Source organism: Thauera mechernichensis (genome assembly GCF_029588855.1).
In the GTDB taxonomy this organism is placed as follows: Bacteria; Pseudomonadota; Gammaproteobacteria; order Burkholderiales; family Rhodocyclaceae; genus Thauera; species Thauera mechernichensis.
The window spans coordinates 1-49,735 of the sequence record NZ_JARQZE010000022.1 but is presented as its reverse complement, the minus strand read 5'-3'; the positions used below and the strand labels follow the sequence as shown (position 1 = coordinate 49,735).

The window sequence follows — 49,735 nt, the reverse complement described above, 5'->3', positions numbered from 1 at the left end:
GCCTTCCGAGCTGGCGTCGATGCCCACCATCCACACCGGCTCGAGCACCGGACTGCGCTTGAGTTTGTACAGCAGGTCGGTACCGATGTTGCCCGGACCGATCAGGGCGCATTTGATCTTGTTCATGGGTTCAGTCCCGTAGGGTGTGCCGGCCGCTTGCAGTCCGGCTCGGCATGACGTTGGCTGAGAGGTGCAGCGCGCGCGGCGGACGGAGGAGGGAGGGATGCCCGCCGCGCGGCTGCGAGGAACACGCTGCTAGCGAAAGCTCACCGAACAGCCGCCGAGGCCTTCGATCTGCATCTCGAAGCGGTCGCCGGCACGCGCCGGCACCAGCGGCGCCAGCGAGCCCGAGAGGATCAGCTCTCCGGCGCGGAAAGGGATGCCGAACCGGCCCAGGGTGTTCGCGAGCCAGGCCACGGCTTCGGCCGGATGGCCCTGCACGGCCGACCCCAGGCCTTCGCCGCAGGGTTCGCCATTGCGCGACATGCGCATGCGCACCGCCGCCAGGTCGAGCTCACGCGGGTCGGTCCGCGTCTCGCCGACCACGAAGACACCGCAGGATGCGTTGTCGGCGACCGTGTCCTGGATGCGGATCCGCCAGTCGTCGATGCGCGAATCGACGATCTCGAAGCAGGGCGCGACCCAGGCGGTGGCGGCCAGCACTGCGTCGCGGGTCACGCCAGGGCCTTTCAGGTCGGCCTTCAGCATGAAGGCGATCTCGCCCTCGGCGCGCGGCTGGATCAAGCCTGTCGCGGCAATGTCGATGGCCGCGCCGTCCGCGTGCTGCATGGCGTCGGTGAGGAAGCCGAAATCGGGCTGATGCACGTTCAGCATGTCCTGCACCGGCTTGCTGGTCACGCCGATCTTCTTGCCGATCACGCGTTCGCCGTCGGCCGCACGCCGCGACAGCATGTGCAGCGAGACATGGTAGGCGTCCTCGATGCCGATCCCGGGGTGGCGTTCGGTGAGCGGGACGAGCGTGCGCGCCTGGCGCAATGCTGCGTAGAGTTCGTCGCCGAGCTGGCGGATCAGGTTCGGGTCCATGAACGGTTTCCTGGTCTGGGAGCCTGAGCGGTCAGCCCGGCCACACGCTCGATTCGGCGCCGCCGTCCACTTCGATGACCTTGCCGGTCACCCAGGCCGAGGCCGGGGTTGCGAGGTAGAGTGCTGCGGCCGCGATGTCCTCGACTTCGCCGAGACGCTTGAGCGGCGTGTTGTTGATCATGCCTTCGCGCATGTTGGCGGGCAGCGCACGGTCGAGCGCGGCGGTCATGATCGGGCCGGGGGCAATCGCGTTGATGCGCACGACCGGGGCAAAATCCTGTGCCAGCAGGCGGGTGAGCTGGGTGAGCGCGGCCTTGGCCGTGCCGTAGGCGCTGAAGTGGGGCTGGGCGTAGCGCGCCGCACCCGAGGTGATATTGACGATGTTGCCGCCGCCGGCCGCGCGCATGTGGGGTACGCACAGGCGGGTCAGTTCGTAGGCCGAGCTGACGTTGAAGCGGAACACGCCCTCGAACTTGTCGGTGGACATCTTCAGCGGGTCGTTCGGGCCCGAGCCGCCGGCGTTGTTGACCAGGTGGGTGATGCGGCCGAACGCCTTGAGCGCGGCATCGACCACGCCGCCGAGCTGGGCCAGGTCGGTGACGTCGCAGCTGACGGCAATGGCGCGACGGCCGAGGGCGCGCACCTCGGCGGCGACCGCTTCGACGTCGGCCAGCGTGCGCGCGGCGCAGACGATATCCGCGCCGGCCTCGGCGTAGGCCAGAGCAATGCCGCGGCCGATGCCGCGGCCGGCGCCGGTGATGATCGCAACCTGGCCTTCCAGGCTGAAGCGTTGGATGATGCTCATGCAGTAGGTTCCTTTATGCAGGGGTCAGCGTGGCGACCACAGGTCGGGCATGCCGGGGTCGCTGGAAGCGATCAGGCGCTTGAGCAGCAGCTTCAAGGCCATGGTGTCGCCGGTGCCGAGCTTGGCGGCAACGTCCTCTTCCACCGCCTTGGCGAGCGCGATCTGGCGCAGCGAGGCTTCACGGCCGTCGGCCGTCAGCACGTAGCGGGTCCGCTCCTCGTCCTGCTCGATGGCCACCAGCCGCTGCGACTCCAGCGCGCTCATCGACGTCTCGTCCGCGAGCATGCCGGTGTAGGAGATGAAGCCGTTGATCTCCTGCAGGCTCAGCCCGTCGCGGATCGACAGCACCGACAGGATGAAGAAGGAGCGCTCGTCGAGCGCCTGCGTGCTCAGCAACTGGCGCAGCGCGTGCAGCATCTGGTAGTGGGCGCGGCCGAGCAGGTAGCCGAGCAGGTCCTCGGTGTAGCTGCATTCGGGCGGCGGCGTCGAACCCAGGCGCACTTCCTCGCGCGGCTTGCGCGCGGCAAGCGCGTACTGGCCGCTCTGGAACACCAGCGGCGGCAGTTCGCTGCGGTCGTAGGCGAGGACTTCGCCGACGAAGATGATGTGGTCGCCGCCGTCGTAGCTGAACGCGGTGCGGCACTGGAAGCGGGCGGTGCAGCCGTTGAGCAGCGGCGCCTTGCTGATGCCCTCGTCGAGCTCAAGCCCGGAGAACTTGTCTTCGCCCTGGCGCGCGAAGCGGCCCGACAAGGCCTCCTGCGCGGCCGACAGCACATGCACGTTCCAGTGCTTGGCGTTGGCGAAGGCCTCGCGGCTGCGTGCGTTCTTGGCCAGGCTCCACAGCACCAGCGGCGGGTTCAACGACACCGAGTTGAAGCTGTTGGCGGTGATCCCGATGGGCTCGCCGTCCGCGGCGCGGGTGGTGATGATGGTGACGCCGGTGGTGAAGGTGCCGAGCGCCGCGCGGAAGTCCTGGGGGTCGAACCCCTTGTGCGTCGTCATGTCGTGTCTCGCGGGACGGGTGGAGATGGTGCCGAGTATGAAAGTGGGGCAGGGGCGCAGGCATCGTCCCAACGGACTAACGGTTTTCCCGGCACGGCGGGCAGCGCTGCCGATGCGCTCGTCCGATTGGACTACGCAAGGCCTGCGGGCGCAGGGTATGGTCTGCCCATGATTGCGTGTGCGGGGTCAGCAACCGGAGTGCGTGTCCGGCGCCGACCCGCCCGCCCTTCCTCTCTCGACCTTCGACCCCGGAGTGCTTGCCGTGAACAGACAGATCATCACCCGCCCGGAAGACCTAGCCCTGCTGCTGCAGGCGCACAAGCAGGCCTTCGCCGCCGCCGGCGCCGTCCCCGCGGCCGAGCGCAAGCGCCGCATCCAGACCGCCATCGACCTGCTGGTGAAGTATCACAAGCCCCTCGTCGAGGCGATGGATGCCGACTTCGGCGGCCGCCCCAAGGGTTATTCGCTGATGAACGACGTGCTCGGTTCGCTGACCTCGCTCAAGTACGCCCGCGACCACTTCGAGCCGTGGATGGCGAGCGAGCCGCGCACCCCCTTCCCGCCCTATGACCAGCTCGGCGCCCAGGCCTGGGTCATGTACCAGCCCAAGGGTACGGTGGGCATCATCGGCACCTGGAACGCGCCGCTGTTTACCCTGTTCAGCCCGCTCGCCAGTGCGCTCGCCGCTGGCAACCGCGCCATTCTCAAGCCTTCGGAGGTGGTGTCGCGTACCGCGCAGGTGGTGGCCGAGGCGGTGGCGGACATGTTCGATCCGCTCGTGGTCGGCGTCGTTACCGGCGGCCCGGACATGGGCGAGGCCTTCACCGCCCAGCCCTTCGACCATATCGTGTTCACCGGCAGCACCCAGGTCGGCAAGGCGGTGATGCGCAACGCAGCGCAGAACCTGGTGCCGGTGACGCTGGAGCTGGGTGGCAAGTCGCCCACCATCGTCGCCCGCAGCGCCGACCTGGCGACCGCGGCCTTCCGCATCGCCGCCGCGAAGGCGAGCAACGGCGGCCAGCTGTGCGTGAACCCGGACGTCGTCTACGTGGCTCGCGAGCAACTCGAGGATTTCGTTGCTGCGCTCAAGCGCAGCTTCGGCGAGCTGTTCCCCAGCGTGGCCGGCAACCCGGACATGGTAGCGGTGGTGAACGAGCGCCATCTGGCGCGTGTCGAGTCCTACCTCAGCGACGCCGCCCAGGCGGGCGCCCGGGTGGAATGCGCCCCGGCCCCGCTGGCGGCGGACGCGGCGGGGCGTCAGCGTCCGCTCGCCATCGTCATCGATCCGCCGCAAGGCGCGAAGATCATGCAGGAGGAGATCTTTGGCCCGGCGGTGGTGGTGAAGCCCTATGACGCGATCGACGCCGTGATCGCCGACATCAACGGCCGCCCGCGTCCGCTGGCGCTGTACTACTTCGGCGAGGATGCGGCCGAGCAGCAGCGCGTGCTCGAGCACACCCTGTCGGGCGGCGTCACGATCAACGAGGCGATGTTCCACGCCGCGATGGAAGACGCCCCCTTCGGTGGCGTGGGCGACTCGGGCATGGGGCATTACCACGGCCGCGAAGGCTTCCTCGAGTTCAGCCACACCCGCACGGTGTTCAAGGCGCCGGCCTACGATCCGCGCCGCGAATGGGGCCTGCTGCCGCCGTACTCCGAGCACTTCCTGGCGATGATGGAGGCGCAGGTCACGCCCTGAGCCTGGCACGCCGGAGGAGGTCGTCGCCGCGACGGCCTCTGGCAGGGCGTGCAGTCCTGCGGTAACGAAAAACGCCGCGCCACCACATTCGGGTGTGCGCGGCGTTTCCGCTCTGGCGTCGTGGTTGTGCGTCGCCCCCGCGGCGCCGTCTCTAGCGCCGGGCAGCGGCCAGTCCGGCCTGGCGGCCGAAGAAGGTCGAGTCGCCGAGCGACATCCCCGAGCTGTAGCCCTCGCCCCAGCGCGGCAGGCCGCAGGCCGTGCGGCCGGCAGCGTACAGGCCGGCGATCGGCTGGCCATCCGCGTCCAGCACCTCGCCGCTGGGCCGCGTGTGCAGGCCGCCCATGGTGAAGGCGTGGGCCTTCATGTCCTCGCTGCAGTAGCTGAGCGCGGCGAAGGGCGCTTCGGTGAGCGGACGCAGCCAGTTTGCCGCCTTGTGCAGCAAGGGGTCCTCGCCTGCGGCCGCATGGCGGTTGAACTCGGCCACCGTGTGCACCAGGCTGCCGGCGGGCAGGCCAAGCTCCTGCTCCACCTCCTCCCAGGTCTCGCCGACTGCGGCAATCTTGAGGTCGGGCTGGATCACCGGACGGCCAAAGATCTCGTTATCGACCAGCAGCCAGGCCTTGCCCTCGGGCTGGCGCAACACGTAGTGGCCGACACGGCCGTGGTAGGCGTCCTCGTTGATGAAGCGCTCGCCGCGCGCATTGACGAAGATGCCCTTCACCAGCGACTCGGGCGGGAAGAAGGGGATGGTGGCAAAGAACTGGTCCATGTGGATCGTGGCGCCGCCCACGCTCATGCCCATGCGGATGCCCGAGCCGTCGTCGTTGCCGCCGGAGACGATCTCCGAGCAGGCCAGCGCGCCGGGCGCAAAACGCGCCACCATCTCGCGATTGACGATGAAGCCCCCGGCGCACAGGATCACGCCCCTGCGGGCGCGCACGTACTTTTCCGCGCCCTCGATGCGCACGATCACGCCGACCACGCTGTTCGTCCGGTCCACGATCAGGCTGAGCGCGCGGCTGTTGCAATGCACGACCGCGCCCATGGCTTCGGCGCGCGCGCACAGCTTCTCCATCAGCACCTTGCCGCCGCCCCAGCCCTCGAACTGCGCAGTGTGGCCGCGCGGCGCCGGCCTGGCCTTGGCGCTGAACGGCCAGGCCGCCTCGCTGCCCGACCACAGCAGGGTGTCGTCGGTGGTGGGCTCGATCCACTTGCCCGGCAGGTAAGTGCCCTTGAACGGCACGCCCTGGGCCTCCAGCCAGTCGAAGTGGGCGGCGGCCTCTTCGGCGTACAGGCGCACGCGGTCCGCGTCGGCGCCCGGGCCGCCGGCCATCATCAGGTAGGTGCGCAGATCCTCGGTGCTGTCCTCGAAGCCGTGCTCGCGCTGCACGCGGGTGCCGCCGCTGCCGCCGACATAGACCTCGCCCCCCGACCACGAGGCGCTGCCGCCGGGGGCGGCTGCCACCTCGAAGACATGGACGTCGGCGCCGGCCGCGCGCGCCTCGATCGCCGCGCAGCTGCCGGCGGCACCGAAGCCGATCACGGCGATGTCGGTCTCGATGTCCCAGTGCGGCACCTCCTCGACCCGGCAGGCGCGGGCGGGGCTGTGGCGGGGCGGTGCGTCGGGAGTGGGGGAAGGGCTTGTGCTCATGTGCTTTTCCTTATCGTATCTGGCTGCATGGAGGTCTCCGCGCACGATCATCGGAGCCCGCAGCCTGTGCCGCATCCCTCGATTGGATGATGTCTGCGCGCATGCCGACCGGCGCGTGCGCGTCTAGTCCGCATTGACGATGAAGCGTGCCCGGCCTGCCGCCACCATCGCCCACATTCCAACAAGATCAGGGGTGGAGCGTGAGCGTGCAAGATCAGTCACAGATGGGCTGGGACGTCATCGTCGTCGGCTCCGGTGCGGGCGCGATGACCTCGGCGGTAGTCGCCGCCGACCAGGGGCTGTCGGTACTGGTGATCGAGAAGAGCGACAAGTTCGGCGGCACCTCGGCGATCTCCGGTGGCGGCATCTGGATTCCCAACAACCATTACTTCAAGGCCAAGGGCGGCCAGGACAGCTACGACAAGGCGCTGCAGTACATCCTGGCAGCCGGTGGCGGCAAGGCCGACGAGACCAAGGTGCGCGCCTACCTCGACCACGCGCCCAAGATGATCAAGTACCTCGAGGACAAGTCCCGCGTGCGCTACGCGGTGGCCGAGAAGTACCCCGACTACTACCAGCACCTGCCCGGCGCCTTGCCCGGCGGCCGCTCGCTCGACCCCGAGCTGTTCGATACCAGTACGCTCGGCGACGAGCTCGCCAACCTGCGCCGGCCTTCGCCTTCGACCCTGCTCATGGGCCGCATCGCGTGGACCGCGCGCGACGCCCACGTCGCCATGGCGCGCGAGCGCGGCTGGCGCTTCAAGGTGCTCGGCCTGATGCTGCGCTACAAGTTCGACTTCAGGTGGCGCAGGAAGAGCAAGTTCGACCGCCGCGCCGGCCTCGGCAGTTCGCTGGTGTGTGCATTGCGTGCCTCGCTGCTCGACCGCAAGGTGCCGCTGTGGCTGAAGACGGACTTCCGCGAGCTCGTGCTCGATGGCGACCGTGTCATCGGTGTCCGCGTCTCGCGCGAAGGCCGTGAGCTGACGCTGATGGCCCGCCGCGGCGTGATCCTCGGCGCCGGCGGCTTCGAGCAGAACCAGGCGCTGCGCGAGAAGTACCTGCCGCAGCCCACCAAGGCCGCCTGGAGCGCCACGCCGCCGGGCAACAACACCGGCGCCGCGCTCGAGGCCGGCATGGCCGCGGGGGCCGCCACCGACCTGCTCGAATGGGCGTGGTGGGCGCCGACCATCGCCGTGGTCGGCGAGGACAAGCCGCGCGGCGTGTTCGCCGAGCGCGCCTTCCCCGGCGCGATCGTGGTCAACAGCCTCGGCAAGCGCTTCTGCAACGAAGCCCAGGGCTACCTCGAGTTCGGCGACGCCATGTACAAGGACCGTGACGCCACTGGCGGCAAGAACGTGCCGGCGTGGTGCATCTTCGACGCCCACTTCCGTTTCAACTACGCGATGGGGCCGCTGATGCCGGCGCAGATCATGCCCGACAGCCGCCTGCGCAAGGAGTGGCTGGGCAGCGTGTACTGGAAGGCCGACACCCTCGACGAGCTGGCGCGCCAGATCGGCGTCGATCCCGCCGGACTCAACGACACGGTGGCGAAGATGAACGCCTATGCCAGCAGCGGCAAGGACGCCGATTTCGGCCGCGGCGACAGCGTGTTCGACCGCTACTACGGCGATGTCAACGTCAAGCCCAATCCCTGCCTGGCGCCGATCCAGAAGGGCCCGTTCTACGCCATGCGCATGGACGCCGGCGACATCGGCACCAAGGGCGGGCTGCTGACCGACGCCCATGCCCGCGTGGTGCGCGCGGACGGTTCTGCGATCGAAGGCCTCTACGCCATCGGCAACACCTCGGCCTCGGTGATGGGTACCGCCTACCCGGGCGCCGGCGCCACCATCGGGCCGGCGATGACCTTCGGCTACATCGCCGCGCACCACATCGCGGCCAACGCGTGACGAATCGACAGGAGACAGAGCACATGGCAGGACGAATCGAAGGCAAGGTGGCGCTCGTCACCGGCGGCGCGAGCGGCGTTGGCCGTGCAACGGTGGAACTGTTCGTCAGGGAAGGCGCCCAGGTCGTGTTCACCGACCTCAACGCCGACGCGGGTGCGTCACTTGCCGCCGGGCTCGGCGGCAAGGCGCTCTTCATCCTTCAGGATGCCGCTTCGGCGGCCGACTGGGACGCGGTGATGGCGACGGTGCGCGAGCGCTTCGGTCGCCTCGACATCCTGGTGAACAACGCCGGCATCCTGATCAAGGGATCGATCGAGGACGCCTCGCTGGACGACTGGCAGCGCCTCATGCGGGTCAACGCCGACAGCGTCTTCCTCGGCTGCAAGGCCGCCGTGGCGCTGATGAAGACCGGCAGCGGCGGCTCGATCATCAACATGTCCTCGATCGCCGGCATCGCCGCCAAGGAAGACTACGCCGCCTACGGCGCCTCCAAGGCCGCCATCTCGGGCCTCACGCGCGCGGTTGCCGCGCATTGCCGCAAGGCCAAGTACCGCATCCGCTGCAATTCCATCCACCCCGACGGCATCATGACGCCGATGACTGCGGGCTCGTACCCGAAGGGCATCGACCCGGCACGCTTCACCATCGACGCCGACCCGATGAACCGCGCCTGCCTGCCCGAGGATGTCGCCGCTGCCATCCTGTTCCTTGCCGAGGATGGTTCGCGCGCGGTCAATGGTATCGAGCTGCGCGTCGACAGCGGCCAGTTCGTCATGAGCATCTGAGCCGCCGCAACACTCCCGGAACGACCATGACTGCAGCATTCACCGCCCCCGCCGCCCGCACCCTGCCCGCACTCGTCCTCGAGGCCGCGCAACGCCACGGCGAGCGCATCTTCATCGAAGACGGCGACCGCCGCATCCGCTATGCGGACCTGCCTGCGCACGTGTTCGCCGTCAGCCGCGCCCTGATCGCCCATGGCATTGCACCTGGCGACCGTGTCGCGATCTGGGCCGAGAACCGCGCCGAATGGATCCTCGCCGCGCTCGGCATCCATTGCGCCGGCGCGGCGATGGTGCCGATCAACACCCGCATGAAGGGCGCCGAGGCAGCCGACATCATCGAGCGCAGTGGCGCCCGCGTCCTCTTCGCTGTGGACCGCTTCCTGGACGTCGATTACCCCGCCATGCTCGCCGACTGCCGCCCGGCCACGCTGGAAAAGGTGGTCGCGCTCGGCCACGCCGGCGCACATGCCGACACCGACTGGGACAGCTTCATCGCCAGCGCTGCGGGCGTGGGCGAAGCGCAGGCGCGCGCGCGCGCCGCGGGCGTGCAGCCTGGCGACATGTCCGACCTGATGTTCACCTCGGGCACCACCGGCCGCCCCAAGGGCGTGGTCAGCGCCCACCGCCAGATCATCCAGGCCTTCATCGAGTACGTGAAGATCGCCGACATCCGGGCCGGCGATCGCTACCTGATCGTCAATCCCTTCTTCCACACCTTCGGCTACAAGGCCGGCTGGGTCACCTGCCTGATCGCCGGTGCCACCGTGCTGCCGCACCCGGTGTTCGACGCCGAGGCGGTGTTCCGCCGCATCGAGGCCGACCGCATCAGCGTGCTGCCGGGGCCGCCCACGCTCTACCTGTCGATGCTTGCGCATCCGAAGCTGGCGCACACCGATCTCTCCAGCCTGCGCGTGGCGGTGACCGGTGCGTCGACCATCCCGCCGGTGCTGATCGAGCGCATGCGTCGCGAGCTCGGCTTCAAGGTCGTGCTCACCGCCTACGGCCTGACCGAATGCGGCGGCCTGGCCACGATCTGCGCTGCCGACGACGACGCCGAGACGGTCGCCCTCACCAGCGGCCATGCCATCCCCGGCACCGAGGTGAGCATCGTCGACGCCGACAACCGCCCGTTGCCGGCCGGCGAGGCGGGCGAGATCTGCCTGCGCGGCTTCCACGTCATGCAGGGCTACTTCCAGGACGCCAAGGCCACCGCCGAGACCATCGACGCCGAGGGCTGGCTGCACACGGGCGACGTCGGCACCCTGGACGCGCGCGGCTACCTGCGCATCACCGACCGCCTCAAGGACATGTTCATCGTCGGCGGCTTCAACTGCTACCCGGCCGAGATCGAGGCCGCGCTCACCGCCCACCCGGCGATCGCCCAGGTGGCGGTGATCGGCGTGCCCGATGAGCGCATGGGCGAGGTCGGCTGCGCCTGCGTCGTGCTGCGTCCCGGCCAGGCGCTGGACGAAGCCGGGCTCATCGCCTGGTCGCGCGAGCGCATGGCCAACTACAAGGTGCCGCGCATGGTGCGCTTCTTCGTATCGCTGCCGGTCAATGCTTCGAACAAGGTCGCCAAGAACGAACTGAGGGCGCAGTTGCGTGTTTCTGCGTGATTGCGCTGCGTCAGCGCAGCCCAGCCATCGACACCATGAGGCATCCATGAGCCAGAAGAATGAACTGTTCGCCCCCTTCCAGCTGGGGCCGATCAGCCTGCGCAACCGCTTCATCCGCGCCGGCGCCAACGAGGGCATGGTGCTCCATGGCGCGCCCACGAAGGCGTTGGTCAAACACCACCGCGACATGGCCGCTGGCGGTGTGGGTCTCACCACCGTGGCCTACGGCGCGGTCGCCAAGGTCGGCCGTACCCTGCCCAACCAGGTGTGGATGCGCCGCGAGATCCTGCCCGACCTCAAGGCCCTGGCCGATGCCGTGCATGCGGAGGGAGGCGCGATCTCCTACCAGCTCACCCATGGTGGCTCCTTCGTCACCTCGCTCAAGGTCGACGGGCCGACCATGAGCGCCTCGGGCGGCATCAACAAGGCCGGCATGATGCGCGGCAACCTCTTTCAGCGCGCGATGACCCGCGCCGACATGGATCTCGTCGCCCAGCAGTTCGTCGACGCCGCCGAGCTGTGTCGCGAGGCCGGCTTCGACGCGGTCGAGATCCACATGGGTCACGGCTACCTGCTCAACCAGTTCATCTCGCCGCTCTCCAACAAGCGCAAGGACGACTATGGCGGCACTGCGGCCAAGCGCGCGCGCTTTCCGGCCGAGGTGCTGCGCCGGGTCAAGGACAAGGTCGGCCGGCAGATGGCGGTGCTCGCCAAGATCAACGTGGCCGACGGCGTGGCCGGCGGCGCGACGGTGGACGATGCCATCGTCACCGCCCGCCTGCTGCAGGAGGCCGGTGCCGACCTGCTGGTGTTGTCCGGCGGGCGCAACATCGAGTCGGGCTGGTTCATGTTCGGCAGCAACTTCGACATGGACGAGATGAAGAAGGTGCTCAAGGGCAGCTGGCTCACCGGGCTGATGATGAAGCTGGCGCAGTTCGGCACGCCCAAGGTGAGCTTCCGCGAGATGTACTTCCTCGAATACTCGCGCCGCATCCGTGCTGCAGTCGATGTGCCCCTGGGCTACCTGGGCGGCGCGCGCTCGCTCGCCAACGCCGAGCAGGCCATGGCCGAGGGCTTCGACGCGGTGGTGATGGCGCGGCCGCTGATCCACGACGCACAGCTGGTCAACAAGTTCGCGCGCGGCGAGGCCACGGCCTCGGGCTGCATCAACTGCAACCGCTGCGTGCCCTACATCTACCACCCGGCCGGCACCATGTGCGTGCTCAACGCGCCGAACGACCCGGCGCTCAACCGCGTGCGTGCAGCGGGCTGACGGGGGGATCCCAGCGTGACGAAACTCAGCATTGCACAGCGCCTGTGGATCTGGGCGGCGGTTTCCGGCTTCCTGTTCCTGGCCGCGGTGGCGTTCGGCTGGTACGGACTCCACCAGGCCAAGGAATCCCTGCGCGAGGTTCACGAGATCAATATCGCCACGCTGGGGCGGCTCGAGGCGATCCAGTTGCGGCTGTTGTCGAACCGCCGCCTGGTCCCGCTGGCCTTCCAGCTCGACCCCGAGGGCGGCCTGGCTTCGGCGCACGAGCGCCCGCTGTCGCATTACCTGGAGCAGATCGATCGCAACACCGGCGAGATCGAGGCCCTGTTGCAGACGCAGCGCGAGCGTCTGCGCGACCCCGCGGAAGAAGCCTTGTTCGAGGCGTTCGAGGCGCACTACCGCGAGTGGCTGGCCCAGGTCGACGAAGTGCTTGCCTCGCTGCGCACCGGCTACTTTCGCCCGACCTACATGAGCGCCTTCGTCCAGGGCGGCGAGCCCGCGGGCGATGCCACGGGCGAGGCCCTGGCGGCGCTGCATGCCCACCAGACCGACCTTACCGCGCGCATGTACGAGGCCGCGCAGCAGCGCTACCACGCCACCATCACTGCCTATATCGCGCTCTCGGTCATCGGCACCGTGTGCGGCGTCTTCATCGCGGTGAGCACGCTCCGGCGCCTGCGCACCGCCTTCGGCGTGGCGTCCGGCGTCGCCCGCTCGATCGCGGAGGGCGACCTCTCGGTGAGCGTGCCTGCGCTGGGGGCCGACGAGTTCGGGGTGTTGCTCGGCGAAATCGGCCACATGCGCGACCGCCTCCACGGCCTGGTCGACGACCTGCGCCGCGAGGTGAAGCAGCTCGGGGTGGAGGCGCGCCAGATGTCGGACATCGCCGGCACGGCCTCGGAGCATGCGCTGTCGCAGGAAGAGGCGCTCAATCGCATGTCCGAGGCCGCCAACGCCCTGGTCGAGTCGATCGACCAGGTCGAGACGCATGCCAGCGTGTCGCTGCAGACCACCGAGCGCTCCTCGGCCCGCGCCGAGGACAGCCGCCAGTTCATCCGCAGCATGGCCAAGGAGATGCACCGTGTCGCCGAGGTGGTCGACAGCACGGCGGTCCAGGTCAAGGAGCTCGAGCAACTGTCGCAGCGCATCAGCGGCGTGGTCAATGTCATCCGTGAGGTGGCGGAGCAGACCAACCTGCTGGCCCTCAACGCCGCGATCGAAGCCGCGCGTGCAGGCGAACAGGGGCGCGGTTTCGCCGTTGTCGCCGATGAGGTGCGCAAGCTCGCCGAACGCACGGCAGCGTCGACGCAGGAAATCATCGTCACCATCAGCGACATCCAGGACCGCACCCGCGGCGTGTCTGCCGGCATGAAGCAGGTTGTCGAGCGCGTTGCGGCAGGGGAGGGGCTGTCGCGCGAAGCCGAGGTCTCGGTCGAAAGCATCCGCGAGGGCACCCATGCGGTGTTCGAGGCCGTGGGCAGCATCGGTGAGCTGATCAAGGCCCAGGCCGAATCCACCCGCGAGATCGTGCGCCGCATCGACAGCGTGTCCAGCGGCACCGGCGATCTGTCAGCAAGTGCCGGTCGCAGCGCGCAGTCGGCTGCCGGGCTGGATGCGCTGGCGCGTACGCTGGACGAACTCTCCGGGCGCTTCCGCCTGGCCTGAGCGCAGGCGGGCGCAACGCGGGCGTCAGCCCGCCTGCGCGTCGGACAGCCCGCCCCCGAGCGCCCGGTACAGTTGTACGACCGCCTGGTGCAGGGCGCGGGTGGTCTGGGACAGGCCGAGTTCGCTGTCGAACAACTGGCGCTCGGCATCGATCACTTCGAAATAGCTCGAGATCCCCGCCAGATAACGGGCGTTGCTCACCCGCAGGCGTTCGCGGTTGGCGAGCACCACGGCGCGGGTCGCCTCGCGCTGCCGGCTCAGGTGCTCGAACGCGGCGAGTGCATCGCTCACCTCGCGAAACGCCTGGCGCACGACGGCGGCGTACTGCTCGACCAGGATGCGCTGCTGGGCTTCGGCGGCATCGACTCCGGCCTGCAGCCGTCCGCCATCGAACAGGGGCAAGCCGATCGCGGGCTGCAGCGACCAGGCATGGCGGCCGCTGTCGAACAGTTGCGCGAGATCGGTGGTCGCGAAGCCGAGCAGCGAGGTCAGTGTGATCCGCGGCAGCAAGGCCTTGCGCGCGGCCTCCACGTTGGCCCCGGCGGCAAGCAGGGACGCCTCGGCGGCGCGGATGTCCGGGCGCCGCTGCAGCAGTTCGGCAGGCAGGCCGGCGGTGACCCGTTGCGGCGGGCCCAGGTCGTCCAGCCGGGTGTGGCGCGGGATCGGGCCCGGATTGCGCCCCAGCAGCACGGCGAGCGCGTTCTCGGCCTGGGCACTGCGTCGTGCCTGGTCGGCCAGGGCCTGCTCCGATCCGGCCAGCAGGGATTCGGCCTGGCGGACATCGAGGATGGACGAGATGCCCTCCTCGAAGCGCGCACGGGTGAGCCGAAGCGCCTTGCGCCGGCCGTCGAGCGTGCGCTCGGTGATCGCTTGCTGGGCGTCCAGGTCGAGCAGCTCGAGGTAGAGCGAGGACACCTGCGCGATCAGGCTGGTACGTACGCCGTCAGCCAGCGCGGCGCTGGCCAGAACCTCCATGCGCGCAGCCTCGGCGCGTGCGGCGAGCCGCCCCCACAGGTCGATCTCCCAAGCTGGCAGCGACAGCCCCAGCGACGCACTTTCGCCGATGCGATTCTCGCGCGGGTCGAAGCCCGGCATGCGTTCGCGGCTCGCCGCCGCGCTGGCGTTGATGCCCGGGAACAGCGCGGCGCGCTCGATGCCGTGTTGCGCGCGCGCCAGTTCGATGCGTTCGATCGCGATGCGCAGATCCGTGTTGGCCGCGAGCGCGTCCGCGATCAGGGCATGCAGCTCCGGCACCGGGAGGAGCGCGTTCCAGGGCAAGGTGGCCAGGCTGGCACCGGCCGGGTCCGTGTCCGCATGCCCGGTCTGCGGCCAGGCGGCGGGCACCGGAAGCTCGGGCCGGACCACGGGCGAGGGCTGGCACGCCGCCAGCAGCAGCGCAAGAATGGGCAGCATGCGCACAGGGTGTGGCGATCGCTTCATCGACCCGCCTCCATCTCGTCGTTCCGGATGCGGAAGAAGCTCGCGTACAGCAGCGGCACCACCACCAGGGTCAGCCCGGTGGCGAAGATCAGGCCGAACATGATCGTCACCGCCATGCTGCGGAAGAAGGGATCGACCAGCAGCGGCGCCACCCCCAGCACCGTCGTCGCGGCGCCGAGGAAGACCGGCCGTGCGCGGCTTGCCGAGGCGTCCAGCACCGCGAGCAGGCGTGGCTTGCCGTCGCGGATCTCGACGTCGATCTGGTCCACCAGCACGATCGCGTTCTTGATCAGCATGCCGGTCAGGCTCAGGAAGCCCAGGATGGCCATGAACTCGAAGGGCGCCTGGAACAGCAGCAGCCCGACCGCCACCCCCACCACCGCCAGCGGCACGGTGAGCCAGATCACCGCGGTCTGGCGCAGGCCGTTGAACATCACGATCACCGCCACCACCATCGCTGCGAAGCCGAAGGGCGCGGCGGCGGCCAGCCCGGCGTTGGCCTCGGCAGAGGCCTTGTGCTCGCCGTGCCATTCGAGCACGTAGCCCGGCGGCAGCGCAATGGCCTCGATCTGCGGGCGCAGGCGCTCGAACAGCGGCGCAGACAGCTGTCCGGCGGGCGGGTCGCACTGTGCCTTGATGGTGGGGAAGCGGTTCTCGCGCCGGATCAGCGCGTCTTCCCACACCGTGTCGACGCGCTCGACGAACTGGCTCACCGGCACGTACTTGCCGGCGGCGGCGCTGAACACCTGGGCGTTGCCGAGGTCTTCGACGCCGTGGCGTTCGTCTGCCGGCGCCCGCGCCATGATCGGGATCAGGCGCTCGTGTTCGCGATACACGCCGATCTGCTGGCCGACGTAGTGGCGCTCGAGCGCGGCGGCGATGTCCGACGGCAGCACGCCGGCACGCTGCGCGGCCTCGACCGAGAAGCGCGGGCGCACCACCGGCACCGCCTGGCGCCAGTCGTCCTGGATCGCCACCGCCTCGGGGTCGGCAGCCATGATCGCCTTGGCCTCCTCGGCGAGCTGGCGCAGCACTGCCGGGTCGGGGCCGCGGAAGGCAGCCTCGATCTTCTTGCCGCCGCCGCGGCCGAGCATGAACTTCCACACTTTCACGCTGGCTTCCGGGAAGGCCGCCTCAAGCTCTGGCTGCAGGCGGTCGATGAGGCCGGAGATGTCCTCGAAGCGTTCGACGTCGACCAGCAACTGACCATACGCCGGGTTGGGGTCTTCCGGGCTGTAGGTGAGCATGAAGCGCAGGCCGCCCTGGCCGATGAAGCTGGAGATGTGGGTGACGCCGGGGGCGGCGCGCACCTTCTGCTCGGCGCGGGCGACGACTGCCGCCGTGGTGTGGATGTCGGTGCCCTGGGGCAGGGCGAGGTCGACCACGAACTGCGGCCGCGCCGAATCGGGCATGAAGCCCGGCAGCACATGGCCGAACGCGACCACGCCTGCGGCCAGCAGGCCGGCCAGCACCAGGCCGCTGGTGAGACGGTGCGACAGCACACCCTGCAACAGGCCGCGGTAGGCGCGCAGCAGGCGGCCTTCGTGCACCTCCGCGTCCGCCTTCACCTTGAGGAAGGCGGCGCACAGCAGCGGCGTCAGGGTGATCGCGAACAGCCACGACAGCAGCATCGAATACAGGATCACCCAGAACAGGGAGGCGGTGTACTCCCCCATGTCCGAGGGCGACAGCCCGATCGCGCTGAAGGCCAGGATGCCGACCACGGTGCCGCCGAGCAGCGGCCACACCGTGGCGCGCACCACCGCGCCCGCCGCCGCCGTGACCCGCTCGCCTTTCTGCAGCCGCACCAGGATGCCGTCGGTGACGACGATGGCGTTATCCACCAGCATGCCCAGCGCGATGATGAGCGCACCGAGCGAGACGCGCTGCATGGCGATGCCGTCCATCAGCATCGCAATCAGGGTGCCGGCGACCGTCAGCACCAGCACCGCGCCGATGATCAGACCGCTGCGCAGCCCCATGAACAACAGCAACACCACCACCACGATCGCCACCGCGGCGACCAGGTTGTCGACGAAGCCCGACACCGCGGCGCGCACGGAGTCCGACTGGAAGGAAACCACGTTCAGCTCCATCCCGACCGGGCGCTGCCCCTCCAGCTCCGCCAGCCGGCGCTTGACCGCGTCGCCCATCTCGACCACGTTGCCGCCCTGCACGTTGGAGATGCCCAATCCGATCGCCGGGCGACCGTCGTGGCGCATCAGCGCTGCCGGGGGATCGACGTACTCGCGGCGGATCTCGGCCACGTCGCGCAGGCGCAGCAGGCCACTGCTGGTGTCGCCTGCGACCACGAGCTCGCCGAGCGCGTCGACCGACAGCACGCCGTCCGCAGGCTGGATCTGCAGGCGCAGCGGGCCAGCGGTGACCGCGCCGGCCGGGGTGATCAGGTTCTGCGCACGCAGCGAGGCATAGATGCGGTCGAGCGGCACGCCAAGCTGCGCCGCACGCGCGCTCGACACCTCGACGTAGATCGCCTCCTTGCGCTCGCCGAGCAGGGCCACCCGTGCCACGCCAGGCACCAGCACCAGCTCGCGGCGCAGCAGATCGACGTAGTCCCACAGCTGGCGCGGGCTGTAGCCGTCGCCGGTGACCGCGTAGAAGAGCGCGAACACATCGCCGAAGTCGCTCTTGACCACCGGCTCTGCCGCACCCGGCGGCAGTGCGCGCGCGGCCTCGGCAATCTTGCTGCGCAGTTTGTCCCAAACCTGGTCGAGTTCGGCCTGGCTGCGGGAGAAGGCAAGCTTGGCCTCCACCTTGACCATGGACTCGCCTGCGCGCGACACCGAGGTGACTTCCTCCACCTCCTGCATCTGCTGCACGGCGCCCTCGATCAGGTCGGTGATTTCCTCGGCCACCTGCGCCGGCGAGGCCCCCGGATAGGCGGTGACGACCACCGCCTGGCGGATGATGAACTCCGGGTCCTCGAAGCGCCCGAGGCGTTCGTAGGACAACCAGCCGCCCACCAGCACGAGCACGGTGGCGACCCAGGCGACGACCGCTTTGCGGATCGTGTATTCAGCGATGTTCATGGCTCGGTCCCCGCGTTCAGCGCGACTCGAGCGGGCGCACGAGCATGCCTTCGCGCACCGCGCCGACACCGGCGCCGACGATGCGCTGGCCCGGCACCAGCCCGGACTCGACGACGATCTCCGCGCCCACGACAGCGCCGGTGCGGATCGGCGCGCGCGCAACGCGACCGTCCTCATCCACGACCCACACACCCGGCTGGCCCTGGGCGTCGGCAGCGACCGCGGCAAGCGGGATGGTGAGCGCCGCGCCGGCCGCGGGCGCGGCGTCTTGCCCGCGCGGGGTTGCGGCCAGCGGCTCCACGTTCACCGCCATGCCGGGCAGCAGGTTCAGGCCTGCCGGCATGGTCTGCAGCGCAAGCACGACGACGTAGGTCTGGGTCTGCGGGTCGGCCTCGGCAGCAAACGATCTGAGCGCCAGCGCCAAAGGCTGCCCGGGCTCGCCGTCGAGGAAGGCGACGGCCTCCTGGTGCGGCTGCAGGCGCCGCACCAGCCGTTCGGGCACGTTCACCACCACCTCGAGCGCACGCAGGTCCTGCAGGTCCGCGATCGGCTGCTTGGCCTGGACGTTGGTGAAGGGTTCGATACGGCGGCGCGTGATGACGCCGGCGAAGGGCGCCTTGATGACCGTGTTGGCCAGATCCTGTTCGGCTGCGGCGAGGTTGGTGCGTGCGAGCTCGAGGCGGGCGCTGCGATCATCGACCTCGGCACGGGCGACCGCCATTTCGGTGTCCCACAGGCGCTGGTAGCGCGCGAGATCGTTCCTTGCGCGCTCGAACTCGGCCCGGGCGGACGCCAGCCTCGCCCGGTACACGCTGTCGTCGAGGCGCGCGACCACCTCGCCGGCCTTCACCTCGCGGCCTTCCTCGAGACTGAAGCGGTCGACGAAGCCCGGCACGTCGAAGGAAAGCTCCGCGCGTTTGGCAGCGCGGATGCGCCCAGGCAAGCGCAGCGCATCGTGCGTGTCCTGGGCGCCGACGGTGACGATCAGTGCCGGCCTGACGGCGGGCGGAGCGCTGTCGGGGACGGGCGCTTCGGTGCATGCCGACAGCGCGAGCAGCAGTGCGGCGCCGGTCGCAGCGGCGAGGTGTTTCTGATTAGGCATGATCGAGACGGAATCGAGGTTTGGCATCCGGAGTGCCTAGCTTAAGCGCATATCGTGACGGAGGGACAAGCGCGACAGACGAACTTTCGATCGCCGTTGTCGGCTCAGGGTGTCAGTCATGGAGCATCACGCGTGCGTGTACAAAGCTGCCGTGAAAATAGATGCCGTCGATGCGGCGGGCGACTTCGGTGGCAACGTCGGGCGTGATGTCCATGTCGATGATGAACCATGGTCGCTCGGGATCACCTTCGCGCACGACGAGGATGTCGAGGACCGGCCCGAAATGCCGCATGCGCTCGCGGAGCGTGTCCAGGTCGGTGTCTGGGCCGAGGCCCGAAATGAGTAGTTTCATGGCGAGAGATCTGTCAGCGCAGGGTCCGCATCCGGACGCCAGCGTTGCAGAGTAACGGCTCGATCCACATCATGACAGCGCTGCTGGCCCATTTTGGGTCAGCCTGACAGGAGTACGAAGAGATGGACGACCTTGATCGCCGTATCGACAAGGCCTTCACCATGGTTGCCTTTGCGGCCAACCGCCATCTGGTGGATCACATGCGCCGGATGACCACGACCCTCGACATGGATCTCGAGAGCGCGATGCTGTGGGGGACGCTGGCTCACCTCAACGTGGCACAAGCCATCCGGCCGGGGGCGCCGCCTACCGAACTGCTGGCGCCGGATGGCTTTCTGCTGGGCGCACATCGCCCGGTGCGCCTGACCGACCTCGTCCAGGTGACGGGGCTGCCCAAGGAAACCGTGCGGCGCAAGCTCGAGAAGCTGCGCCAACGGGGCAAGGTCCGGCGAACCGAGGACGGGCTCTGGGACGCACTGCGTGAGGGCATCGATGAGCGCACCCACGCGTTCACCCGCGAGTCGGTCAAGCGCCTGCTCAGCACTGCCCGCATCATCGAGGGCATCCTCCAGAATTCGCCCCCGGGTTAGCCGGTTGCGGTCCGTTTCTCGACACTCACCTCCGCTGCGGCCAGCCGCAATGCCAGCCGGCGCCAGTGGCGTTCGGGCAGGTGGGCGTAAAGCCAGAGCTCCGCAGGCCGCCACATGGCTACCCAGGCGAAGATGTTGAGGCTTTCGCGCACGCCCAGCATCAGTTTGCTCGCGTCGTCGGGGATAGCCTGTGCGCAAGCCAGCAGAACGACGACACAAGCGAGGCCGAGGACGCTGGATACTCTGGCGAAGCGGAAGATGTCGCGGATCTGTTGATCATGCTGGCGTGCCCTGGCCGTGAAATGCGCATGCATGATGCGGGCGACGACTTCGGCGCTGGGAGCGTCTGCAGTCGGGCACTGGATCCGGACGAGCAGCGACTTGTGCTCGTCAGCGGTGCGCGCTGCGCCCATCAGCATGTCGGCAATCTGCGGATGGAGTTCGGACGGGATCAGTGCGCAGTTGGGGTCGAAGAGTGCCTGTGGCGAGGCGAGCGCCACGTCGATGTGGGTGACAGATGTGGGCATCCTGGCCTCCTCTACGAGCCTGACATTTGCAGTGCGCGACATGATGAGGCCTGCCAGGCGCTGCGGGAGCCAGACAGGCCCATTCCGGGCCTTTCGCGCTGAGGTGTGCCGACCCGCCTCAGGCGGTGATGCCGCCGCCGTTCAGCGGCACGATCTGGCCGGTGACCCACTCGGCTTCGCGCGATGCCAGCCAGGCCACGCCGGCGCCGACATCGGCCGGCGAGCCGGCGCGCGGGATGATGCAGTTCTTGCGTGCCAGCTCCTCCGAGCCTTCCCAGTTGTTCATCGTGCCCAGCGACAGGGCATTCACATTCACGCCCTTGCGTCCGACCTCGGCAGCGAGCTGGCGCACGAAGCCGACCACGCCGGCCTTGGATGCGGCGTAGGCGGCGATGCCCATCGGTACCGCGGCACGCCAGGACTCGGAGGTGATGGCGACGATGCGGCCCCACTTCTTCTCGATCATGCCGGGCAGCACGGCGTGGCAGCCGTTCATCAGGCCGTACATGTTGAGCTTGACGAAGCGTTCCCAATCCTCCGGTTTCGATTCGAGGAACTTGCCGTAGCCCATGCCGGTGGTCGGTACGCCGGCATTGGAGACGTAGACGTCCACGATGCCGGCCTGCTCGCGCACGGCGGCGACCATCTTCTGCACGGCGTCGTAATCGGTGACGTCGGCGGGCGCGGCCAGGGCCTTGAGCCCGGCGGCGCGCAGCTCGGCGGCTGCGGCCTCGGCGCGCTCGGGGAAGAAGTCATTGATCGCCACGGTGGCGCCCTGGCGGGCCAGGGTCTCGGCTACGCCGCGGCCCATGCCGCGGCCGGCGCCGGTGACGATGGCAACGCAGCCATCGAGTCTGAAAAGGGCCGGGGTCATCGGTGAGTCGGACATCGTGCTTCCTCTGGTTCGGGTGGAGTGTGTGGAGACAGGCTTTCAGCGGCCTTCGAAGCGCGGTGGCCGCTTGTCGATGAAGGCCTGCATGCCTTCCTTCTGGTCGCGCGAGGCAAACAGCAGCGCGTTGGCGCGGCGTTCCATCGCCAGCGCGGTCTCGAGCGGGGCATCCATGCCGAGCAGGATGCACTCCTTGATCTGCTCGGCGGCGAGTGGCGGCATGGCGGCGATGACGCTCGCCAGTTCGATCGCGGTCGGGATCACCTGGTCGTCGGCCACAAGGTCGCTCACCAGGCCGGCGGTCCACGCCTCGTGCGCGCTGATCGGCTTGCCGGTGAGCGCCATGCGCATCGCCTTGGCCTTGCCGACTGCGCGCACCAGGCGCTGGGTGCCGCCGATGCCGGGCATGATGCCGATGCGGATCTCGGGCTGGCAGAAGCGCGCGCCCTCGCCGGCGACGATGATGTCGGCCAGCATCGCCAGCTCGCAGCCGCCGCCGTAGGCGTAGCCGCACACTGCGGCGATCACCGGCTTGGGGCAATGCTGGATGGGGCCCCACACGCGTTCGGTGTGGCGTTGGGTGATCTCGATCGGGCCGGCGCCGGCCATGCTGGTGATGTCGCCACCGGCTGCAAACACCTTGTCGCCGCCGGTGAGCACGATGCAGCGCACGGTGTCGTCGGTCGCCAGCTCGGTGAAGCGCTGCGACAGCAGGGCCTGAAGTTCGAGCGACAGGGCGTTGGTCGCCTGCGGCCGGTTCAGGCGCAGCACGGCAACGCCGCCGTCGAGGCGTTCGAGCAGCAGGGGCGAGGCCGGGTCGGACGGCGGTGTCGGGTCTGTGGTCATGGAGCCTCCAGGGGACGCTCCCGGTGCGACGGCCCGTGCGGGTGCGGCGACCGGGGAAGGGGATGGGATGCATGTTCCGCCCTCGGCGCAAGCGGCTCATCGTCCGTTCAGACGACGAATGCCACGGGGGCCGCACCTAGACTCGCAGGCATCCAACCATTGCGGAGAAACGCATGAACACACAGTCTTCCACCGGCGCCGCAGCGCTCGGCTACCACGGCAAGGTCGTGCTCGTGACCGGCGGCACCAAGGGCATCGGCGCGGGCATTGCGCGCGGGTTTCTCGCCGTCGGGGCGGCGGTGGTCGTGTGTGGTCGCAACGCGCCCGAGGCCCTGCCCGAGGCGGGCGGCGCCCGCGCCGACTTCATCCCCGCCGACGTGCGCGACATCGAGTCGCTGCAGGCGCTGTTCGCCACCATTCGCGCGCGCTTCGGCCGCCTCGACGTGGTGGTCAACAACGCCGGCGGCGCACCCTTCGCGCTTGCCGACAAGGCCTCGCCGCGCTTTCACGAAGGCATCATCCGCCTCAACCTGATCGCCCCGCTCAACGTCGCCCAGCAAGCCAATGCGCTGATGCAGGAGCAGGCCGAAGGCGGCGTCATCATCTTCATCGGCAGCGTCGCCGCCTCGCGCCCGTCGCCGGGCACCGCTGCGTATGGCGCGGCCAAGGCCGGCGTGCTGTCGCTGGCATCGTCACTGGCGGTGGAGTGGGCGCCCAAGGTGCGCGTGCTCGCGGTCAGCCCGGGGCTGGTGCAGACCGAGCAGTCGCACCTGCACTATGGCGACGACGCAGGCATCGCCGCGGTGGGCGCCACCATCCCCGCCGGCCGCATGGCCACGCCGGACGACATCGCCAACGCCTGCCTGTACGCCGGCTCGCCGATGGCGGCCTACTTCGCCGGCACCAACCTGCTGCTGCACGGTGGCGGCGAGCGGCCGGCTTTCCTGGCGGCGGCAAATACCGGCGATCAGCACTGACGAGGCCGCGCCCGGCTCAGAAGCGCGGCGCCGCCTCGGCCGTCATTGCGGGGTGCGATGCTCCACGACAGCCTGATGGTCGCGCTCAGCGTAGCGCCTCGCCATCACGGCGCACACCATCAGCTGGATCTGGTGGAACACCATCAAGGGCAGGATCGCGAGGCCTGCCGCCCCGCCGCTGAAGATGATCTGCGCCATCGGCACCCCGGTGGCCATGCTCTTCTTCGAGCCGCAGAACACGATCGTGATCTCGTCCTCGACGCTGAAGCCCAGGCTGCGTGCGAGCCAGGTGGTGGCGACCAGCACCAGCGCAAGCAGCACCACGCAGCACACCACCAACTGCGCCAGCGCCCAGGCCGGCACCACGCGCCAGATCCCGTCGAGCACCGCCGCGCCGAAGGCCGTGTACACCACGAGCAGGATCGAGCCCTGGTCCACCAGGCGCAGCCAGCGCTGTTGCTGCATCACCCAGCCGCCGATCCATGGCCGCAGGGCATGGCCGGCCGCGAAGGGCAGCAGCAACTGCAGGCCGATCTTCAGTACGGCTTCCCCGAGCGGCACGCCCGCCCCGGTGCTGCCCAGCACCAGGCCCGCCAGCAGCGGCGTCAGCACGATGCCCACTAGGCTCGATGCCGACGCCGCGCAGACGGCCGCCGGAACGTTGCCGCGCGCGATCGAGGTGAAGGCGATGGCCGACTGCACCGTGCCCGGCAGCAGGCACAGATAGAGCATGCCAAGCCAGAGCGCATCGCCCAGCAGCGGCCGCAGCACGGGCCCGAGCACCAGGCCGAGCAAGGGAAACATCGCAAAGGTGCACACGAACACCAGCAGGTGCAGGCGCCAGTGCATCGCCCCGTCGATGATGGCGCGGCGCGAAAGCCGTGCGCCGTGCAGGAAGAACAGCAACGCGATCCCCGCATGGGTCAGCCAGTCGAAGAACACGGCGAATGCGCCCTGCGCGGGCAGAACGGTGGCCAGCACCACGACGGCAGTGAGCAGGATCGTGAAGCGGTCGAAAAGCAGAAGCAGAAGGTTCATGGCGGTGCGGGAAGTTGCGTAAGAAGCGGTAGAAAACGGGCTGGAAACAGGCCTGTGGAGGGCGGGCTCGGCATGACGGCGGCGCGCTTGTGAGGGAGCCTAACCAAGGGCGATACTTCCAGCTAACGCCAGCCGGCTCTTCAATATCGCTGACCAGACATGCCGCCGTCTCCATCAGAAGAACTTGCCGGGCTCGTCGTCCTGCCGCGATCGGTCTTCGGCCACGCCGAGTCGGTGGCCAATCGCGCGCTCGGCTATCGCCACGTCCATCCCTGGGTCCAGTTCGCGTATGCGGTGGCGGGCGTGCTCGACGTGCGCACCGACAGCGGGCGATTCATCGCGCCCCCGCAGCGCGCGGTGTGGATCCCCGCGGGTGTGGCGCATCAGGTGCGTTGCTCGGCCGACACCGAGATCCGCAGCCTGTACATCGAGCCCGCCGCCTTGCCCGCTGCGCAGGGCGGCTGCCGCGTACTTGCCGTGAGCCCGCTGCTGCGCGAGCTGATCCGCGCCTTCGGCGACTTGCCCGCGGAGTATGACGAGCGCGGCCCGGGGGGCCGGCTCGCAGCCGTTCTGCTCGACCAGGTGGCCGCAGCGCCCACGCTGGGCCTGATGTTGCCGCTGCCGCGGGAACCCCGCCTGCGCCAGCTCTGCGAAGCGCTCGAGGCCGAACCCGACTTACGCGAAGGCCTGGCCCCCTGGGCGACCCGCCTGGGGTGCTCCGAACGCACACTGGCGCGGCTCTTCCGCGAGCACACCGGCTTGAACTTCCGCCTCTGGCGCCAACGCCTGCGCCTGATCAGCGCCTTACCCCTGCTCGAAGCCGGCGAGCGCGTCACCGATGTCGCCATCGCCTGCGGCTACGACTCGGTGTCGGCCTTCATCGCCAGCTTCCGGGAGCATTTCGGGGCGACACCGGGGGAGTTTGCGGGGGAGCGGGGGGGTGGATGAGTGGGGGGAAGGGAGGGGCGGTTCTTCGGCCTTTGTAGTCGGTGACCCGACAGGTGATGTCAGGAAGCAATGTGCTGGTCACCTGCCGCTCGGGGGTCAGGCGACAGCCAGGGCTTCAGGCGGGGGCTTGCGCGCTTCGATTTTTTCCATGCCCGGGCTGGATAAGAATCAGCTTAATTCCCGGGTCAAAGGAACGCGTGATGCACGACAATGGTATCCTCCATCGGTGGGGGAGCGGGCTCTTCCTCCTACGCGAGTAGGGGCGGCTCTAAGAAATAACGACTCTGGTCGTTGCTGAGTGAAAGCTCACTGATCCCGAGAGGGATGTTCTATGACTTCAAACCACCTCGCTCCCCCCAATTTTCCCTGAGCGACGATGATGCGAGACAAGGTCTGGTTCACATACAAGGCGCGGATTCAGGCGCAGATTCGCCTCGCGTGGCTTGAACTACACTCTCAGGTACTGCTAGTTTGGTACGCTGTCCTCAGCGCCGGGCTTGCGGTGGTGACGGTTCGTTATCCGCAGGCTCTTGGTAAAGACACGGACGTACTCTCTGCCGTACTCTCGATAGCTCTGTTGGGAATCTCGCTGGCTGTCGCAAATCGAGATTTCCGCGGGCGGTCGATTGCCATGCGCCAGAATTACCTAGAACTGCAACGGCTTTACGATCGGACGGCACCGCCGGCCAATTTCCACGACGACGACCTTCAGCATTATCACAACCTACTCTCCGCCGTCGAGAATCACACTGAAATCGACGACAAGCTGTTTCGCACGAAGCACGCGGCTAGTCTCTCGACTCGTCTCCCATCTTGGAGAGACAAGGCAGAGGCTTATTGCTATGTGGCGCTTCGGCTGGTGCTAACCGCACTGCTTTACTTGGCACCAATCGGACTATTGCTGGTGCAGCAATGACCGCAGCGAAAAGATTCAAGAGGATTTTCTCGCCGCGCAGCCTCCGCAGGACGTACTTCGACCACATAAAGTCAAAGAGCGCCATCGGAATCGATCGAGTTCGCCCGAGTCAGTTAGAGCCAAAATTGAACTCTGAACTTGCGCTCATCTGCGAAAAGACTCACGCTGGCTCATACAAGTTCACCGCGTTCAAGGAACGGCTAATCTCCAAAGGTCAGGGGAAGCCGCCGCGGGTCATCTCGATTCCAACAGCGCGCGACCGTATCGTCCTGAGAGCCCTCTGTCACCTACTTGGGGAGGTCTTTCCAGAGGCCAAACTCGAACTACCTCACGTCGCGATCGACTCTCTAAAAGTGGCACTTGCGAGCGGCAAGTTCACTGACTATGTGAAGCTCGATCTCGAAAACTTCTATCCCTCGATCCCACATGCGGTGCTTTTTCGGGCTCTAAAAAAGCGGATTCGGAAGCCCGAGATTCTCGCATTGCTAAAAGCTGCTGTTGAAACGCCAACCGTACCGGAAAGCAAGGGACGCAAAGGCAGCGCTCCAAGCACCATTGGCGTCCCACAAGGCCTCGCAATATCCAATCTTTTAGCAGAGATTACGCTGCAGTCGGTCGACAGCGCGTACAAGAATCGCGGTGACATCTGGTACTTTAGGTATGTCGACGACATCCTGATCTTGACACCACCTGGACAGGCGGACGCCATAGCTGCCGAGGTCGTTAACTCGCTGACTGCGCTTGGCCTCAAGCCGCATCCACCTAGCCCTTCGGGCTCAAAATCAAAGATTGCGCCTCTGACTCATCCGTTCACTTTTCTTGGATACGAAATCAACAACTCAAGAATCTCGATCCGTCACGAAAGCGTATTGAAGTTTGAATCGTCATTAGCCAGCATATTTACTGGCTATCGCCACCGACTCAGTAGGGCGACTAAACTTCACGAAAAGGAGCAAGCGTTAGCTCTTTGCCGATGGAAGCTCAACCTTCGAATTACGGGCTGCATATTCCAAGGCAAGCGCTTGGGCTGGGTATTCTACTTTTCTCAAATTACAAGTACAGATCGCCTTCGAGCAGTGAGTCACACCATAGATGCGCTACTGCAGCGCTTCAGCTTAGCGACCGTTCTGAAACCAAAATCGCTCATAAAAACGCATTACGAAAGCAAGCGCAAGAGCAAGGATTCACACGGATACATTCCGAACTTCGACACAATGTCTTTAGCTGAGATGAGAGGGATACTCTCAATCCTACTTGGGGAACAGAAAATTGCGAAGATCGGCGACAAACGTGTGGCCGAGTTATTCAAGATGAGAGTTGCAGTGGCAGTACGTGAGCTCGAAGCCGATCTTGCTGGGCTTTCATAAGTCGCAGGATTAGCATCGCGCAAGGTGTGAGGCAAGGGACATGCAACGCATTAACTTTGAAATGCACTCGGTATATCATTTTCTCCACATGCCTTTGGTCTGATATTCCGTTACAGCGGACGGCCGAAAGTTCCATTCTCCGGGCTGCCGACCTCGAGCGGCCGCCCCTGAACTAGACGTTGAACGACCGCTCTCTTGTGCCAAGTAGAGCGGATTTGGGTCGAAAGGTTAGTTCGCAGAGTATGGAGGCACTCGTTCGCAGTCGCCCTAGGGACGAATGTCAGGTGACCGGCGCTTTCCGGCGTGACTTCCTCCAGCAGACCACCGACTGCAAAGGCCGACCAGCAGCTCTCTGCATCAAGCCTCATCGCGCCCGTTACTAAATCAACGACGCTGCTCGGACTCAGCCCGGCCGCCACGGGGGCTACCTCAAGGTGGAGGGCTATTAGCTCTCGACATCGAGATTGGTCCAGCCCCATGAGGCCTGCGCTTCCAGTTGCCGTGGCCTCGGCGACCTCGCCCTTAGCAAGCAATCCCCCTCAACCCACCCGCGCCTGCGCGTCTCCCGTCACCGCCGCGGCGCGCGTGCGCGCCAGGCGCAGGCTCAGGACCAGCGCCAGGCCGATGAGGCCGAGCAGCATGTAGCCCACGTTGGTGAGGGCGGTATTCAGGCCGGCGATGTTGGCTTCGGCGAGGACGGTGTTGGCCGACAGGCCGGCCTCGCCCAGGCGGGTGGTGAGTTCGGCAGGCAGCTCGCGGGCGCGGCTGCCGGTGGCGCGGGCCAGCGCCTCCAGGCTCGCCGTGTCGAGCCCGAGCGCTGCGGTCTGGCGCATGATTGCGTCCTGCGTGGCGTAGGCCAGGCTGGCGCCGAACACCGCCAGCGACAGCGACGAGCCGGTGGGGCTGCCGAGGTCGCGGAACATGCTGAACAGGCCGCTGCCGGCGCCCATGTTCTTGGCGGGCACCGCGCCCAGCGCCAGCTTCATGATCGCCGGGGTGTTGCAGCCGATCGACAGGCCCATGATGCAGGCCACCGCGATCACCATCCACAGCGGCGTGGTGACGTCGATGTTGAGGAAGAGCAGGGTGCCGCCCAGGCTGGCGAGCATGGCGATGATGACCAGTACGCGCGGCTCGATGCGGTCGACCAGCTTTCCTGCGATCGGCGAGCTGATGAGCCCGCTGCCGTACAGGAACAGGGTGACGAAGCCGAACTGCGCAGCTGTGCCGCCCGGGCGGCTGTTGATGAAGAAGGCCAGCGAGTAGACGACGCCGCTGGAGAAGATCATGTGCAGCCAGTAGATCGCCGAGGGCGTGGCGAAGGCGCCGCGCGACAGGATGCCGAGGTCGATCACCGGGTTCGGCGCGCGCTTGCTGTGGCGCCACAGCACCACCAGCGCGCTGATTCCGACGACCACGATGGCCCAGGTGATGGGTGATTCCTTGCCGAAGTTGGTTGCCCAGGTGGGCAGCGACAGCAGCGAGGCGATGACGGCAAACAGCAGCATGGCACCGGTGTAGTCGAAGGCGGCCTGGTGCTTGGCGGGGGCGATCTCGGGCACCAGCATGCGCACGGGGACGAGGCCGACCAGGGTGAGCGCACCGCTGATCCAGTACACGCTGGGCCAGCCCAGGCGGTCGATCAGCAGGCCGCCGAGCAGGCCGCCCGAGGCCGCGCCGAAAGTCATCGTGAAGGCGAGGATGCCCAGCGCCAGGCCGCGCTTGTTGTCCGGGAACAGGTGGGCCGCATACGCGAACACGCCGGGCAGGATGCAGGCCGCGCCCAGGCCCTGCACAAAGCGGGCGCCGAGGAAGAATCCGAAGTTGGGCGCCCAGGCGGCGGCGAACTCCGACACTGCGAACACCAGCATGCCGATCGTGATCACCCGCTTGCGCCCGTACTGGTCGCCCAGGCGGCCCATGATCGGCGCGAACACGGTCAGCGCCAGCGAGTACAGGATCAGGATCAGCGCCGACATGTTCACCGGAATGCCGAAATGCCGGGTCACGCTCGGCAGCGCAGGGGCCTGGAAGGCGGCAGCCTCGATGGTGATGAAGGTGCCGAACAGCAGCGCGGCATACACCGCCCAGGCTGAGCGCGTGTCGGTACGTGAATCCATGGGCTGTCTCCGTATGCAGCGCATGCGGATGCGCGCCGCCTTGTTCTGTCGGGCGGATGGTCGGGCCCGGGGGGTGGGGACACATCGTCCGATGGGACTAAAGCGGGCTCGGAAACGGAGGCCGGCGATCGGCACCCGGTTCGCTGCCGAATGTCGGGTTTCGCTTGCCTTGTCCATCGTCCGTTCAGACGAAGTGTCGCCGAGGGTCCTGCTCTTAGACTCGCTGCAAGGGCTGCGAAAAGCTGCGACGCATCACCAGATGCATGCGCGCCGCTGGTCGCGGCAGGGTCCCGCAGGCGCCGCCGTCGATCGGGCGCGCCTCACACAACAGCAGGAGACGAACTTGGCTGAACAGGAATGGATGTCCGAAGTGCGTGCCAAGGTGGGTCGCGAGTACGGTCGCGTCTACGCCTGGGACGAGGTCAACGCGCCGATGATCCGCCAGTGGTGCGAGGTGATGGGCGTCGATAACCCGCTCTACCTCGATGCGGATTACGCCGCCACCACCGAGTTCGGCGGCATCGTGGCGCCGCCGGCGATGCTGCAGGCCTGGTGTCTCGAAGGCCTGCACATGAACAACTACGCGCCGGGTTCGACTGATGAAAACCCGTACGAAGTGCTCAAGATCATGGAAGCGCACGGCTACCCCTCGGTGGTGGCGGTGAATTCCGACCTCAGCTTCGAGCGCTACGTGACGCTGGGTGAAAAGCTCTACTACACCACCCGCCTGGATGCAATCGGCGAGGAGAAGACCACCGCGCTCGGCACCGGCTACTTCGTCACCCTCATCATGAGCTTCTTCTCGCAGAAGCCCGGTGGTGATGAGGGCGACGACGAGCGGGTCGGCCAGTTGCTGTTCCGCGTGTTCAAGTTCCGCCCCGCCAACGTGCCCAAGCCGGTGGAGAAGGGTGCGGCGCCTGCGGTACCCAAGTTCAAGCGTCCCAAGCCGGGCGTCAGCGACGACACCCGCTTCTTCTGGGAAGGCGCCGCCGCCGGCAAGCTGCTGATCCAGCGCTGCACCCGCTGCGGCACGCTGCGCCATCCGCCGGCGCCGGTGTGCATCAAGTGCCATTCCTTCGACTGGGACACGGTCGAGGCTTCCGGCAAGGGCAGCATCTACTCCTTCGTCGTCATGCACTACCCCGAGGTGCCGCCCTTCGAGCATCCCAACCCGATCGGCCTCATCGAACTCGACGAGGGCGTGCGCCTGATCGCCGGCCTGGTCGGCGTCAAGCGCGACGAGGTCAAGATCGGCCAGCGCGTGCAGGTCGAGTTCCAGTCCTTCGACGACGGCGAGCTGACCCTGCCGATGTTCCGCCCGGTTGCGGCCTGAGGAGAAGAGCATGGATTTCCAACTGACTGACGACCAGCGCGCCATCGCCGACATGGCAGGCAGCCTGTTCGGTGACCTGTGCACCGACGACCGCCTGCGCGCCTTCGATACCGCCGGCGAGCCCTTCATGGCCGACCTGTGGAAGCAGTGCGTCGAAACCGGCCTGCATGCGCTGGCCATTCCCGAGCAAGCGGGCGGCAGCGGGCTGGGCATGACCGAGCTGATGCTGGTGCTCGAGGCCCAGGGGCGCGGCCTCGGCCACGTGCCGCTGTGGCGCCACCAGCTCGCCGCCGCCACGCTGGCGCGCTTCGGTGGCGCCAGCGGTGCCGAGGTCGCTACGGCCGCCGCCGAGAGCAAGCTGATGATCACGCTGGCGCTCGGTGCCGCCGCGCGTGCCCACGGCATCGCGCTCAAGGCCCGCCGCGAAGGCGACGGCTGGGTGCTGGATGGCAAGGTCGCCGCCGTGGCGCTGGGTGCGGAAGTGTGCCGCGCGCTGCTGCTGGCCGAGACCGACGACGGCCCCCGCCTGGTGTCGGTGGACCTGCGTGCAGCCGGCATCGAGAAAGTACCGGGCGTGTTCACGCATCGCGAGGCGGTCGCCGACCTCGGCTTCAACGCCCACCGCCTTGCGGCAGACGCGGTGCTGCCCGAGGCCGCGCTGCCCTGGCTGGAGCAGCGTGCGATCGCCGCGCTGGCAGCGCTGCAGCTGGGCGTCAGCGCCGAGCAGGTACGCCGCACGGTCGAGTACATCAACGACCGCCGCCAGTTCGACCGCGCCATCGCCACCTTCCAGGCCGTGCAGATGAGCATGGCCGACGCCCACATCGCCATCGAGGCGCTGCGCTCCGCGCTGTGGCAGCTGGTGTATCGCCTGGATGCCGGCCTGCCGTCGCCGTCCGAGGCGCTGGCGGTCAAGTACCTCGCCAGCGAATGCGGCCACCTCGTCGGCCACAAGGCGCAGCACGTGCATGGCGGCATCGGCGTCGATCTGACCTACCCGATCCACCGCTACCTGTACTGGAGCCGTGCGCTCGGCATCACCCTGGGCGGCAGCGCCGCCACGCTCGAACGACTCGGCGACTGGCTCGCCAACAACGACAAGCTGGGATGGAAATATGACCTCGAAGAACAGCAAGCGCTTTGACGACGTGCGCCTCGGCGAGGCGCTGCCCGAGCTGGCGATCCCGATAACCACGACGCTGATCGCCTCGGCGGCGATCGCCACCCGCGACTACTTCCCCGGCCACCACGACATGGAAGCCGCCCAGCAGCTCGGTTCGCCGCACGTGTTCATGAACATCCTCACCACCAGCGGCCTCACCCAGCGCTTCGTGGAAGGCTGGGCCGGTCCGGCGGCGCGCTTCAAGGATCTCCGGATCAAGCTCGGCGCGCCCAACTACCCGGGCGACACCATGACTTTCAGCGGCGAGGTCGTCCGCACCGATGCGGCCAGCCGCGAGGTGGACGTCGCCCTCAAGGGCAAGAACTCGATGGGCAGCCACGTGACCGGCACGGCCACGCTGGTGCTGCCCTGACACGCGGAGAACCGAACACATGACGGATATGTCCCTTTCCGGCCGCGCCGCCATCGTTGGCCTGGGCGCGACCGAATTCTCCAAGAACTCCGGCCGCACCGAGCTGCGCCTGGCCATGGAATCCACCCTGGCCGCGCTCGCCGATGCCGGCATCGACCCCTCCGAGGTCGAAGGCTTCTCGTCCTACACCATGGACAAGGTGCCCGACTACGAGATCGCGCGCCTGCTCGGCTGCAAGAACGTCAAGTTCTTCTCGCAGATCCCGCACGGCGGCGGCGCCGCCTGCGCGCCGGTGGTGCATGCCGCGATGGCGGTGGCCACCGGCCTGGCCAAGGTGGTGGTGGTGTTCCGCGCCATGAACGAGCGTTCGTGGTACCGCTTCGGCACCGGCACCTACGGCTTTGGCGACACGCCGATCTTCGAGAACGTGAACTACGGCTGGTACATGCCCTACGGCTTCCACACCCCGGCCGCCTGGGTGGGCATGTTCGCCCAGCGTTACATGCACGAATACGGCGCCACCAGCGAGGACTTCGGCCGCGTGTCGGTCGCCGTGCGCGACTTCGCCGCCACCAACCCGGCCGCCTTCTTCTACGGCAAGCCGATCACGCTGGAAGATCACCAGGCCTCGAAGTGGATCGCCGAGCCGCTGCGCCTGCTCGACTGCTGCCAGGAATCCGACGGTGCGGTGGCGATGGTCATTACCTCGGCCGAGCGCGCCCGTGACCTCAAGCAGAAGCCGGTCATCATCAAGGCCGGTTCGCAGGGCATCACCGAAGGCCAGCAGAGCATGACCTCCTACTACCGCGACGACATCACCGGCCTGCCGGAGATGGGCGTGGTGGCCAAGGAGCTCTACGCCCAGTCCGGCCTTGGCCCCGACGCCTTCCAGACCGCCGTCATCTACGACCACTTCACCCCCTTCGTGCTGCCGCAGCTGGAAGAGTTCGGCTTCTGCAAGCGTGGCGAGGCGAAGGACTTCATCCGCGCCGGCGAGCACGCCCGCGGCGGCAAGCTGCCGATCAACACCCACGGCGGCCAGCTCGGCGAGGCCTACATCCACGGCATGAACGGCGTCGCCGAGGCGGTGCGCCAGGTACGTGGCACGGCCGCCAACCAGGTGGCCGATGTCGAGAACGTGCTGGTCACCGCCGGTACCGGCGTGCCCACCAGCGGCCTCATCCTCGGCGTCGCCTGAGCGAAGGAGAACGAACGATGTTCGTCGATCTGACCCCGGAACAACACGCGCTGCGCCTGAAGGTGCGCGACTACTTCCAGACCCTGATGACCCCCGAGCTGCGCAGCGAGCTGCGCGGCAAGGAAGGCGGCGAGCTGTACCGCAACACCATCCGCAAGATGGGCGCGGACGGCTGGCTGGCGGTGGGCTGGCCCAAGGAGCACGGCGGCCAGGGCTATGCCGCCACCGAGCAGCTGATCTTCTTTGAAGAGGCCAACATCGCCGGCGCGCCGCTGCCCTTCGTCACCATCAGCACGGTCGGTCCGGCGCTGATGGAGTCGGGCACCGAGCTGCAGAAGAAGAAGTTCCTGCCCGGCATCGCCGCCGGCGAGATCATGTTCGCGATCGGCTATTCGGAGCCGGAGGCGGGCTCCGACCTCGCCACGCTCAAGACCAGCGCGCGGCTCGAAGGCGACCACTTCGTGGTCAACGGCAACAAGCTGTGGACCTCGGGCGCCGAGGCCGCCGACTACGTCTGGCTCGCCGCGCGCACCGACCCCAACCTGCCGCGCCACAAGGGCGTGTCCATCCTGATCCTGGACACCACGGCCGAAGGCTTCTCGCACACCGTCATCCCCACCTGCAGCAACCCCACCGCCGCCACCTACTACGACAACGTCAAGGTACCCAGGGACATGCTGGTGGGCGAGCTCAACGGCGGCTGGAAGCTCATCACCGCCCAGCTCAACCACGAACGCCTGGGCCTGGGCTCGTGGTCGGACAAGGTCGTCGCCCTGTTCCGCCGCGTGCTGCTGTGGGCCAAGGCCCAGGACGAGAACGGCCGCCGCGCGGTCGATGCGGCCTGGGTGCGCAGCCTGCTCGCCGAGTGCTACGCGAAGATCGAAGCGATGCGGCTGATCAACTTCCGCATCGCCGCCGACCTCGAGCGCGGCCACATGGATGTGGCGCTGGCTTCGGCCACCAAGGTGTATGGCTCCGAGTCGGTGGTCGATATCCTGCGCAAGCTGTCCGAGATCGTCGGCGCCAGCGGCCTGGTGCGCGAAGGCTCGGCCGCCGCAGCCCTGCTCGGCGAGCTGGAATACGAAGTGCGCGCCTCGGTCACGCTGACCTTCGGCGGCGGCACCAACGAGATCCAGCGCGAACTGGTGGCACAGTTCGGCCTCGGCATGCCGCGTTCGCGCTGAACCCCGCACAGGAAGAAGACATGAGCACCCTCGAAGATTTCCGCCGCGAGACCCGGGCCTGGCTCGAGGCCAACTGCCCGCCCTCGATGCGCACCGCGATGCCCGACGGCGAGCTGGTGTGGGGCGGGCGCACGGTCGAGTTCAAGCACGAGGACCAGCGCCTGTGGTTCGAGCGCATGCGCGACAAGGGCTGGTTCTGCCCCGACTGGCCGGCCGAGTATGGCGGCGGCGGGCTGACGCCGGAGCAGAACGCGGTGCTCGAGGCCGAAATGCGCCGCCTGCGCTGCCGCCCGCCGCAGATCAACCTCGGCATCTGGATGCTGGGCCCGGTGATCCTCGAGTTCGGCAGCGAGGCACAGAAGCGCGAGCTGCTGCCGCCGATGGCGCGCGGCGAGATCCGCTGGTGCCAGGGCTTCTCCGAGCCCAATGCCGGCTCCGACCTTGCCAGCCTCAAGACCAGCGCGGTCGATGCCGGCGACCACTTTGTGGTCAATGGCACCAAGATCTGGACGTCCTACGGCGACAAGTCCGACTGGATGTACATGCTGGTGCGCACCAACCCCGACGTGCCCAAGCAGCAGGGCATCAGCCTGCTGGTGGTCGACATGGCGTCGCCGGGCATCGAGGCGCGGCCGATCGACCTCATCAGCGGCAAGTCGTCCTTCTGCCAGGTCTTCTTCGACAACGTGAAGGTGCCCAAGGGCCAGCTCATCGGCCCGCTCAACGGCGGCTGGACCCTGGCCAAGGCGCTGCTGCAGCACGAGCGGCGGGCGATGTCCAAGTTCGGCGAGTTCGCCTTGCCGACCCACTTCGACCTGCTGTCGATCGCCGGCAACTACCTGCCGGCGCAGGACGCGTCCTCGCCGGCCGACGTTGCGCTGCGCCAGCGCGTGTATGCGACGGCGATGGACGAGATGGCCTACAGCCTCACCGCCCAGCGCATGGGCGAGGAAGCGCGTGCGCGCAAGAACGTGTCCGGGCTGATGTCGATCATGAAGCTGGTGCACTCCGAACAGGAGAAGGACAAGTTCGAGGTGCTGGTCGACGTGCTCGGCCACCGCGCCCTGGGCTGGGAAGGCGACGCCTTCGAGGCGCAGGAGCTGGCGCTCACCAAGGCGTGGCTGGGCAGCTTCGCGCAGACCATCGCCGGCGGCTCGTCCGAGGTGCAGTTGAACGTGATCGCCAAGCGCGTGCTGGAGTTGCCCGAAGGCAACAGCGGCAAGCAGGGCAAGTGAGGAGCAGGGTGTCATGAGTCTGGTTTATTCCGAAGAGCAGCAACTGCTGGCCGACACCGCCGCCGAGTTCCTGATGGCGAAGAGCCCGGTCACCGCCCAGCGCAAGCTGCGCGATGAGGATGTGGCCGAAGGCTTCGATGCCGCGCTGTGGCGCGAGATGGTCGACATGGGCTGGAGCGCGATTCCCTTCCCCGAGGCGCTCGGTGGCCTGGCCTTTGGCTGCAAGGGCCTGGGTGCGGTGTTCGAGCAGATCGGCCGCAACCTGTCGGCCTCGCCGCTGCTGTCGAGCATCGTGCTCGGCGGTTCGGTGATCGAGCTCGCCGGCTCCGAAGCGCAGCAGGCGGCGTGGATGGCGGCGCTGATCGGTGGCGACAAGCGCATCGCGCTGGCGGTGGATGAAACGCCGCGCCACGACCCGGCTGCGGTCGCGCTGCGCGCCGAGCGCGCAGGTGAAGATTACGTGCTCAAGGGCAGCAAGGCCTTCGTCGCCGACGGCGTGGGGGCGGATGCCTTCATCGTCGCTGCGCGTACGGGTGGACAGCCAGGCGAGCAGGGCGGCATCAGCCTGTTCATCGTCGCCGCCGATGCGGTCGGCGTGCAGGTGTCGCCGATGAAGACGCTGGACTCGCGCAACCACGCTACGCTGGTGCTGAACGAGGTGCGTGTCGGCGCCGCAGCGCTGCTGGGCGCGGAGGGCGAGGGCTTTGCCGCGCTCGACGCGGCGCTGGACCGCGGCCGCGTGTGCCTGGCGGCCGAGCTGCTGGGCGCCACGCAGAGCCTGTTCGACACCACCGTCGAGTACCTGAAGACGCGCGTGCAGTTCGACGTGCCGATCGGCAGCTTCCAGGCCCTGCAGCACCGCGCCGCATGGTGCTACGCCCACCTGCAGCTCGCGCGCAGCGCGGTGATGGCCGGGCTGGCGGCGATGGACGACCCGGCGCTCGACGCCGCCGCACGCGCGCGCATGGCCAGCCTCGCCAAGTGGAAGGCCGGCGATGCGGCCCACCGCATCAGCCGCGAGGCGGTGCAGATGCACGGCGGCATGGGCGTCACCGACGAGCTCGACGTCGGCCTCCACCTCAAGCGCATCCGCGTCGCACAGGCCAGCCTGGGCGACGGCGACTTCCACGTGCAGCGCTACGGCGACCTGAGCATGATCGAGGCCTGAGGCACCCTGCGCGTGCGCTGGCTGCCTCAGGTCCGGACGGGCGAAGAGCTGCGCGCCCTGCATGGCCCGGCCTTCAAATGGCTGGCGCTGACGGTGGTGGGGCTGGGCACCATCGCCGCGGTGCTGGCGACGACGAGCTTCAACGTCGCGGTTCCGGCGCTGGGTGCGTTCTTCGGCTTGGGTCAGCATCAGGTGCAGTGGGCGATCACCGGCTTCATGGCCGCGCTCACCGTGGCCATGCTGCCCACGCCCTGGGTGCTGGACCGCATCGGCTTCCGGCGCCTCTTCCTCGGTGCCAATCTGGTGCTTGGGGCCAGCAGCGTTGCCGGTGCGCTGGGCGACAGCTTCAGCTTCGTCGTCGCCATGCGCATCGTGCAGGGTGTGGCTGCGGGGCTGCTGCAGCCCTTGCCGATGCTGGCGGTGATGCGCCTGTTCCCGGCCGGGAGCCAGGGGCGGGCGCACGGCATGCTGGGCTTCGGCATCGTGCTGGCGCCAGCGGTGGCGCCTGCGCTGGCGGGCGTGCTGCTCGACCGCTTCGGCTGGCCGTCGATCTTCCTGATGAGCCTGCCGTTCTGCGTCGTTGCCGGCATCATGGGCCTGTTCCTGCTGCCGCGCCACGAACCGTCGGCGCCGCGGCCTTTCGACTGGTTGGGCGTGGCGATCCTGTGTGCGGCCTCGCTGTTGGCGATCGACTTCATCGCCAGCCTGCGCGGCCATGGCCTGCTTGCGGCGCGCACGCTGGCCCTGCTGGCGCTGTCGATGCTGTGTGTCGTCGCTTTCGTGCGCCATGCCCGGCGTGCCGCGGCGCCCATCGTGTCGCTCGATCTGTTTGCCGAGCGCAGCTTTGCGATGGCGGCACTGGTCACCGTCGTGTACGGCTTCGGGCTGTACGCGTCCACCTATCTGATTCCGGTCTTCCTGCAGAGCGCGCTCGGTTACGACGCCACCTATGCCGGCCTGGCCCTGCTGCCCTCGGGCATCCTGCTCGCTGTCGTGATCCCGCTCGCTGGCGTGCTGACCGATCGCCATTCGCCGCGCTGGATCACGGTGTGGGGGCTGGCGCTGTTCGGGCTGTCCTTCGTGCTGTTCGCCTGGCGGGGCGGTGAGATCAGCTATGCCGAAGTGATCGCCTTCAGCCTGCTCGGCCGGCTTGGCCTCGGGCTGACGGTGCCGGCGCTGATGGTGGCCACCATGGCCCATGTCGCGCCCGCGCTGATGGGGCAGGCGTCCATGGTGAGCAACTACACCCGCCAGCTGGGCGGGGTGCTGGGCGTGGCGGTGGTGGCGGTGTTCGTGGAGTGGCGCGCGGCGGTGGAGGGCGCGGGAACGGGCGGGCTGTTCCAGGCCTATGCGCAGGCCTTCCTGCTGCTGGCGCTGAGCTTCGCGGTCGCGGTCGCATTTGCGATGCGCATGCGACCGCGAACCGACCCTATGCGTTGATCTGCTCGACCAAGGCGCGCACGGCAGCCTTCACGTCATTGCGGCGATAGGCCAGGGACATGTCGGGCTCGTAGCGTGCGTAGTTGCCGCGTCCGGTGTAGATAGCGACGTCCGGCAGGAGCGGGTGTTCCTGGTCGAGCTCGGGGACCGGCTGCGGATTGCCGACGGCCTCGAAGAACAGGCTGAAGTACTCGGCGAAGCTCAGATTCTCGTCGCCGACCAGATAGGCCTTGCCGGGTGTGCCCTTGAGCAGCGCCTGGTGCAGTGCTTCGGACAGCGCGCCCACCGACATGAAGTTGGTGCCGCCCTTCGGCCCGAATACCGGCACATCGGGCAGCTGCCCCTTGGCATAGGCGACGTAGGCTTCGAACATCGGGTTCGGCAGGCCCGGCACGTGGCCGACCATGAAGGGCGCGTTGACCGACACGACTTCGAATCTGGCCGAGTTCAGGGCGCGTACGCCGACATCCGACAGATGGCGGGAGCGGACGTAAGGAATCGTCTCGATCAGCTCGGGTGCCATTTGCGGATAGAAGCTGCCCAGCAGGACTGCACGGCGCATGCCCGCATCGCGTGCGGCAGCGAAGAAGCGCGGGATGGCGACGGTGTTGCGCTCGTGCCATTGCTCGTCCAGGGACTGCCCGAGATCGACATGGCGAATGTCCTGGCCGGCGCAGAACAGCAGCGCATCGAATCCTTTCAGCACCGATGGGTCGGTGGCTTTCGTGTAGTCGATGCTGATGAATGGAAGTGCAGCGAGCAGCGGGGCCTTGGGGGCTGTCCGCGATGCGATCGTGACGTCGAACCCATGCGCTTTCAGGTGCAAGGCTGCGTGTCCGCCCAACAGGCCGGTACCACCGACGACGAGAGTCTTCATGCTTGTGTGTCTCCTCAGAAATTGAAACCGTTGGTCTGGATGACCGGTGCGATGGTCCAGCCGCCTTGCGGCGTGCGGTACCAGCCGCTGGCCGCGAGGGCGCCGCCGTCCACATGCAGCGTTGTGCCGCTGACCCAACTCGCCATGTCGCTGGCCAGATAGACGACAGCGTCGGCGATCTCCGCGGCCGTGCCATAGCGGCCCAGGGGTACCCAGTCCGACAGGCGTTCGCGGTACTCGGGCTTGATGAACTGCGAAAGGGGCAACTGGGCGGTCTCGGTCGCTTCGGGAGCGACCTGGTTGATGCGGATGCCGTGGCTACCCAGCTCGACGGCGAGGCTCTTGGTAAAGCCGGCCAGCGCGGTCTTGAAGGCCGAGTAGAACGCCAGGTTGGGGACGCCGCGGAAGGCTTCGATGGTCGATAGATTGACGATGCTTGCGGTCGGGCTTCGATGAGCCTTCAGCAGCGGCAAGGCGCAGCGCGTCACCTCGAATACCTGGCGCAGGTTCGTCCCGTAGAGACGGTCGATCTCTGCATCCGAATACGCTTCGAAGGGCTTTGCCATCTGCAGCGAGTCGCCGACGTTGTTGACCAGGACGTCGAGCGCACCGTCCGTCGCGGTCAGCTCGGCGAACACGCGCACGACGTCGTCCGGTCTGGTCACGTCGCCATGGAAGACCCGGTGTCCGTCGCCCTGGTCGGCGAGCCAGGCTTCCACGTCGGCCGCGCGTGCCGCGTCCGATTCGATCACCCGTAGCTTCGCCTTCAGGCCGGCGAATTTCTCGACGGTCGCCCGCCCGATACCCGCACCGCCACCGGTGACCAAGATTGTCCTTCCATCGAAATCGAGCATGTCTCACGACCCCCTGTTGAAGTTTCGAGCGGCAAGCTGCCGGCTCCGGACGATTGTTGGGTCCTGGCTCGGGTGTGACATCGTGAAAGGGGACGAGGGCCTTATCGTCCGGATGGACGATGAGCTGCACCGGGGGCTTGGGAATAGTCCTTCCATGAATGTCGGGCTCGATTGCAGGCTAGAGGTTGAGGTGATGGCGTGAGCGCGCACGATGCGTCCGCGGTCTTTCGTGCGGCGGACATGGACATCGCGCATCACGATCGCATCGTGAGCATCATTTATGCATCCGCAATGGATCACCAGAAATGGGTGGATGCACTGCAGGAAATGAGAGGCCTGTTCGCCGCGAATTTCCTGACCCTGATCCTGCGCGAGGCATCGCTTGAAGACCCGGGGCTGATCGTCTGGGTCGGCGACGGAGCCGAAGGCGGGAGCGCGCGCTTCGAGCCCGCCCGTGACGACCTTACGCCGTTCGCGAACCTGGCGGCGGACCGGATCCATGTCGTCGATGACCTGATGGAGAGCTCGGACTGGCGGCGCTCGGCCTACTTTCAGCAGTCGTGCAGGCCGCACGATGTCTTTCACGTCATGTCGGTGGATATCTCGATCGCAGGGGCGGGGCGTCTGCCGCTGCGGATCACGCGCCCGGAGTCCGCGCCCGCGTTCAGCGAGCGCGACCGCGCGCGTTGCCAGGCCCTGCTGCCGCATCTGCGCCGTGCGCTGCAACTGCACAATCAGCTGCGCCGGAAGGAGTCCCTGGGCGGGATGTACTCCAGCGCGATGGGCCGCCTGTCCGTCGGCACGGTCGTCCTCGATGAGCGTGGCCGGGTGTTCGACCAGAACCCGATTGCGCGTGACATCCTTGCCAATGGCGACGGCCTCAAAGTGGCCGGAGGCCGGCTCGAGGCCTTCTATCCGAGTGACAACCGCGCGCTGCAGAACCTGATACGCGGCGCCTTCGCACGACATGCCTCGTGCCAGCCGGCCGTGGCCGAGGCCTTGTCGATATCGCGGCCATCGGGTCAGCCGCACCTGGGCATCGTCGTCGAGGTGTTGCCGCCGGGTGAGTGGGCGGGCGGGCGTGGCAGGCCGGTTGTGGTGTTGTACGTACGCGACCCGGCGGGCCGCACGCTGGCAGACGCGGAGGCGGTGCGCCAGCTCTTCAACCTCACCCCGACGGAGACCGCCGTCGCGCTCAAGCTGGCCGATGGGGCCTCGCTCGAGGAAGCTGCGGAGGCGCTGGGGATTCGCCGCAATACCGCGCGCGCCCACCTGCGCGCGATCTTCTCGAAGACCGGGGTGCGGCGGCAGACCGAGCTGGTTCGCATCCTGCTGAACAGCGTCGCGCCGCTGCGGGTCGAGGCCGGAGAGGGCGCCCCGCCCGCCTGACGCGACCCCCGCCGCCCGCGCCCCTCAGGTGGCGGCGCGGATGGCCTTGATCGCTTCCGCTGCCGCCGCGTCGTTCGCCGGGTCGGTCGGCACCGTGAGCGTGATGCGGTCGACCAGGCCGCCGAAGCGCGCGGCGAGCTGCTCCGGCAACTGGTCGTAGCGGCCGGACACCAGGAAGGTGTCGAGCACCTCGTCGGTGAATACGCCGGGCATGTCCTTCCAGCGCCCCTCGCGGGTGAGCGCAAGCAGCTGTTCGCCGACGTGCTGCCAGCCGAACAGCTCCAGGCTGGCCCAGTAGGCCGGGGTGGAGAACAGGAAGGCGAGCATGTCGCGGAAGCGTTCGCGCTCGGCGGCGACGGTGGCGTCGTCCGGCCCGGTGGCAACGAACTGGCTGGCGCTGATGAAGGGCTTGGCGCGCCCGGGGTCGCGCTGTGCGGTGCCGACCGCGATCTGCGGCAGGATCACTTCCTTCAGGTAACGCACCGAGGTGTTGGTCGGATGGGTGTGGATGCCGTCGGCGGTCTTGCCGACCAGCTCCAGCATCTTCGGGCCGACCGCACCGAGCATCAGCGGCACGTCGGGGGCGTCGATCGGCCCCGGGTTGAAGAAGGGCTGCAGGCGGGTGAACTTGTAGTGCTCGCCGATGTACTCGAGCCGCTCGCCGGTGCGGAAGGCGTGGAAGATGGCGCGCAGCGCGCCGACGTACTCGCGCATGCCGGCGGCCGGCGGCAGCCAGCGCGCCGAGTAGCGATCCTCGATGTTCTGCTTGATCTGCGTGCCCATGCCGAGCTCGAAGCGGCCGCCCGACATCTTCTGCAGGTCCCAGGCCGCCAGCGCGACATTCATCGGGCTGCGCGGGAAGACGATCAGCACCGAGGTGCCGACCTTGAGTTTCGAGGTTGCGGACAGCGCCTGGCAGGCGAGCAGCAGGCCATCGTGGATCGCGTCGGACACGAACAGGCCGTCGTAGCCCATGGCTTCGACGCGGCGGGCGAAGGCGCCCATGTCGGCCAGGTTCAGGTTTTCAGGGGTGGAGGCGAAGATCTCGAACATGGGGGGAGTCCTGGGCAAGGGTCAAAGCTTGAAATCGGGCAGCGGGCCGGCGCCATCGAGGCGCATCACGGGCAGGCCGAGCTCGCGCAGCAGCGGCAGGCTCAGCGCCACCCGGCCCGACAGCGCAGCCTGCGAACGGGAACACAGGGCCAGGGCCGCCTCGGCCATGGCTTCCACCGGCTCCATGTGGGCGAGGTCGTCGATCGAGCCGCTGACGAGCGCGCCCTCGCTGGCGACGGCCTCCACCGGGGCAAGCGTGTTCACCGCGATGTTGTCGGCGGCGAGCTCCATCGCCATGCCGGTGCTCAGGCGTTCGAGCGCGGCCTTGGTCGAGCCGTAGAGCGTGGGCGAATGGGTGGTGTGGAAGCGGTAGGCGCGGTCCTTCGGGTCATAGGGCGCCGGGCCGGGGCGGGTGCTGGTCGCGCTCGAGAGGTTGAGGATCCATCCGCCGCCACGCGCCTTCATCGCCGGGATGGCGAGCTGCGCCAGGTGGTGGGGCGCGAACAGGTTGACCGCATAGGCCAGCTGGACGCGCTCCGGCGACTGAGCGTAACCCGCGCCGAAACGCGCCCAGGCGGCGTTGTTGACCAGGATGTCGATGCCGCCGTAGTGGCCGAGCGTGGTGCTGACGATGCGCTCGCGGTCGGCGGCGCTGGCCAGGTCGGCCTGCACGCACAGGCAGTCGCCGCCGGCCGCACGGATGCGCGCCGCGGTCTCGTCGAGCGAGCCGGGCAGCTTGCCGCCGGGTTCGCCGGTGCGCGCCACGAGCACGACCTTGGCGCCTTCGGCGGCGAAGCGTTCGGCGATCGCCGCGCCGATGCCGCGGCTGGCGCCGGTGACGATCGCGACCTTGTCCTTGAGGGTGTGGGGCATGCGGGGCTCCTCGTCAGTGCTGGCGGTAGCGGCGCTGCACGTGTTCCTGGCGGATCGCGATCTGCTGCCGGCGCGCCTCGGGCGAGATCAGGCGGGTGTCGGCCGGCAGGTGCTGGCGCAGCTCGGCAAGCGGCACCTTCTTCGCCGTGGCCCACGGCAGGTTGTCCATGGGCTTGACCGGGTAGGCCCAGCGTATCGCCATGTAGCCCTCGGGCTGGCCGGTGGTGTCGAGCCAGTTGGCGATGCCCGGGTCGGTGTGCGAGACCACCAGGCGGAAGACGTTGTCGGCATCGCGGTGGGCCTGCAGGCCGCCGAGGCTGCTCTGGTAGTTGGCGAAGTCCAGCGATTCGCCCCACATGTTGCCCAGGCTGAAACCGATGTACACCGGCTCCACCGGCTGGTGCATCTCGACCACCAGGGCTTCGTCGGCTGCCAGCTCGAACATGCCGCCGCAATACACGTTGGTGGCCATGCCGCCGGCGGTGGCGAGCGAGGCGGCGTTGGGCTTGTTGAAGTCGTTGCGCGGCATGAAGCACTGGCCGTCGCCGTTCATGTCGCCGTAGCACTCGCACACGACGGCGTAGAACTCGTTCCAGAAATGCACCTGGTTGCGGGTGAAGCGGCCGATGTCGGCGATCTGCCTGGCGGCGACCTCGGGCGTGTAGGCCGGCATCGGCTTGCCGAGCAGGTCGTTGCGGTAGATGAAGAGCTCGAGCAGGTCCTCGTTCTCCCAGTCGGAGAACAGCTCGCGCAGCATCACCAGCTGGCTCACGTATTCGCGCGTGACGCTGCTGCCGTCCTTCTGCTTGCGCGTGCGGCTGGCGCGGGTGAGCATGAAGTTGCCCTCGTAGCCGGGCGGCTTCTCGGGCGCGAGCAGGATCTCGAAGCGGCCGTCGGCCTCGACCTTGAGCTCGGTGCAGTCCAGTTCGGCGCAGTTGATCCGCGAGCCGGGGGTCATCTCCTTGAGGCTGCCGCTTTCGCCCGAGTAGCCGCTGGGCGTCTCGAAGATCACGTAGTGCGGCGCCTTGCGCACCCCGGCCGGCGCCTTGCCGCCGCGCCAGGCGCTGGTGTCGCCGGCGCGACCGCGGATGGTGTAGCTGTAGTTGCCGTCGATCGGCGCCATCAGATAGAGCGCGTCGCAGTTGTCGATGGTCGAGCGGTTGAGCGGCTGGATGGCGCGCACGAAGTAGGGGAACTCCGGCGTCGGACCGAGACAGCGCGAGATCGAGCCGTACAGGAAGCCGAGCACGTAGCGGTAGCCTTCGGCGAGGTTGCGCGGCGTGGCGGGCGGGGGCCACAGCTTGGGGTCGTCGATGGCGTCGCGGGCGTCCTGCAGCTGCGCGATCATGCCGTCCCAGGCCTGGCGCAGCTGGACTGCGGCGTCGCGTGTCTCTGGGTCGCGGGGCTCGACGTGGGCCTTGACGGCCTCGAAGACGGCATCGTGCCGGGGGTTGGGCTCATGCATGGGCCAGCTCCTTTTCCTTGTCCTTGTGTTGGGCGGCGGGGACGTCTTCGTCCCAGTGGAATTGCTCGAACAGCGGCGCCAGCCGCGCGCGGATCTCGGCGTCGTCGAGGCCGAATTCGGCCAGGCTGTAGCGGTGTTCGGTTTCGTGCTTGCGGGTACGGGCGGCCTCGGCCTCCAGGAAGCTCGCAAAGGCGGGGGTGATGTCGAGCCCGAGATCGCGATAGACGTCCTCGATCGTGCCCTTCGGGTCGGTGGTCAGGCGGCGGTAGTCGATGACCGCGCGCGGGGTCTCGGGGTGGCGTTCCAGCACCGCGAGCGGATGCAGGTAGGACTCGTAGGAGAGTCCGGTCATCACCTGGTTGGATTGGCGGATGCGGTCCTCGGACAGGTTGCCCTGCAGCTTCCAGCCCACGTTGAGCAGCTTGAGCAGGCTGGGGATGGTCTCGTGCGGGTTGCGGTAGAGGATCACGAAGCGCGCATCGGGAAAGGCTTCGATCAGGGACTCGACGCGGCCGCAGTAGGTGGGGTTCTTGCTGAGGTGGATGCGGTCGCTGCCGTTCAGGTAGAGCTGGCGGCGCACGCATTCCTTGTAGAACTTCATCATCCGGCGCCGGCTCGCGGCCGGGCGCTGGTCGATGTGGAAGAAGTCGAGCTCGCTCATGTAGGGCAGCTTGGTCAGCCAGAAACCCGATGCGCAGGAGTTGAAGTACAGCAGGTCGTCTTCTTCCGGGATGGTCAGGCCCATCTTGTGGATGTGCTGCATGGGGCCGAACTTGCGCTTCTCCCAGGCCTGCAGCCTGCGCTCCAGCGCACGTCCGAGCAGGTGGGCGTCGATCCATGCGGCCAGGCGCACGAGCTTCTTCTGCAGCAGCGAGGGCAGCAGCAGCTCGTAGTACTTGAAGGTGGAGAAACGCTCGTCGGCATCCATCAGCCGGTGGGCGAGCGTGGTGCCGCTGCGCGCGTGGCCGATGATGAAGACCGGCGTCTTGACGCGCGTGCGCCACAGGCCGGGGAACAGGATGCCGTCGAGGAAGAAGCACACGGCGGTGAACGCGGCGCGCAGTGGCACATGCAGCAGCAGGAGCTTGTACAGCCCGCGCCGCCGGCGCGAGTTGGGCTCCTGGCCGACGAGGCGCAGCAGCTTGAACCAGACGGTGAAGTCGAAGTAGTACAGCAAGGGGGTCTCCTTAGTCGTTCGGGATGCCTTCGCCGGGCATCTTCTTGAGATAGCGGACGAGCATGGCGTGCAGCTCGTCGACGAAGTCCTGGGTCAGGATCAGCTCCGGGTTGCGGTCGAGCGTGGCGTGGATCGTGCCTTCGAGCGCGTTGGCCACCATCTGCGCGGCGAGCGCGAAGTTGTTCACCCGCAACGCGTCCTTATGGCGTCCGAGGGCGGACGGCAGCCACTCGGCAGTGCTTGGCTTGTTGGGGTAGCGCTTGCGTGAATAGGCCTCGAAGTCGTACTTCCAGTGGATCTCGAGGTAGAAGTCCTGCAGTTGCAGGTACAGGCGGCGGTGGCGCGCAACCTGTTCCTCCACGAAGAAGGCCAGCGTCGCATCGAGCGAGTTCTCCGCCAGGGCGATTGCCTGGCGGTCGAGCCGCTTGATCTCGTCGAGCTCCGAGGTCAGCAGCGCATTGCAGATGTCGGCCGCGATGGCGTGCTTGTCGGTGTAGTACTGGTAAAGGCTGCCGATGCTGACCCCCGCAACCTCGGCGATGCGGTTGGTGGTCAGGCGTGCATGCCCCTCCTCCTTGAGAATGCGCAGCGCCGCTTCGCGAATCGCGCGCAGGGTCGCGGTCGCTCGGGATTGGGTCGGGTTGCGGCGCAGTGGAGAGTGGTGGGAGGCCATGGGCATTCCTTCGCGTGACGTGGTCATTGGAGCAAGCCATCCACCGCCTGGCTACTCGCTTTCGATGTACGGAGGCGAACGGCGGGTGGATTCAAAGCGTCTTGTAAACAGTGGCTTGGAGGCTGCTTCAGATTCCCTTTTGCATAAACTGAGCCTTGCTCGGTTTTTGTTGCGCTAGGCCGCGGCGGTCGTGCCCCAGGCGGCGAAGTGGGGGTTGGCGAAATCGGTCTTGCCATAACGCAGGGTGGTGCCGTCGAGCGTGCGGACGATGCCGCCGGCGGCGCGCAGCACGGCGTCGCCGGCGGCGATGTCCCACTCCATGGTGCGGCCCAGGCGCGGATAGACATCGGCCTCGCCGGCGGCAACCAGGCACAGCTTGAGCGAGGATCCGGCGTTGATCTGGCTGGCGACCTTGCGCCCTGCCAGGAAGGCGGCGAGCGCCTCGGCGTCGCCGTGCGAGCGGCTGGCCACCACGGTGAGGCCTTCGGCGGGCGGTGTGCGGCACGCGATCGTGCGGCGCACGCCCTTGTCCTCCACCGTCGCGCCGATCCCGGCCGCGCCGGCGAACAGGCGGTCGAGGGCGGGGGCGAAGACGACGCCGAGCATGGGGGCACCGTGCTCGATGAGCGCGATGTTCACGGTGAATTCGCCATTGCGGCTGATGAACTCCTTGGTGCCGTCGAGCGGATCGACCAGCCAGAAGCGCTCGCCCACCGCGGGAATGCGCCCGGCCGCGGCTTCCTCCTCGGAGACCACCGGAATGTCCGGGCTGAGGCGGGCGAGCGCGGGCAGGATGAGGGCTTCGGCGCGCTCGTCGGCCTCGGTCACAGGGGAGGCGTCGGTCTTGCCGCGTACCGCGAAATCGGTGGCGTAGATCCGCATGATCTCGTCGCCGGCGGCGCGGGCGATTGGCAACAAGGCGTCGAGCAGGGCGCGTAGATCGGAGGTCTTGGTCATGTTTGTTCCAGTTCGCGTTGGTGGGGCGGGCCCCGGCGGGGCCCGCTGCCTTCAGTCGGCGATCACGCCGCGCAGGCGCAGGGTGGCGATGACCGCGTCGGCGGCCGCGTCGAGGGAGAGCTGGGGCGTGGTCAGCCGCAGCTCGGGGTTCTCCGGCGCCTCGTAGGGCGAGTCGATGCCGGTGAAGTTCTTCAGCTCGCCGCGCCGGGCCTTCTTGTAGAGGCCCTTCACGTCGCGCTGCTCGGCGACCTCGAGCGGCGTGTCGACGAAGATCTCGATGAACTCGTCGTCGCCCATCAGGCTGCGCGCCATGCGCCGTTCGGACTTGAAGGGCGAGATGAAGGCAGTGAGCACGATGAGGCCGGCATCGACCATCAGCTTCGCGACCTCGGCCACGCGGCGGATGTTCTCGACGCGGTCGGCGTCGGTGAAGCCGAGGTCCTTGTTCAGCCCGTGGCGCACGTTGTCACCGTCGAGCAGGTAAGTGTGGTGGCCCAGCGCGTGCAGCTTCTTCTCGACCAGGTTGGCGATCGAGGACTTGCCCGCACCCGACAGGCCGGTGAACCAGAGCACGCAGCTCTTCTGGTGCTTCTGGGTTGCGCGCGCCACCTTGTCGACATCGACATGCTGCAGGTGGATGTTGTGCGCACGGCGCAGCGCGAAGTGCAGCAGGCCGGCACCAACGGTGTTGTTGGACAGCCGGTCGACGAGGATGAAGCCGCCGGTGTCGCGGTTGTCGCGGTAGGCATCGAAGGCGATCGGACGGTCGAGGCTGATGTTGCACACGCCGATCGCGTTCAGTTCCAGCTTCTTGGCCGCGACGTGCTCGAGCGTGTTCACGTTCACCTGGTACTTGATGTCGGTGATCGTGGCCGTGACCGTCTTGGCGCCGATCTTGAGCAGGTAGGGGCGGCCGGGCAGCATCGGCTCGTCGTGCATCCACACCAGCGTGGTCTCGAACTGGTCGGCCACCTCGGCGGGCGCTTCCACCGTGGAGATGACGTCGCCGCGCGAGATGTCGATCTCGTCGGCCAGCGTCAGCGTCACCGACTGGCCGGAGACGGCCTGCGCCAGGTCGCCGCCGTGGGTGACGATGCGCGCCACCGTGCTCTCGCGCCCCGAGGGCTGCACGCGGATGCGGTCGCCCGGGCGGATCACGCCGCTCGCCACCTGGCCGGCGAAGCCGCGGAAATCCAGGTTGGGGCGGTTGACCCACTGCACCGGCAGGCGGAAGGGCGCGCGCTGCATGCGTGCGTCGTCGATCTCGACCGTTTCCAGGTAGGCCATCAGCGTACTGCCGTGGTACCAGGGCATCGCGCTGCTGGGCTCGATGATGTTGTCGCCCCTGAAGGCCGACAGCGGGATGAAGCTCACGTCCTCGAGGCCGATCTGTGCGGCGAAGGCGGTGTAGTCCTCGCGGATGTCGCGGAAGACCTTCTCCGAGTAGTCGACCAGGTCCATCTTGTTGATCGCCACCACGATGTGGCGGATGCCCAGCAGCGACACCAGGTAGCTGTGGCGGCGCGTCTGGGTGAGGATGCCCCTGCGCGCATCGACCATCAGGATCGCCACATCCGCCGTGGAAGCGCCGGTGACCATGTTGCGGGTGTACTGCTCGTGGCCCGGGGTGTCGGCGACGATGAACTTGCGCTTGTCGGTGGAGAAGAAGCGGTAGGCCACGTCGATCGTGATGCCCTGCTCGCGCTCGGCCG

At 67.8% G+C, this 49,735-nt stretch carries 42 protein-coding genes and 1 pseudogene; 20 read left to right on the top strand and 23 right to left on the bottom strand.

The genetic code is table 11. The features are described from left to right. From P7F68_RS18235 to P7F68_RS18220, 4 genes and pseudogenes are all read right to left on the bottom strand, one after another. A pseudogene (locus tag P7F68_RS18235) lies at window positions 1–126 on the bottom strand (acetaldehyde dehydrogenase (acetylating)); the annotation flags it as partial. Between the two features lie 129 nt (window positions 127–255). After that, a complete protein-coding gene (locus P7F68_RS18230; protein WP_277835287.1) occupies window positions 256–1,044 on the bottom strand; it encodes a fumarylacetoacetate hydrolase family protein in 789 nt (262 codons plus the stop codon). 31 nt (window positions 1,045–1,075) lie between these two features. Continuing rightward, window positions 1,076–1,849 carry a glucose 1-dehydrogenase gene (locus tag P7F68_RS18225; RefSeq protein ID WP_277835285.1) on the bottom strand — a complete coding sequence of 258 codons (774 nt, stop codon included), beginning with the start codon at window positions 1,847–1,849 and terminating at the stop codon, window positions 1,076–1,078. 24 nt (window positions 1,850–1,873) lie between these two features. Beyond that, window positions 1,874–2,851: a flavin reductase family protein gene (locus P7F68_RS18220; RefSeq protein WP_002925356.1), complete on the bottom strand. Its 978-nt coding sequence runs from the start codon at window positions 2,849–2,851 to the stop codon at window positions 1,874–1,876. Between the two features lie 262 nt (window positions 2,852–3,113). Here P7F68_RS18220 and P7F68_RS18215 point away from each other — a divergent pair, with 262 nt between their 5' ends. Beyond that, window positions 3,114–4,550 carry an aldehyde dehydrogenase family protein gene (locus P7F68_RS18215; protein WP_277835282.1) on the top strand — a complete coding sequence of 479 codons (1,437 nt, stop codon included), beginning with the start codon at window positions 3,114–3,116 and terminating at the stop codon, window positions 4,548–4,550. Between the two features lie 151 nt (window positions 4,551–4,701). Here P7F68_RS18215 and P7F68_RS18210 read toward each other — a convergent pair whose 3' ends face one another. Then, entirely contained in the window at window positions 4,702–6,201 is a 1,500-nt protein-coding gene (locus tag P7F68_RS18210; protein ID WP_277835280.1) for an FAD-dependent oxidoreductase, read from the bottom strand. 206 nt (window positions 6,202–6,407) lie between these two features. Between P7F68_RS18210 and P7F68_RS18205 the strand changes: the two genes are divergently transcribed. From P7F68_RS18205 to P7F68_RS18185, 5 genes are read left to right on the top strand one after another with little or no spacing between them, the layout of a single operon-like run. Next, window positions 6,408–8,111, top strand: coding sequence for an FAD-binding protein (locus P7F68_RS18205; protein WP_232431553.1), 1,704 nt, complete (start codon window positions 6,408–6,410; stop codon window positions 8,109–8,111). A gap of 23 nt (window positions 8,112–8,134) precedes the next feature. Beyond that, window positions 8,135–8,896, top strand: coding sequence for an SDR family oxidoreductase (locus P7F68_RS18200; protein WP_277835277.1), 762 nt, complete (start codon window positions 8,135–8,137; stop codon window positions 8,894–8,896). A gap of 26 nt (window positions 8,897–8,922) precedes the next feature. After that, window positions 8,923–10,512: a FadD3 family acyl-CoA ligase gene (locus P7F68_RS18195; RefSeq protein ID WP_277835275.1), complete on the top strand. Its 1,590-nt coding sequence runs from the start codon at window positions 8,923–8,925 to the stop codon at window positions 10,510–10,512. Window positions 10,513–10,558: 46 nt separating this feature from the next. After that, on the top strand, window positions 10,559–11,785 hold the full coding sequence (locus P7F68_RS18190; RefSeq protein WP_002937701.1) for an NADH:flavin oxidoreductase: 1,227 nt from the start codon (window positions 10,559–10,561) through the stop codon (window positions 11,783–11,785). 15 nt (window positions 11,786–11,800) lie between these two features. Next, window positions 11,801–13,450, top strand: coding sequence for a HAMP domain-containing methyl-accepting chemotaxis protein (locus tag P7F68_RS18185; protein WP_002925342.1), 1,650 nt, complete (start codon window positions 11,801–11,803; stop codon window positions 13,448–13,450). A 24-nt stretch (window positions 13,451–13,474) separates the two neighbouring features. Here P7F68_RS18185 and P7F68_RS18180 read toward each other — a convergent pair whose 3' ends face one another. The 4 genes from P7F68_RS18180 to P7F68_RS18165 form a co-directional block, all read right to left on the bottom strand. Then, a complete protein-coding gene (locus P7F68_RS18180; protein ID WP_002925340.1) occupies window positions 13,475–14,890 on the bottom strand; it encodes an efflux transporter outer membrane subunit in 1,416 nt (471 codons plus the stop codon). Beyond that, window positions 14,887–17,940 carry an efflux RND transporter permease subunit gene (locus P7F68_RS18175; protein WP_277835271.1) on the bottom strand — a complete coding sequence of 1,018 codons (3,054 nt, stop codon included), beginning with the start codon at window positions 17,938–17,940 and terminating at the stop codon, window positions 14,887–14,889. Before P7F68_RS18175 ends, P7F68_RS18180 begins: the two co-directional genes overlap by 4 nt. A gap of 16 nt (window positions 17,941–17,956) precedes the next feature. Next, window positions 17,957–19,042 carry an efflux RND transporter periplasmic adaptor subunit gene (locus tag P7F68_RS18170; RefSeq protein ID WP_277835269.1) on the bottom strand — a complete coding sequence of 362 codons (1,086 nt, stop codon included), beginning with the start codon at window positions 19,040–19,042 and terminating at the stop codon, window positions 17,957–17,959. A gap of 112 nt (window positions 19,043–19,154) precedes the next feature. After that, entirely contained in the window at window positions 19,155–19,394 is a 240-nt protein-coding gene (locus P7F68_RS18165; protein ID WP_002925334.1) for an RNA recognition motif domain-containing protein, read from the bottom strand. A gap of 122 nt (window positions 19,395–19,516) precedes the next feature. Here P7F68_RS18165 and P7F68_RS18160 point away from each other — a divergent pair, with 122 nt between their 5' ends. Next, a complete protein-coding gene (locus P7F68_RS18160) occupies window positions 19,517–19,984 on the top strand; it encodes a helix-turn-helix domain-containing protein (RefSeq protein WP_277835264.1) in 468 nt (155 codons plus the stop codon). Here P7F68_RS18160 and P7F68_RS18155 read toward each other — a convergent pair. The 3 genes from P7F68_RS18155 to P7F68_RS18145 all read right to left on the bottom strand — a co-directional run bounded on the left by P7F68_RS18155 (window position 19,981) and on the right by P7F68_RS18145 (window position 22,246). After that, on the bottom strand, window positions 19,981–20,511 hold the full coding sequence (locus tag P7F68_RS18155) for a hypothetical protein (protein ID WP_277835262.1): 531 nt from the start codon (window positions 20,509–20,511) through the stop codon (window positions 19,981–19,983). The two genes, P7F68_RS18160 and P7F68_RS18155, sit on opposite strands and share 4 nt — an antisense overlap. 118 nt (window positions 20,512–20,629) lie before the next feature. Next, a complete protein-coding gene (locus P7F68_RS18150) occupies window positions 20,630–21,400 on the bottom strand; it encodes an SDR family NAD(P)-dependent oxidoreductase (protein ID WP_277835260.1) in 771 nt (256 codons plus the stop codon). A 42-nt stretch (window positions 21,401–21,442) separates the two neighbouring features. After that, window positions 21,443–22,246 carry an enoyl-CoA hydratase gene (locus P7F68_RS18145; RefSeq protein WP_002925326.1) on the bottom strand — a complete coding sequence of 268 codons (804 nt, stop codon included), beginning with the start codon at window positions 22,244–22,246 and terminating at the stop codon, window positions 21,443–21,445. A 173-nt stretch (window positions 22,247–22,419) separates the two neighbouring features. Here P7F68_RS18145 and P7F68_RS18140 point away from each other — a divergent pair, with 173 nt between their 5' ends. Next, the gene (locus P7F68_RS18140; protein ID WP_277835257.1) at window positions 22,420–23,223 is read left to right on the top strand and encodes an SDR family oxidoreductase; all 804 of its coding nucleotides are present in this window, start codon (window positions 22,420–22,422) and stop codon (window positions 23,221–23,223) included. Between the two features lie 42 nt (window positions 23,224–23,265). On the opposite strand, the gene P7F68_RS18135 is transcribed toward P7F68_RS18140, so the two are convergent. Further along, on the bottom strand, window positions 23,266–24,261 hold the full coding sequence (locus P7F68_RS18135; RefSeq protein WP_277835255.1) for a bile acid:sodium symporter family protein: 996 nt from the start codon (window positions 24,259–24,261) through the stop codon (window positions 23,266–23,268). A 159-nt stretch (window positions 24,262–24,420) separates the two neighbouring features. On the opposite strand from P7F68_RS18135, the gene P7F68_RS18130 reads away from it, so the two are divergent. From P7F68_RS18130 to P7F68_RS18120, 3 genes are all read left to right on the top strand, one after another. Continuing rightward, window positions 24,421–25,209, top strand: a complete 789-nt coding sequence (locus P7F68_RS18130) for an AraC family transcriptional regulator (protein ID WP_277835253.1) — start codon at window positions 24,421–24,423, stop codon at window positions 25,207–25,209. 376 nt (window positions 25,210–25,585) lie between these two features. Continuing rightward, window positions 25,586–26,125 (top strand): SLATT domain-containing protein, encoded by a 540-nt coding sequence (locus tag P7F68_RS18125; RefSeq protein ID WP_277835251.1) that lies wholly within the window; start codon window positions 25,586–25,588, stop codon window positions 26,123–26,125. Then, window positions 26,122–27,492, top strand: a complete 1,371-nt coding sequence (locus P7F68_RS18120; RefSeq protein ID WP_277835249.1) for a reverse transcriptase domain-containing protein — start codon at window positions 26,122–26,124, stop codon at window positions 27,490–27,492. The genes P7F68_RS18125 and P7F68_RS18120 overlap by 4 nt, the downstream gene beginning before the upstream one ends. 539 nt (window positions 27,493–28,031) lie before the next feature. Here P7F68_RS18120 and P7F68_RS18115 read toward each other — a convergent pair. Further along, window positions 28,032–29,612, bottom strand: a complete 1,581-nt coding sequence (locus P7F68_RS18115) for an MFS transporter (RefSeq protein WP_277835247.1) — start codon at window positions 29,610–29,612, stop codon at window positions 28,032–28,034. Between the two features lie 343 nt (window positions 29,613–29,955). Between P7F68_RS18115 and P7F68_RS18110 the strand changes: the two genes are divergently transcribed. The 8 genes from P7F68_RS18110 to P7F68_RS18075 are packed head-to-tail and all read left to right on the top strand — an operon-like array spanning window position 29,956 to window position 38,705. After that, window positions 29,956–30,945, top strand: coding sequence for a bifunctional MaoC family dehydratase N-terminal/OB-fold nucleic acid binding domain-containing protein (locus P7F68_RS18110; protein ID WP_277835245.1), 990 nt, complete (start codon window positions 29,956–29,958; stop codon window positions 30,943–30,945). A 10-nt stretch (window positions 30,946–30,955) separates the two neighbouring features. After that, the gene (locus tag P7F68_RS18105; protein ID WP_277835243.1) at window positions 30,956–32,089 is read left to right on the top strand and encodes an acyl-CoA dehydrogenase family protein; all 1,134 of its coding nucleotides are present in this window, start codon (window positions 30,956–30,958) and stop codon (window positions 32,087–32,089) included. Further along, window positions 32,061–32,480, top strand: coding sequence for a MaoC family dehydratase (locus P7F68_RS18100; RefSeq protein WP_002925295.1), 420 nt, complete (start codon window positions 32,061–32,063; stop codon window positions 32,478–32,480). The genes P7F68_RS18105 and P7F68_RS18100 overlap by 29 nt, the downstream gene beginning before the upstream one ends. 19 nt (window positions 32,481–32,499) lie before the next feature. Continuing rightward, on the top strand, window positions 32,500–33,678 hold the full coding sequence (locus P7F68_RS18095) for a lipid-transfer protein (RefSeq protein WP_002925294.1): 1,179 nt from the start codon (window positions 32,500–32,502) through the stop codon (window positions 33,676–33,678). A 17-nt stretch (window positions 33,679–33,695) separates the two neighbouring features. Then, window positions 33,696–34,862: an acyl-CoA dehydrogenase family protein gene (locus P7F68_RS18090; RefSeq protein WP_277835240.1), complete on the top strand. Its 1,167-nt coding sequence runs from the start codon at window positions 33,696–33,698 to the stop codon at window positions 34,860–34,862. Window positions 34,863–34,882: 20 nt separating this feature from the next. Then, a complete protein-coding gene (locus P7F68_RS18085; RefSeq protein ID WP_277835238.1) occupies window positions 34,883–36,097 on the top strand; it encodes an acyl-CoA dehydrogenase family protein in 1,215 nt (404 codons plus the stop codon). 13 nt (window positions 36,098–36,110) lie between these two features. Further along, the gene (locus P7F68_RS18080; RefSeq protein WP_277835236.1) at window positions 36,111–37,265 is read left to right on the top strand and encodes an acyl-CoA dehydrogenase family protein; all 1,155 of its coding nucleotides are present in this window, start codon (window positions 36,111–36,113) and stop codon (window positions 37,263–37,265) included. Between the two features lie 12 nt (window positions 37,266–37,277). Next, on the top strand, window positions 37,278–38,705 hold the full coding sequence (locus P7F68_RS18075) for a DHA2 family efflux MFS transporter permease subunit (protein WP_277835234.1): 1,428 nt from the start codon (window positions 37,278–37,280) through the stop codon (window positions 38,703–38,705). Here the strand turns inward: P7F68_RS18075 and P7F68_RS18070 are convergent. Both P7F68_RS18070 and P7F68_RS18065 read right to left on the bottom strand, forming a co-directional pair. Continuing rightward, complete coding sequence (locus tag P7F68_RS18070) at window positions 38,695–39,582, bottom strand: NAD-dependent epimerase/dehydratase family protein (RefSeq protein ID WP_277835232.1); 888 nt, start codon at window positions 39,580–39,582, stop codon at window positions 38,695–38,697. The two genes, P7F68_RS18075 and P7F68_RS18070, sit on opposite strands and share 11 nt — an antisense overlap. A gap of 14 nt (window positions 39,583–39,596) precedes the next feature. Next, entirely contained in the window at window positions 39,597–40,409 is an 813-nt protein-coding gene (locus tag P7F68_RS18065; protein WP_232433208.1) for an SDR family NAD(P)-dependent oxidoreductase, read from the bottom strand. Between the two features lie 225 nt (window positions 40,410–40,634). On the opposite strand from P7F68_RS18065, the gene P7F68_RS18060 reads away from it, so the two are divergent. Beyond that, a complete protein-coding gene (locus P7F68_RS18060) occupies window positions 40,635–41,825 on the top strand; it encodes a helix-turn-helix transcriptional regulator (protein ID WP_277835230.1) in 1,191 nt (396 codons plus the stop codon). 24 nt (window positions 41,826–41,849) lie between these two features. On the opposite strand, the gene P7F68_RS18055 is transcribed toward P7F68_RS18060, so the two are convergent. The 7 genes from P7F68_RS18055 to cysC all read right to left on the bottom strand — a co-directional run. Then, window positions 41,850–42,878 (bottom strand): TIGR03617 family F420-dependent LLM class oxidoreductase, encoded by a 1,029-nt coding sequence (locus P7F68_RS18055; RefSeq protein WP_277835229.1) that lies wholly within the window; start codon window positions 42,876–42,878, stop codon window positions 41,850–41,852. Window positions 42,879–42,899: 21 nt separating this feature from the next. After that, window positions 42,900–43,751 (bottom strand): SDR family NAD(P)-dependent oxidoreductase, encoded by an 852-nt coding sequence (locus P7F68_RS18050; RefSeq protein ID WP_277835228.1) that lies wholly within the window; start codon window positions 43,749–43,751, stop codon window positions 42,900–42,902. Window positions 43,752–43,764: 13 nt separating this feature from the next. Further along, window positions 43,765–45,216, bottom strand: a complete 1,452-nt coding sequence (locus tag P7F68_RS18045; RefSeq protein WP_277835226.1) for a UBA domain-containing protein — start codon at window positions 45,214–45,216, stop codon at window positions 43,765–43,767. Beyond that, window positions 45,209–46,393: a sulfotransferase family protein gene (locus P7F68_RS18040; RefSeq protein ID WP_277835224.1), complete on the bottom strand. Its 1,185-nt coding sequence runs from the start codon at window positions 46,391–46,393 to the stop codon at window positions 45,209–45,211. The genes P7F68_RS18045 and P7F68_RS18040 overlap by 8 nt, the downstream gene beginning before the upstream one ends. A 10-nt stretch (window positions 46,394–46,403) precedes the next feature. Then, window positions 46,404–47,066 (bottom strand): TetR/AcrR family transcriptional regulator, encoded by a 663-nt coding sequence (locus P7F68_RS18035; protein WP_277835222.1) that lies wholly within the window; start codon window positions 47,064–47,066, stop codon window positions 46,404–46,406. Between the two features lie 174 nt (window positions 47,067–47,240). Continuing rightward, window positions 47,241–48,023: a 3'(2'),5'-bisphosphate nucleotidase CysQ gene (gene cysQ, locus P7F68_RS18030; protein WP_277835220.1), complete on the bottom strand. Its 783-nt coding sequence runs from the start codon at window positions 48,021–48,023 to the stop codon at window positions 47,241–47,243. Window positions 48,024–48,074: 51 nt separating this feature from the next. Then, window positions 48,075–49,735 (bottom strand): adenylyl-sulfate kinase (gene cysC / locus P7F68_RS18025; protein WP_277835218.1); only part of this gene is annotated, 1,661 nt, incomplete at its 5' end.

Coding starts and splice junctions, on each gene's coding strand:
- P7F68_RS18090 (WP_277835240.1), top strand. CDS start 33,696: ATGTTCGTCGATCTGACCCCGGAACAACACGCGCTGCGCCTGAAGGTG.
- P7F68_RS18195 (WP_277835275.1), top strand. CDS start 8,923: ATGACTGCAGCATTCACCGCCCCCGCCGCCCGCACCCTGCCCGCACTC.
- P7F68_RS18190 (WP_002937701.1), top strand. CDS start 10,559: ATGAGCCAGAAGAATGAACTGTTCGCCCCCTTCCAGCTGGGGCCGATC.
- P7F68_RS18080 (WP_277835236.1), top strand. CDS start 36,111: ATGAGTCTGGTTTATTCCGAAGAGCAGCAACTGCTGGCCGACACCGCC.
- P7F68_RS18115 (WP_277835247.1), bottom strand. CDS start 29,612: ATGGATTCACGTACCGACACGCGCTCAGCCTGGGCGGTGTATGCCGCG.
- P7F68_RS18045 (WP_277835226.1), bottom strand. CDS start 45,216: ATGCATGAGCCCAACCCCCGGCACGATGCCGTCTTCGAGGCCGTCAAG.
- P7F68_RS18085 (WP_277835238.1), top strand. CDS start 34,883: ATGAGCACCCTCGAAGATTTCCGCCGCGAGACCCGGGCCTGGCTCGAG.
- P7F68_RS18150 (WP_277835260.1), bottom strand. CDS start 21,400: ATGTCCGACTCACCGATGACCCCGGCCCTTTTCAGACTCGATGGCTGC.
- P7F68_RS18135 (WP_277835255.1), bottom strand. CDS start 24,261: ATGAACCTTCTGCTTCTGCTTTTCGACCGCTTCACGATCCTGCTCACT.
- P7F68_RS18095 (WP_002925294.1), top strand. CDS start 32,500: ATGACGGATATGTCCCTTTCCGGCCGCGCCGCCATCGTTGGCCTGGGC.
- P7F68_RS18070 (WP_277835232.1), bottom strand. CDS start 39,582: ATGAAGACTCTCGTCGTCGGTGGTACCGGCCTGTTGGGCGGACACGCA.
- P7F68_RS18120 (WP_277835249.1), top strand. CDS start 26,122: ATGACCGCAGCGAAAAGATTCAAGAGGATTTTCTCGCCGCGCAGCCTC.
- P7F68_RS18100 (WP_002925295.1), top strand. CDS start 32,061: ATGACCTCGAAGAACAGCAAGCGCTTTGACGACGTGCGCCTCGGCGAG.
- P7F68_RS18125 (WP_277835251.1), top strand. CDS start 25,586: ATGATGCGAGACAAGGTCTGGTTCACATACAAGGCGCGGATTCAGGCG.
- P7F68_RS18050 (WP_277835228.1), bottom strand. CDS start 43,751: ATGCCCCACACCCTCAAGGACAAGGTCGCGATCGTCACCGGCGCCAGC.
- P7F68_RS18170 (WP_277835269.1), bottom strand. CDS start 19,042: ATGCCTAATCAGAAACACCTCGCCGCTGCGACCGGCGCCGCACTGCTG.
- P7F68_RS18225 (WP_277835285.1), bottom strand. CDS start 1,849: ATGAGCATCATCCAACGCTTCAGCCTGGAAGGCCAGGTTGCGATCATC.
- P7F68_RS18055 (WP_277835229.1), bottom strand. CDS start 42,878: ATGTTCGAGATCTTCGCCTCCACCCCTGAAAACCTGAACCTGGCCGAC.
- P7F68_RS18160 (WP_277835264.1), top strand. CDS start 19,517: ATGGACGACCTTGATCGCCGTATCGACAAGGCCTTCACCATGGTTGCC.
- P7F68_RS18155 (WP_277835262.1), bottom strand. CDS start 20,511: ATGCCCACATCTGTCACCCACATCGACGTGGCGCTCGCCTCGCCACAG.
- P7F68_RS18175 (WP_277835271.1), bottom strand. CDS start 17,940: ATGAACATCGCTGAATACACGATCCGCAAAGCGGTCGTCGCCTGGGTC.
- P7F68_RS18180 (WP_002925340.1), bottom strand. CDS start 14,890: ATGAAGCGATCGCCACACCCTGTGCGCATGCTGCCCATTCTTGCGCTG.
- P7F68_RS18210 (WP_277835280.1), bottom strand. CDS start 6,201: ATGAGCACAAGCCCTTCCCCCACTCCCGACGCACCGCCCCGCCACAGC.
- P7F68_RS18220 (WP_002925356.1), bottom strand. CDS start 2,851: ATGACGACGCACAAGGGGTTCGACCCCCAGGACTTCCGCGCGGCGCTC.
- cysQ (WP_277835220.1), bottom strand. CDS start 48,023: ATGACCAAGACCTCCGATCTACGCGCCCTGCTCGACGCCTTGTTGCCA.
- P7F68_RS18230 (WP_277835287.1), bottom strand. CDS start 1,044: ATGGACCCGAACCTGATCCGCCAGCTCGGCGACGAACTCTACGCAGCA.
- P7F68_RS18035 (WP_277835222.1), bottom strand. CDS start 47,066: ATGGCCTCCCACCACTCTCCACTGCGCCGCAACCCGACCCAATCCCGA.
- P7F68_RS18105 (WP_277835243.1), top strand. CDS start 30,956: ATGGATTTCCAACTGACTGACGACCAGCGCGCCATCGCCGACATGGCA.
- P7F68_RS18165 (WP_002925334.1), bottom strand. CDS start 19,394: ATGAAACTACTCATTTCGGGCCTCGGCCCAGACACCGACCTGGACACG.
- P7F68_RS18140 (WP_277835257.1), top strand. CDS start 22,420: ATGAACACACAGTCTTCCACCGGCGCCGCAGCGCTCGGCTACCACGGC.
- P7F68_RS18200 (WP_277835277.1), top strand. CDS start 8,135: ATGGCAGGACGAATCGAAGGCAAGGTGGCGCTCGTCACCGGCGGCGCG.
- P7F68_RS18145 (WP_002925326.1), bottom strand. CDS start 22,246: ATGACCACAGACCCGACACCGCCGTCCGACCCGGCCTCGCCCCTGCTG.
- P7F68_RS18130 (WP_277835253.1), top strand. CDS start 24,421: ATGCCGCCGTCTCCATCAGAAGAACTTGCCGGGCTCGTCGTCCTGCCG.